The organism is Euryarchaeota archaeon (assembly GCA_016207515.1).
Lineage (GTDB): Archaea > Thermoplasmatota > SW-10-69-26 > JACQPN01 > JACQPN01 > JACQPN01.
Genome location: JACQPN010000002.1, coordinates 288,358 through 337,851 on the forward strand (window position 1 = coordinate 288,358; position 49,494 = coordinate 337,851).

Annotated in this window: 43 protein-coding genes and 3 tRNA genes (1 of these 46 only partly in view); 21 read left to right on the forward strand and 25 right to left on the reverse strand. The window is 58.6% G+C overall.

Translation table 11 applies throughout. The annotated features are described in order from the left end of the window. The 11 genes from HY556_01920 to HY556_01970 all read right to left on the reverse strand — a co-directional run. A protein-coding gene (locus HY556_01920) for a 2-dehydropantoate 2-reductase (GenBank protein ID MBI4392543.1) crosses the window boundary here: on the reverse strand, positions 1-243 show its start. The gene continues 672 nt to the left of window position 1, outside the view; the window shows 243 of its 915 coding nt (coding positions 1-243); its start codon is at positions 241-243; the stop codon falls past the left edge of the window. Continuing rightward, positions 240-1,313: a tRNA sulfurtransferase gene (locus tag HY556_01925; GenBank protein ID MBI4392544.1), complete on the reverse strand. Its 1,074-nt coding sequence runs from the start codon at positions 1,311-1,313 to the stop codon at positions 240-242. Before HY556_01925 ends, HY556_01920 begins: the two co-directional genes overlap by 4 nt. A gap of 269 nt (positions 1,314-1,582) precedes the next feature. Then, positions 1,583-1,667 (reverse strand) — tRNA-Leu (locus tag HY556_01930). Positions 1,668-1,902: 235 nt separating this feature from the next. Beyond that, the gene (locus tag HY556_01935) at positions 1,903-2,688 is read right to left on the reverse strand and encodes a DNA-directed RNA polymerase subunit D (GenBank protein MBI4392545.1); all 786 of its coding nucleotides are present in this window, start codon (positions 2,686-2,688) and stop codon (positions 1,903-1,905) included. Between the two features lie 2 nt (positions 2,689-2,690). Next, complete coding sequence (locus tag HY556_01940) at positions 2,691-3,083, reverse strand: 30S ribosomal protein S11 (protein ID MBI4392546.1); 393 nt, start codon at positions 3,081-3,083, stop codon at positions 2,691-2,693. Next, on the reverse strand, positions 3,080-3,754 hold the full coding sequence (locus HY556_01945; GenBank protein ID MBI4392547.1) for a 30S ribosomal protein S4: 675 nt from the start codon (positions 3,752-3,754) through the stop codon (positions 3,080-3,082). Before HY556_01945 ends, HY556_01940 begins: the two co-directional genes overlap by 4 nt. Positions 3,755-3,763: 9 nt before the next feature. Next, on the reverse strand, positions 3,764-4,345 hold the full coding sequence (locus HY556_01950; GenBank protein MBI4392548.1) for a 30S ribosomal protein S13: 582 nt from the start codon (positions 4,343-4,345) through the stop codon (positions 3,764-3,766). 141 nt (positions 4,346-4,486) lie between these two features. After that, the gene (locus HY556_01955; GenBank protein MBI4392549.1) at positions 4,487-5,254 is read right to left on the reverse strand and encodes an ABC transporter permease; all 768 of its coding nucleotides are present in this window, start codon (positions 5,252-5,254) and stop codon (positions 4,487-4,489) included. Then, positions 5,255-6,325, reverse strand: coding sequence for an ATP-binding cassette domain-containing protein (locus HY556_01960; GenBank protein MBI4392550.1), 1,071 nt, complete (start codon positions 6,323-6,325; stop codon positions 5,255-5,257). A gap of 209 nt (positions 6,326-6,534) precedes the next feature. Further along, a tRNA-Leu gene (locus tag HY556_01965) sits at positions 6,535-6,619 on the reverse strand. 137 nt (positions 6,620-6,756) lie between these two features. After that, positions 6,757-6,831 (reverse strand) — tRNA-Ile (locus tag HY556_01970). Between the two features lie 238 nt (positions 6,832-7,069). Here HY556_01970 and HY556_01975 point away from each other — a divergent pair. Both HY556_01975 and HY556_01980 read left to right on the forward strand, forming a co-directional pair. Then, a complete protein-coding gene (locus HY556_01975; GenBank protein MBI4392551.1) occupies positions 7,070-7,564 on the forward strand; it encodes a 3-isopropylmalate dehydratase in 495 nt (164 codons plus the stop codon). Between the two features lie 30 nt (positions 7,565-7,594). Continuing rightward, entirely contained in the window at positions 7,595-8,242 is a 648-nt protein-coding gene (locus tag HY556_01980; protein ID MBI4392552.1) for a helix-hairpin-helix domain-containing protein, read from the forward strand. Between the two features lie 21 nt (positions 8,243-8,263). Here HY556_01980 and HY556_01985 read toward each other — a convergent pair whose 3' ends face one another. From HY556_01985 to HY556_02030, 10 genes are all read right to left on the reverse strand, one after another. Next, entirely contained in the window at positions 8,264-8,926 is a 663-nt protein-coding gene (locus HY556_01985) for a translation initiation factor IF-6 (protein MBI4392553.1), read from the reverse strand. A 2-nt stretch (positions 8,927-8,928) separates the two neighbouring features. Beyond that, positions 8,929-9,354 carry a 50S ribosomal protein L31e gene (locus HY556_01990; GenBank protein MBI4392554.1) on the reverse strand — a complete coding sequence of 142 codons (426 nt, stop codon included), beginning with the start codon at positions 9,352-9,354 and terminating at the stop codon, positions 8,929-8,931. Positions 9,355-9,359: 5 nt separating this feature from the next. Continuing rightward, positions 9,360-9,512, reverse strand: coding sequence for a 50S ribosomal protein L39e (locus HY556_01995; protein ID MBI4392555.1), 153 nt, complete (start codon positions 9,510-9,512; stop codon positions 9,360-9,362). Positions 9,513-9,516: 4 nt separating this feature from the next. Next, the gene (locus tag HY556_02000) at positions 9,517-9,870 is read right to left on the reverse strand and encodes a DNA-binding protein (protein MBI4392556.1); all 354 of its coding nucleotides are present in this window, start codon (positions 9,868-9,870) and stop codon (positions 9,517-9,519) included. A 14-nt stretch (positions 9,871-9,884) separates the two neighbouring features. Then, the gene (locus HY556_02005) at positions 9,885-10,337 is read right to left on the reverse strand and encodes a 30S ribosomal protein S19e (GenBank protein MBI4392557.1); all 453 of its coding nucleotides are present in this window, start codon (positions 10,335-10,337) and stop codon (positions 9,885-9,887) included. A gap of 45 nt (positions 10,338-10,382) precedes the next feature. After that, positions 10,383-10,688, reverse strand: a complete 306-nt coding sequence (locus HY556_02010) for a YhbY family RNA-binding protein (protein MBI4392558.1) — start codon at positions 10,686-10,688, stop codon at positions 10,383-10,385. Then, the gene (locus HY556_02015) at positions 10,675-11,001 is read right to left on the reverse strand and encodes a ribonuclease P (GenBank protein ID MBI4392559.1); all 327 of its coding nucleotides are present in this window, start codon (positions 10,999-11,001) and stop codon (positions 10,675-10,677) included. The genes HY556_02010 and HY556_02015 overlap by 14 nt, the downstream gene beginning before the upstream one ends. Positions 11,002-11,042: 41 nt before the next feature. Next, positions 11,043-11,702, reverse strand: coding sequence for a hypothetical protein (locus tag HY556_02020; GenBank protein ID MBI4392560.1), 660 nt, complete (start codon positions 11,700-11,702; stop codon positions 11,043-11,045). A gap of 90 nt (positions 11,703-11,792) precedes the next feature. Beyond that, a complete protein-coding gene (locus tag HY556_02025) occupies positions 11,793-13,457 on the reverse strand; it encodes a S8 family serine peptidase (protein ID MBI4392561.1) in 1,665 nt (554 codons plus the stop codon). A 381-nt stretch (positions 13,458-13,838) separates the two neighbouring features. Then, a complete protein-coding gene (locus tag HY556_02030; GenBank protein MBI4392562.1) occupies positions 13,839-14,783 on the reverse strand; it encodes a hypothetical protein in 945 nt (314 codons plus the stop codon). A 1,182-nt stretch (positions 14,784-15,965) separates the two neighbouring features. Between HY556_02030 and HY556_02035 the strand changes: the two genes are divergently transcribed. The 11 genes from HY556_02035 to HY556_02085 all read left to right on the forward strand — a co-directional run bounded on the left by HY556_02035 (position 15,966) and on the right by HY556_02085 (position 24,867). Further along, positions 15,966-17,114 carry a hypothetical protein gene (locus HY556_02035; protein ID MBI4392563.1) on the forward strand — a complete coding sequence of 383 codons (1,149 nt, stop codon included), beginning with the start codon at positions 15,966-15,968 and terminating at the stop codon, positions 17,112-17,114. A gap of 22 nt (positions 17,115-17,136) precedes the next feature. Continuing rightward, positions 17,137-18,231, forward strand: coding sequence for an SIR2 family protein (locus tag HY556_02040; GenBank protein MBI4392564.1), 1,095 nt, complete (start codon positions 17,137-17,139; stop codon positions 18,229-18,231). A 260-nt stretch (positions 18,232-18,491) separates the two neighbouring features. Then, the gene (locus HY556_02045) at positions 18,492-18,734 is read left to right on the forward strand and encodes a hypothetical protein (protein ID MBI4392565.1); all 243 of its coding nucleotides are present in this window, start codon (positions 18,492-18,494) and stop codon (positions 18,732-18,734) included. Between the two features lie 127 nt (positions 18,735-18,861). Beyond that, a complete protein-coding gene (locus HY556_02050; GenBank protein ID MBI4392566.1) occupies positions 18,862-19,500 on the forward strand; it encodes a hypothetical protein in 639 nt (212 codons plus the stop codon). Next, positions 19,481-20,086 (forward strand): Mov34/MPN/PAD-1 family protein, encoded by a 606-nt coding sequence (locus tag HY556_02055; protein MBI4392567.1) that lies wholly within the window; start codon positions 19,481-19,483, stop codon positions 20,084-20,086. Before HY556_02050 ends, HY556_02055 begins: the two co-directional genes overlap by 20 nt. Further along, entirely contained in the window at positions 20,083-20,787 is a 705-nt protein-coding gene (locus HY556_02060) for a ThiF family adenylyltransferase (protein MBI4392568.1), read from the forward strand. The genes HY556_02055 and HY556_02060 overlap by 4 nt, the downstream gene beginning before the upstream one ends. Beyond that, positions 20,760-20,990 (forward strand): hypothetical protein, encoded by a 231-nt coding sequence (locus HY556_02065; protein ID MBI4392569.1) that lies wholly within the window; start codon positions 20,760-20,762, stop codon positions 20,988-20,990. Before HY556_02060 ends, HY556_02065 begins: the two co-directional genes overlap by 28 nt. After that, a complete protein-coding gene (locus HY556_02070; GenBank protein MBI4392570.1) occupies positions 20,987-21,178 on the forward strand; it encodes a hypothetical protein in 192 nt (63 codons plus the stop codon). The genes HY556_02065 and HY556_02070 overlap by 4 nt, the downstream gene beginning before the upstream one ends. Continuing rightward, positions 21,171-21,359, forward strand: a complete 189-nt coding sequence (locus HY556_02075) for a hypothetical protein (GenBank protein ID MBI4392571.1) — start codon at positions 21,171-21,173, stop codon at positions 21,357-21,359. Before HY556_02070 ends, HY556_02075 begins: the two co-directional genes overlap by 8 nt. Then, positions 21,343-23,706, forward strand: coding sequence for a DUF853 family protein (locus tag HY556_02080; GenBank protein MBI4392572.1), 2,364 nt, complete (start codon positions 21,343-21,345; stop codon positions 23,704-23,706). The genes HY556_02075 and HY556_02080 overlap by 17 nt, the downstream gene beginning before the upstream one ends. 411 nt (positions 23,707-24,117) lie before the next feature. Beyond that, positions 24,118-24,867: a hypothetical protein gene (locus HY556_02085; GenBank protein ID MBI4392573.1), complete on the forward strand. Its 750-nt coding sequence runs from the start codon at positions 24,118-24,120 to the stop codon at positions 24,865-24,867. A 138-nt stretch (positions 24,868-25,005) separates the two neighbouring features. Here the strand turns inward: HY556_02085 and HY556_02090 are convergent, their stop codons facing one another. Next, complete coding sequence (locus HY556_02090) at positions 25,006-26,325, reverse strand: hypothetical protein (GenBank protein ID MBI4392574.1); 1,320 nt, start codon at positions 26,323-26,325, stop codon at positions 25,006-25,008. A gap of 29 nt (positions 26,326-26,354) precedes the next feature. Continuing rightward, a complete protein-coding gene (locus HY556_02095; protein ID MBI4392575.1) occupies positions 26,355-28,793 on the reverse strand; it encodes an ATP-binding protein in 2,439 nt (812 codons plus the stop codon). Positions 28,794-29,073: 280 nt separating this feature from the next. Between HY556_02095 and HY556_02100 the strand changes: the two genes are divergently transcribed. Then, positions 29,074-30,315: a tyrosine-type recombinase/integrase gene (locus tag HY556_02100; GenBank protein ID MBI4392576.1), complete on the forward strand. Its 1,242-nt coding sequence runs from the start codon at positions 29,074-29,076 to the stop codon at positions 30,313-30,315. Here the strand turns inward: HY556_02100 and HY556_02105 are convergent. Further along, positions 30,276-30,611, reverse strand: coding sequence for a hypothetical protein (locus HY556_02105; GenBank protein ID MBI4392577.1), 336 nt, complete (start codon positions 30,609-30,611; stop codon positions 30,276-30,278). The genes HY556_02100 and HY556_02105 overlap by 40 nt on opposite strands. 631 nt (positions 30,612-31,242) lie before the next feature. Here HY556_02105 and HY556_02110 point away from each other — a divergent pair. The 5 genes from HY556_02110 to HY556_02130 all read left to right on the forward strand — a co-directional run bounded on the left by HY556_02110 (position 31,243) and on the right by HY556_02130 (position 37,793). Continuing rightward, a complete protein-coding gene (locus tag HY556_02110; GenBank protein ID MBI4392578.1) occupies positions 31,243-32,805 on the forward strand; it encodes an HD domain-containing protein in 1,563 nt (520 codons plus the stop codon). Between the two features lie 860 nt (positions 32,806-33,665). Further along, positions 33,666-34,418 (forward strand): hypothetical protein, encoded by a 753-nt coding sequence (locus HY556_02115; protein MBI4392579.1) that lies wholly within the window; start codon positions 33,666-33,668, stop codon positions 34,416-34,418. Position 34,419: 1 nt separating this feature from the next. Then, a complete protein-coding gene (locus HY556_02120) occupies positions 34,420-35,022 on the forward strand; it encodes a hypothetical protein (protein MBI4392580.1) in 603 nt (200 codons plus the stop codon). A 176-nt stretch (positions 35,023-35,198) separates the two neighbouring features. Continuing rightward, complete coding sequence (locus tag HY556_02125; protein ID MBI4392581.1) at positions 35,199-37,484, forward strand: DUF87 domain-containing protein; 2,286 nt, start codon at positions 35,199-35,201, stop codon at positions 37,482-37,484. A gap of 12 nt (positions 37,485-37,496) precedes the next feature. Then, on the forward strand, positions 37,497-37,793 hold the full coding sequence (locus HY556_02130; protein MBI4392582.1) for a hypothetical protein: 297 nt from the start codon (positions 37,497-37,499) through the stop codon (positions 37,791-37,793). A gap of 23 nt (positions 37,794-37,816) precedes the next feature. Here the strand turns inward: HY556_02130 and HY556_02135 are convergent, their stop codons facing one another. Beyond that, the gene (locus HY556_02135; protein MBI4392583.1) at positions 37,817-38,419 is read right to left on the reverse strand and encodes a plasmid pRiA4b ORF-3 family protein; all 603 of its coding nucleotides are present in this window, start codon (positions 38,417-38,419) and stop codon (positions 37,817-37,819) included. A gap of 450 nt (positions 38,420-38,869) precedes the next feature. On the opposite strand from HY556_02135, the gene HY556_02140 reads away from it, so the two are divergent. Then, positions 38,870-39,058, forward strand: coding sequence for a hypothetical protein (locus tag HY556_02140; GenBank protein MBI4392584.1), 189 nt, complete (start codon positions 38,870-38,872; stop codon positions 39,056-39,058). Positions 39,059-39,733: 675 nt separating this feature from the next. Continuing rightward, positions 39,734-49,372, forward strand: a complete 9,639-nt coding sequence (locus HY556_02145; protein ID MBI4392585.1) for a right-handed parallel beta-helix repeat-containing protein — start codon at positions 39,734-39,736, stop codon at positions 49,370-49,372. Positions 49,373-49,494: the final 122 nt, after the last annotated feature.

A 49,494-nucleotide genomic window follows, 5' to 3' on the forward strand; every position in this document is an offset into this window, starting at 1 on the left:
CGCGGCCTCGGTGTCGTACGCCTTCACCGCGATGACCAAGAGATCCGGCGTGTCCACGTCCAGTGGGTCGCTTGTGACCTCCGGGTGGGCGACGAGTTGCGTCTCCCCAGTGACCCGTAGCCCCGCGGCCTCGATGGCGGTGACCTGTTCCGACCTGCACACCAAAGCCACGTCGTGCTTTTGCGACAGTTTGGCTCCGATGAAGCTTCCGAGGGCTCCCGCACCCAGGACCACGATCCTCACCCTGAAACCTCCTTGTCCGTCGCCTGGTCCAGTGCCCTCACGGCCAACGCTGCGGCGTCGGCCATGCTGATGAGGTCCGAGGCGTCGCGCGATTGCCCGGTCGGCCATTGACCACGTTTTTCGAACCCGATCCTTTGGGCGAGCCCGTCCAAGTAGTCGTCTTCGAGGGCCAACACGGGCCTCATTATGGGGAACTCCACTTCCGGGTCGATGAGCGGGATCGTGCCGAGCTCGCCCACACGCTCGCCCGTCACCACGGCCGCCGCTTTGGTCCGCCGGCAGATGCCCATCGCGACGGCCACCTGGAACCGGTACCGCGATTCCTCCGAAAGACCTGGCAGCACCGGGACCATACGGAGTTTGAACCGCGGCGCCCAAGCGGAAAGCGTCTTGAGGATCGAGAGCTTCGCTTCCACGCCGTCCTCAAACACGACGGGAACAAGACCGGCGCCGCGCTTCATTATCATCCAACACGCGATCGCCGACTCGACGTCGTCGATGATGCCGACGACTTTCCCCTGCGACGAAAGCGGGAGGCCGCCCGGGCCGGGGAGGATGTGAGCGAACACGAACGCCCGCTTCTGGCGCACTTCCAAATGGATCTCCACATCGGGCTTCGAAAGGTCCACCTTGACGCCCTTTGCCTCATTGGCAAGGAAGATCGCGGACCCGGCTTCGCGTCCCGCATCCATTGACGTGAACTTGTGATCTCCAGTGCGACGCGCACGTACGGCAAAACGTTGGCCGGGCTTGAGAAGCGCCATCGAGTACTCGGCAATGAACGGCTTTATCTCATCCAGCGTCGACCCGCACTCCGACACCGGGCTGAAACTCACGACCCCGAACGTGCGTCGCAGGATATCGGCGCCCCGCTCCTCGTCGGGCGTGACCACGTAGACCCGCCCGTACTCGCGCTTGACGGCCACCTGCACGCCTTCGCGAAGAAACGCGTCCTCGATGTTTCTGCAAAGGATGCGTTCGAACCGGCCCCGGACCTGGTCACTCTTGATCCCCAACTCGCCGTAGCGGACGAGGAAGGTGCGCCAGGGGGTCGACAGGACGGAGACCATGTGTGGGGGAGGATTCAGGCGGAGGTATAAAAGGGGTGGGGCCCGCGCGAATGTAACCGTGGTAGTCGCTCTTCGGATGTATTCTTGCAGTGGTTCAAAGCAGACATCGCAACTGCGATGACTTCGCGCCTCCGGCGCTACGTCATCTTGCCGCATTCTTATCCATCGCCTGCGCTCGGTCAAAAGAGGTGCGGCTGCGATGACTCCGGGCCTTCGGCCCTTCGTCATCTTGCCGCATTTCTGCCGCTCGCTCACGCTCGCGTCAGAAATGCGGGGAGCAGGATTTGAACCTGCGAACTCCTGCGAGACTAGACCCTCAATCTAGCGCCTTTGACCTGGCTGGGCTATCCCCGCTGACCGCAGGCCGGTAGTCCAAGACTTTCCCGGCCGAGGACGCAGTGGACGACCGAAGGGAGTCCACGAGCGCCCGAGCCCGCCACCACGGCGGGCGAGGGAAACTTTCCCCGAAGGGAAACCAATATTCCATTCGCCTGAAGTTGACGGTCGCATATCAAGTATTCGGTGGCGCCAATCTGGAGAGGGCCGATGCGATTCGCCATAGCGAGTCGTGGAACTACGTCTCGGCCCCTTACTTCGCCACCGCGATCTCGTCCACAGCCTTGACCCGGCTCATGAGCGTCTGGATTGCGTGCTGCAAGGCTTCCTTTGCAGTGACCGAGCCGTCCGTCTCGAACCGGAAGATGAATCTCCTTGGCTCGGAGCTTATCTCCACCGCGTCGCCGGCGACGTTCACGCAGTTCATGCAGAGCGTGCACTTCTCCACGTCAACGAGCGTGATATGGCCGTCTTTCTCGGTGATGGCGTCGGTCGGGCAGATCCGGCCCTCCACGGTCTCGGAAGTGTCGCCCTTGATCTTGACGATCGGGTACTCCTTGTACCCGGCACCATGGACGGGCGACCACTTGGCGTGGCGCGTGCCCGTTGCGAGGATCGCATGCGCCTCCAGCATCACGCGCTGGTTCTCGCCGAGCTTCACGATCGGGACCCTTTCGTCCTTCACTGCGAACTTGCGGTCGGCCGGTTGGAGGTCGCTCGAATAGACCATGCCAGGGCCCTCCTTCGAAAGTGTGAAGATGACGGTGCATGTGGGACAGCCTTCCCCGTGGCAGGCGGAACAGGTCTCGCGCGGTTGGAAAAGCTTGAGGTCTGTCGGGATAGGTAGGAGCCCCAACCGGTGGGAGATCATCTCGTCGAACAACGCGGACGTGTTGTCGTAGATCACGACGTCCTCGATCGCGAGCTTCGGGACGTCCGCGACGAGCGTACGTCGAAGGGCGTTCACGAAGGCGTGGTTCACGTCGGAGATGACGAGGCTAGCCTTGGTGTCGGTGAGTTCGCGGATCTCAACTTGCATCTTTACACCCTTCGGCCGCGCCTACCGCCCTTTTTCTTCGTGCCATCGTGCGGCACGGGCGTCACGTCTTCGATGCGCCCGATCTTGACGCCGGCCCGGGCAAGCGCCCTTATCGCGGCCTGCGCGCCGGGACCCGGTGACTTCGATTTGTGACCGCCAGGGGCTCGCACCTTCACGTGCATCGCTTCGATCCCCTTCTCACGAGCGGCCTCGGCCACCCTTTCGGCGGCCTTCATCGCGGCATAGGGGCTCGATTCGTCCTTGGCGGCCTTTACGACCATGCCGCCGGTGCACTTGGTGATGGTCTCGGCGCCGGTGAGGTCGGTCACGGTGATGATGATGTTGTTGTACGAGGCGTAGATGTTCGCGATGCCCCATTTCGTGAGCGCGGTCATTCCGAGCCTGCCTCCGTCGTGGCGGCAGCGGCGGGCGCGGAGGCAACCGAAGCCGGCCGTTCTCTCGGCGGTCCTCTGCGCGGCGGGCCGCCGCGACCGAACTTGTCGCGCGGTTGGAACACCGGTGTTTCAAGGACGATGTTCGCTCGTGGCTTGGGGTGCATCGGGTGGCTGTCCATCGCGACCGCCGAGTCAGCGTGCCAGGCGATGGCGCCTTCTTCGCTGCGTTTCACCAAGTGGCCGGGGATCGTCACTACACGGCCGTTGACCGTGACGTGCCGGTGGACTATGAACTGGCGGCCCTGTTCGATGGTCCCGGCGAGGCCCTTGAGGTACGCCTGTGTCTGGAGCCTACGCGTAAGGATGGCTTCGGTGTTGAGCGCGAGCACGTCGTCAAGTGTTGCATTATCGCTCACGACCCCGAGGGTGTGGAGTCTCGCGAGGAGCTGTTTGGTCTCGCGTTCGACTTGGGCAACGCCCTGCCCTTGGCGGCCCAAAAGGTCACGCGCCTGCCCGCGGAAGTTGCGAAGGAACGTCTGGGCCTTCCAAAGCTCCGTCTTGTTCTTGAGACCGTACTTGGCCACGAGGACGTTCTCCTCCTGGATGCGGGTCCCCTGCCATGGGTGGTTCGGCGTTTCGTACTTCTTCCTCGAGAATTTTGGGTCGCCCATGGGTTCACCTTACTTCTTTGCCTCGGCCTTCTTGGCCTCTGGCTTCTTGCCATCTGGCTTCTTGGCTTCCTTCTTCGCGCCCTTGTCGTCGTCTTTCTTCCCGGCGGCGGCCTGCTGGATGGCCTTGCGCTGCACACCGACGGTGAGTCCGGTGCGACCATTGCTTTTTGAGCGTTGGCCGCGGACCTTCTGGCCGTCCTCGTGGCGGACGCCCTTGTACGACCGGATCTTCTTCATGCGGTTGATGTCGTCGCGCCTTTTTCCCTCGAGGTCCGCGCCGACGAGGTGCATGGAAGAGCCGATTTCGACGTCGAGGGCCCTGTTGAGAAGCCACCGGGGGGCCGTCTCCACGAAGCTATCGACCGCTTCTTCGAGCTTCGCGATGTCCGCGTCCTGAAGGTTACCAAGTTTTTCGAGGCGTCGCACCCCTGCGCGGTCGGCGATGACGCCGGCCGTTCGGATGCCTATGCCCTTGACGGTGGCGAGGGCGAGCTCGACGTGGTGCTTGCCGTTGAGGTCCGTGTTCGCGATCCGGACGATGTACTTGAAGTCCGGTTTCTCCGCCGCGACGGGCGCGCTCTTTTCCGCCATCGTGAATTCTCCTTGGTATTGGATGAAACTGCCATGCTCCGGCGGGTGGAATGCTTAAATATTCCACAGGGGCCACGGCCGGAAATGGTAGGGCAAGTAATACGGCTCCCCTATTTAAGCGTTAGGCGCACCGAAGAGGGCTCAAATCTTCATTCGCGAGAATGCCCACGTGCCGACCGCCATCATGACCAGGGCGAAGCCGCTGATGACCGCGAGGTCGTAGACAAGCGGGAACGCGGCGTGCCCGATCAGTACTTGGCGCAACGCATCGACGCCGTAGGTCAACGGGTTCAAGGCGACGCCAAGCGCGAGGGCGGGTGGGAGGTCGTCGACGGGGAAGAGCCCGCCCGAGAGGAAGAACATGGGGAACGCGATGAAACTCACGACCACCTGGAACCCCTCGAAGCTTTCGAAGAAGCTCCCGAGCGTGAGGCCGATCGAAACGGTCCCGATCGCTACCACGAAAACGATGAGGAGACACGCGACGAAACCGATGGGCGTCACGTCTATCCCAAGCGCGACGCGGGCGAGCACGAGTAGCACGGTCGCCTGGATGAGGACGTCCGTGCACCCGCCTAGGACCTTTCCGATGAAGATGCTCGAACGTGACACGGGCGCCACGAGGACCTCCTTCAAGAAATCGAGTTTCCTGTCCCAGACGATGTAGAGCCCGTAAAACAGGGTGGTGAAGAGGACGCTTTGAAGGACTATCCCCGGGAAGATGAACACCTGGTAGTTCGTCCCCTGTAGTTCAGCGGCCCGCAGCGAGACGGTGTTCCCAAGGCCGCCGCCGAAAACGAAGATCCAAAGAAGCGGCGTGAAAAGCGACGAGATGACCCGTGATCTCTCCCGTTGGAAGATCTTGAACTCGCGTATCCAGATGGCTTGTATCCCCGAGAATTCGCCCACCTAACGTTCCCCCTGCTGGACCGTGCGCATCGCATCGTCCATCCAACTCGATTCCTGCGCACTCTCGTCGCCGCGGATGCTACGCCCCGTGACCGAGAGGAACACGTCGTTAAGGGTGGGCTTCGATACTTCGACGCCCTCGACGTCGCGCGCGGCCGCGAAGATCGCCGCGAGGTTGCGTTCGGCGTTGTCCACCGTTAGCATGACCTCGCTTCCAACAAGCTCCGCTCTTTGCACGAATGGAAGCCTTTCGAAGGGAGCGGTGGCCGGGGCTTTGAGGCGCAGCCTCACGACGTCCCCGCCGAGGCCGGCCTTCAGTTCCTTGGGCGTTCCCAGCGCGATGATCTTCCCTTTGTCGATGATGCCGATCCGGTGGCAGAGCCGATCCGCCTCCTCCATGTAATGCGTGGTGAGGACGATCGTGGTCTCCATGGAGGTGGACATCCCCTCGATGTACTTCCAGATGTGTTCGCGCGTCTGAGGGTCAAGGCCCAAAGTCGGCTCGTCGAGGAACAATACCTTCGGCCAATGAAGGAGGCCGCGCGCGATCTCGAGACGCCGTTTCATGCCGCCCGAATAGGTCTTCACCGCGTGGTCGGCGCGCGCCTCGAGGCCGACCAACGCGAGCAGTTCTGCGATCCGAGGCTTCACCTTTATCCTTGGGACATCATAGAGGCGGGCGTGGAGGTCGAGGTTCTCCCTTCCGGTAAGGAGCGAGTCAAGACTAGGTTCTTGGAAGACTATCCCGACCGATTGCCTGACCCTGTGCGAATCGCGCACCACGTCGAACCCGTTCACCGTGGCCGAACCGCTCGTGGGCGCCTTGAGGGTCGTGAGCATTGAGATGGTCGTCGTCTTCCCCGCCCCGTTCGGCCCGAGGAGCCCGAAGATCTCCCCCTTCGGGATCGACAACGATACGCCGTCGACGGCCTTGATCTCGCCACGTTTCCCGTAGGTCTTCACGAGGTCATGCGTCTCGATGACGGGGTCGGTCAAATCGGGCACGCGGCTCGATGCAAAAGACAGTAATTGAACATTGGGTAACCTGGGCGTCGCGCTCCTCGTCCTCATATGCCGGAAGCCCAGTGGCGGATTCCGCCATGAACCGGCGAATCATTCGCGATGCCTTGCGTCCACGGTGGCCGAGGGGCGCCTAGCGCCCCGAGTGCCGCCGCCTCATCATAGAGATGATACATCTTCTGTAAAAGATGCCGCTGCGATGATTTCGCGCCTTCGGCGCTCCCTCATCTGGCGGCATGGTTCTCGCTGCGCTCGAATCATGCCGGGAGCAGGATTTGAACCTGCGTACTCCTGCGAGAAGAGATCTTGAGTCTCTCGCCTTTGACCTGGCTCGGCGATCCCGGCTTACGGTGCCGACCACCCGTCCCGCGTGGGTATGTCCGAGGCGGCGCGGCACGGAAAAGTGGGCCAAACCGGATCCGTCGTGGGCTCCGCGCTCACCCGCCTCGCCCACTTGAATCCGGTTTATCTTGGGACTTCCATGGGCCAAACCGGATTCGAACCGGTGACCTTCCGGTTATCAGCCGGATGCTCAAGCCTGGCTAAGCTATTGGCCCCGACCCTCGCGAGGGTCGATCGCGCCGAAGGGGTCACTCGCGAAGCGGGCTTCGCTCGGACCCCGACGTGGGCATCTTGCCCAAGTGAACGAACGTCGCCGCGGGGGCACGCGGAAAAAGACGTTACCCTATTTAACCGCTTGCGGGTGGCGCGGTGCCGCTACCATGGAGGTTCCCCTCACGTCTTGGACATCCGCCACGACGCAACGATTTAGTGGGCACCACCGCTTGTCCGCCCATGAAGGTACGTGGGCCAGCGTTGGTCCTAGGGGACGACGTCAACACCGACGTGATGCTTCCTGGGCGCTACTTGTTCGAGTGGGAGACCCTGGGCCAGCACGTCCTTGAAGGGCTCGGGTCAGACTACCCGGCGCGGGTGCGAGGCAAGAAAGTCATCGTAGCCGGCAAGAATTTCGGTTGCGGGTCTTCACGCGAGCAGGCCGTCATGGCGTTCAAGCAGGCGGGCGTCGAATGCATCGTGGCCAGATCGTTCGCACGCATCTTCTTTCGAAACTGCGTGAACCTGGGCCTTCCCCCGCTCACCGCCGACGTGGACGTGCCGGACGGCGCCCTGCTCGAAGTGGATCTCGGGACCGGGACGATCACCGACGACTCGACCGGACGCGTTTGGCAAGCCAGGCCTTTGCCTGCGAATGTCCTCGCCATAATCAAGGACGGCGGGCTCATCGCGCACCTCAAGGGGAAACTTTCAAAAGAGAAAAGCCAGAAGTGATTTTAACAGCCTGGCATCTAACCATGTCACATGGAACTGACTGAACTTCGAGGCCTCGGCCCGAGGCGCAAGGAGGCCTTGGAAAAGGCCGGCATCAAGACGGTCGAAGAGCTCGCCCACGCGGACGTGGACGCCCTCGCGGCACCGACCGGCATATCCGCGGACCAACTACGTGATTGGCAGGCAGAGATCAAGAAACGGGGGACGAAGGCCCCGCAAGCGGCGCCCCCGAGCGTCGAAGAGGTCGTGAAGGACGCGAAAGTGCTCGCAGAGAAGGCCACCCGCCTTGCAGAGGCGAAGGCCGAGAAGATGCGAGTCATCCTGAAGGACAAGGCCGAACGTGCGCGCGTCCGCGTGGGCGAAGCCGTCCACGATGGCGTGCCGATATTCACATTGAAGCGCGGCGAGACCGAGGACGCGGTCATCGCCAGGATAAAGGCCGATGCCGTGGTCTTGCAGGAAAAGGCCGACACGGCGCTCGTGAAGATCGGAGAGGTGTGGCACCGGGAGGTCCCGATATTCGAGGAGAAGGTCCAGAAGGCGGGAGAGGGTGCGAAGGACCTCGTCCGCGAAGTGCGGGTGACCGTCGACGAGATCCAGGAAAAGAAGGTCCCGGCGGACCAGGCGATAGGCGGCCTGTTCCAAAGGATGAGATCGAAGATAGGGTCGGCCAAGTGAGGCCGCGGCCCCAACGGCCCCCTAGATGTAGCCCAGTGCGTCCTCGATCCGATTCAGTTCGGGCCCTGTCGTAAGCCGTCCGATGGCCGCCCCTCGGCTGTTGGCGACGAGGCCCGCGCCGACGAAAGGCGCCCCCCGGTTCACCGTCCCTATCTCGGCGGGGACTTGCAGCGCTGCCTCGACCACGTCTATCTCCTCGGGCGTTATCTTCGGATGACAGAGGACCCCCTTGTTCGTCGCGATGGCCGCCGAGCCCACGGTGTTGAGGCCCGCGATGGTCCCGCGTAGGCACGGGACCTCCAAGGTGCGTGAGATCTCGGCGACGAGTTCGTCCTCCACTTCGGGGTTGACAAGGCCGCCGAGGTCGTTCACAAGGATGTTATTGCCGGCGGCGTTTCGCGTCCCTCCGAGGACCATCACCTTGAGCCCAAGGCGCGTGAGGAGCTTCGTGTCGGCCGCCGTCCCGAAGTCCGCGATGACGGCGCCGTGCGAATTCATCGCAACGGCGGCTCCGAGTATCTGGCTGCCCCCAAGCGTGAATTGCAGAACGTCGACGTCGAGCGCTTTCTTGAACTCCTTGAGCGCTTCCTCGGTAAGGTTCGGCGGGGCGACGGCCATCCGCTCGGATGCCCTGGAAAAGACGCCCAAATAGGGGCTGCCGAGTATCTCGAGTTGGACCAGCATGGTTAGGCTAGCGCCTTGGGCTGGTCGGTTTTTTCAGCCGCTGCGGCCTTCTTCCCCTTCGTGGACTTGCCCTTCGCCGCCGGTCTGGTTTTGGTCTCACCGGCCGAATCCGCCTCGGCGGCCGCGTCCTCGGGCTTTTTGCGCTTCGAGCCCGCGGTCTCCGCGCCTTCCTCGGGAAGCGACACCTCGACGACGCCGTCCTCGAACTTGATCATCTTCACGCGGATCCGCGGCGGCGGCTTTTGCATAGAGCGCGCCCAGACGACCTCGTTCACTGGGTTGTCGATCCAGATCTTGTCCGCATCCGCCTTCATGTGGCGCGAGGCGAATTTCCTGATGAACGTGACCGCCCGCTCGGCGCGTTGCGTCCTTGGCACCGTCTTCGCGGTCCGGAGCGGTATGGTGTAGATCCTCTCGTCTTCTGCCATTGTTATCACTTCTGGAGTCTTGATCGGCGCCAATGGTGCCGCTTCGGGTGCGATTGGAAGCGCCGCGACGTCCTCATCATGACCCAGGCTGGGACCCGTCGGTTCGCTTTCTGGGTCTTGGCGAGTCGCGTCTTCTTTCCTAGGGATTTCTTGCCCATCGTTTCACTTCCCGCGACGCTCGATCCGGGTCTCCCGCTTCTTGGGGAGGAGCCTCTCGATGAGGACCCGGAGCGTCTCGTCGTCTATTTTCCGTTGGATGCGCCCGCTTTGTGCGAGCGCGATGAGCTGGTTCTCGATGGCCGCACCGACATCGGGCCGGGCCATCGATATACGCGTCAGCCGTTCGCGCGCCTCTGGCTCGAGTATCTGGCGGAGGATCTGCTTCCTCTGCGCGTCCGCCTCGGCCCGCGCCGCCGCCTGTTCGGCAGCCTGCGCCTCTTGGCCCGCGGCGTTCTGTTGGAGCTGCGCGAGGCGACGCTTGCGCAATTCCTCCAGTTCCTCGTCGTTTCCGCCCACTTCCGGGCTCACCTCTAGTATTTCGCCAAGGCCGGGATCGTCGTGACCAGGGCCTCGGCGACCTCATGGGCCGCGGCGTCGCAGAGTTTCCTGCCTGCGGCACTTACCACGCGGCCGTCGCCTTTCTGGGTCATGACGAGGCCCGCCGCCTCGAGCTGTTGAAGGGATTCGCGGATGATGCTGCCCGAGCCGCTCCGTGCCCGGTTGGGTGCCGCGCCACGGTCACGCGTGCCGCCGTACTCTGCGCGGAGTTTCGAGACCCCGATGGGGCCCATCGTGTAGACTTTCCGAAGCACCGCCGCGACGCGGCCATGCCACCATTCGCGGTCGTACGGCGCCTTCTCCCGGTGAACACCGGTCTTCGCGAATGGCGCCCACGCCGGCGTCGCTATCTTGTCGTTGACGCGAAGCTTCTCAGTGACCTTCGCGATGAGCATGTCGGCGGGAACGTCGTAGACGGTAGTCATTTATACACCCCGTGGCCGCTGGGGGATTCCCCTAATATCGAACCCCTATTTATCCCTATTGGGGCCAGTGATTTGCTTCGTGCGGTGGGCCCGGAAAAAGACGGCGGTGTGGCCCCGGATCTCCACTAGTTCGCAACCGACGACCTCGGCGAGGCGTCCTGCCAGCACCGATTTTTCCTCGCTCTCGCGCGCCGTCGCAAGGAACCTGACCTTGACGAGCTTGTCCGTTTCGAGGCGTTCGTCGAGTTCCTTCACGATGCCTTCGGATATTCCTGCCTTGCCTACTTGGACCATCACGGGCAGTTCGTTGGCGCTTGCCCGCAGGCGTCTCCTCTCTTCACCGGACAGCATGTTTCGACCTCCGGCCGATGACCGTCCGACGCACGTCGCCGCAAACGAGACACGTGCGCACGAGTCGCCCCGCAAGCGTCCTTGCCCGAAGAGTGCTCCCGGCGACGAGCGGCATGTTGCACTTGCGGCAGAAGGCGAGCCTCATCGTGCGGCTGCGGGCCTTGTAGCGCATGTTGATGCGCCGCGCAAGCTCGCCGTAGCGCTTGGCCCGGTCGGCCTTTCCGTTGGACAGCGCCTTCGCGGAAAGGGCCGCGAGCTGGTCGATGCGAAGAAGCGCGATGTCGCGCTCCAAGCCCTTATCACGGCGGGACACGCCGCGCCAATCGAGGCCCCTCCTCTTAAGGGTGTCGCGCGTCAGGCGGTTGCCTCAAGGCGTATATCGTCCACACCCCACCCGCCGAACGACTGACTCTCGAAAACGGACCAGAACAGGACGTCTATGAAGTCCACGGAGGGGGCCCGGACAGTGTAGCGGAACCGAAACTCCACATCGTCCCCGACGAATCCGGAGAGGTCGACGGAGCGCTCTGTTGCGAACAGGACGCCCCCGCCCCAGACGAGATTCCCCGTGACGAAATCGACCTGGCTCCATTGGCCGCCCGGCGCGCGGGCCTCCACGATCATCGGTGCCGTCGATTGACCTTGGACCTTGTAGTACAGGGTCGCTGCCGTCTTCCCCGCAAGATCGATCGGTTCAGCCGGTCTTATGGTCGCATCTGTGCCTGGCGCGTAAGCGAACCCTGCAATGCCTGCCGTGTTCCTCACGCCACCGTACCAGAAGTGCGTGCCGCTCGTCGGACACGCGAAGAGGCAGTTTCCGAAGAGCACTTCGCGATGGTCCCAGCCGGCTGCGAGGCCGGTGGTGCCGCCGTTCTCGACGGTCCATTTCGAGGGCCCGGACTCCATGTCGTCTGAAAACATTAGCCCCGATGGCGTCACGACACTGACCGTGAACACCGCGCCATCCGAGCCGGAGCCGTCCGAGCCGATAACGAGTACTGTTTCCTCGCCCACGTTCGCATACGTCCAGGAGACGGAGGCTCCAGATGCGTCCGTGATCGAATCACCATCGAAATCCCATGCATAAGCGTAGGCCCCGTAGACTTATCCGCCCGTCGCTTCGGCCGTGTATAAGGTCGGGACGCCTGCGACGATGCTCGCGGGGATAGCCGGTTCTACGCTTATGGGCCCGGCATCTGGCTCCTCTGCGTTGAGGACCAGCGGCGAGCCCGTCGCCGTGGAGGAGAGGACCGCGTTCCTGATGCTCAAACCATCGCCATGTCGAAGAGCCGCGGCCGTCGCCCTCGACGCATCGATGAGCCCGCGGCCGAGCGCGAACCCATCGGCGGCATAGGTCTTGCCGGAAGGCATCGAGGCAGTCTCACGCAGTAACTCCTTCACTTCCGCTGGAGAGAGGTCCTGGTTCGCCTGGAGCAGCTGCGCGACCACGCCGGCCGCCAAGGGCGTCGCCATCGACGTCCCGGTGAAGGACGCATACGGGCCGACGATGATCCCCTCCTCTTCCACGGTGAATGGGGTCGGGACAGGGACCACCATCTCGCTTCCAAGGAGAAGGGCGTCCTGGGCGTTCCCGTAGTAAGTGACGGGACCGGCCAAAGCCGCCGTGCTTATCAAGTTCGTCCCCACGGCCGCAAAGTCTGGCCACGTCCTTTCCAGGTTCTTCTGTCCCCGGCTCGAACTGCCATCAACGTAGGTGAGCGCCTCGTTCCAGTTCGCCACACTGATGACCTCCGGGATGTTAGCCCACGTGCTGGTGGAAATCGTGTTGCCGTCGCCGCCGCTGTTTCCCGCCGCGAACAGGACGACAAGCCCTTCCTCGTTGACCAGTTTTTGCGCGGCCTTCGTCACCGAGAAATCGGGTTGCCAATCGCCGGCTCCCCCCCAGGAGTTGGACACGATCCGGATGCCGAGTTCCTCATGGTGCTGGTAGATGTGGTCGAAAGCAGCTAGCGCCAGCCCCACGACGAGCGCTTCGCCCGCCCCGTAGCCGACTAGGAACGATCCCGGCGCGGATCCCTTGTACTTGCCTTCGGACGCGACTGCCTTTCCTGCCGCCGCCCCGGCCACGTGCGTCCCATGCCCGCCCGTGTTATCCGTGTGCGCCATGGGGATTGCCAGCATGTTCGCCTGGACCGGGCCGTCGAGCGGCGAATTCGCCACAAGTTCGACGGAGTCGCGGCCGACCACCTTGTAGTTCGCCTTCGTGGTCCATGGCTTGCCCGTGGCCTCGCCGAGGTCTTTCAACAAGAGGTCGGGGTGGGTCGCGTCGATGCCGGAGTCGACGATGGCGATCCCGATGCCGCTCCCGTCGATGCCCATGGCGACGGGCGTCGACGAGCCGTTTGCGGCCCAGCGTGTGTGCGAGCTTGTCCACAATGGTCTTGCCCCGACGGCCTCAGTCGCCGTGTCAAGAAGATATGGAATGGTCCGGTCGGCCTCGACGAACTCCACGCCGCTTATGGACGCAAGGCTCGGGGCCAGGACGGCGGGGCCCGTGACGAGCACCGTGGGAAGGATCTTGTATGTCACAAGCGGCGTGAATCCGCGCTCGTATAGCGCCTTGAACTGCGCGGGGCCCGGAGGCGACGAAAACCGGACTAGGATCGAAACGGACTCGCCGGCACGTTCCTCGGCCCACGACGAAACGAGCGGGTCAAGACGACCTTGCGTAGGCGATCCATCGGTTGCGGTCACGATTGCTGTCGGAATCACCAGTATGAGAGTTAGGAACACTGCCCCCGGTTTCACTTTGCCAGCCTCCATGGGGAGGACCTTGGAGGGGTAATCAATGTTTCTGTGGCGCAAGGTCGGTGACACACCGCAACGGCGGCAAGAGTCCATACGAATTGCCAACATGATTTGCCGGGCGTTGGACGGAATGCTCCTGATGGCATTCGACTTCGATGACTCGCCTGCGGCTCGTGATCTTGCCGTCGGCCGCTTTGCGTCCGACGGACCCAGGGACCTGGCTTCAAATCGAAATGCTCCTGCCGGGAAGTAGCCCTATGCTATACTTGATAGGCGAAGCGACAAAACGCGGAAAAACGGCATGTCGATTCGGGCCCTGAGCCGATGGGGGCTGCAAGGCCCCCTCTTTCTCCCCTTGTGTCCGCATAGCGTCGGTCGCGTTCACGGGTTGCAGGCGGGGCACTTGCCTCCTTTGAGGCCGACCGATTCCAGCGCTTGAAGCCCTCTGACCAGTCCACCACTGGCCTCTTTCGCGGCATCGTGCGTTGCGCGCAGCCGCGCCATAGCGTCAGCGAGTCCGCGCCTTTCTACCATTTTGAGGCAGACGGCCTTGAGATCCACCAACTCGTCGCGTTGGCCCATGGCGAGAATGGCTGATGCTTTCCAACGGAGTTCGGTCTGTGGCGCGCCGCGAATCCGATTCCCCAAGATGTCGTCTATGGCTTGACCAGTCTCGCGACCCACGTCAAGGTCATGATCAAGTGCCTCCACGGCGCTGGACGCGTCTTCTCGGTATTCATCGCTGGCCACGTAGCTGAAGAGAATCGACGTCAGAAAGTCAAAGCGCGCCTGCCCACCTTGCAGTGATTCCTCGCCCGCGTCCTTCAATCCATCTTCAGCTTGAAGGAGGGCCATGGCCCGAGCGCCTTCCTCACGCCAAGCGACGACGAATCCAGTCACGGCCTGTTCCGCCCCAAGGCGAAGTTCCCGATAGGTTGCGTCATGACTTTCCAACCAAGACCAGTGGGGTTGCGGGAACCGTAATTCATTCCGGGGCGTTGGACCGGCGAATACCCCTGCCCGTGCAAGACCGCTTATCATTCTGTCAAAACCGTCCATGGACCAGTGCTCGCTGACGTACGGTAACGTAGCCGATGTCACGCGATTAGCGAGTTGATTCAAATGAGTCTTTTGTCGGTCTCTTTCCTCCGATAGACGCGCATTCACATAGGGCACAACGATCGAGCCGACGAGAAGTGACGGAAGGCCCCACAAGGCCGATGCGAGGGGCTCGATGCCGCTTTGAACAAGTAACCAAAAGGTGCCAAAATATGCCAAAAGCCCGCCAGTCAATCCGGAGGCATCCGGAACCAGCAATTTCGGCATCACGGCCATAGAAGCGAGCGGCCCTAAGACCATTGCGCCGTGGGGCCCCGTACAACTTCAAGAAGCCAGGCCCATGGCGGCGAAGGGCATGCAGGAAAAGACCGTTTCCTCACATGGGAAGATCCGGGAACGAGAGCTACAGCACTGTCCGAATTTGCCACGATTCTAAGATAGGGAATGCGACGACGAACCCCCCGAAATAGGGGGGAGCGGAACATGGACGCCGGCACGAAGCCTATTTGAAAGGGGCCAAGAAGGCCCCTTCTTCCCTCTTTTTTCCCCCAGAGCCCAGTTCTACGAGGCGTTCGATGGCGGGGGGGGGGGACGACCAAGAGCGGAAGCGTTGCATATCGACCGAGGCCCTAATCGAATTGGGGCCGGCCACGGCCCCAGCGTGTGTCGTGGAACTGTTACCGAATGTCGCCTCGTGCCAGCATGTTGCGCGAGGAACTCTCAATGGACAAGGCGGAATCCGGCTCCACAGGGAATCCAAAGGTCCGCGCGCTCGCCCAATGGGCCTCAAACGACACGCCCTGAAAATGCACATACATTCCGTTGTTCGGGCGATCAAGACTTTGCCCTTGGGGAATCGACTCACGTGAAGGGGTAGACGGAACGTTTTGGTTCTAGCAGCTCCGCCGAAAAGACCGTGGGCCGGGGGAAAAGACAATCCACGAATTCGCAAAAACAGTTGCACGTCAGAAAGCGCCAGGAACCGTCGCCAAACGCCTTGACGCGGCCGTGAAGGGCCGACTCGAAACGGACCCGGTTGCTATAAATAGCGATGTTTCTTATGAGGATTATGAAGATTAGGATGATGAGGATGAGCATGAGGGATTTAGACCTGCGTCGGGGTTCTTCTACAAAGCGGTGTACGAATTGAGAATGCGGAAAATCAAGCGGATTTATTGCTTGAGACCCTCATGCAAGAACGACTGGACGCCGCGGATAAAGAACAGGTTGCCAAAGGAATGCCCTGATTGCAAGGGCCGTCTCAGGCCCGGAAAGTATCGGGTCGTGTATGCACAAGAGGATGATGGAAAATGATTCGCCGAAATCAGCTAAGTGGGTCGATTGACCTGCGATTCTTGCGTTTCCTGGTTCCTCGATGGAGTCTAGGCCCTTCAAAAGACTTTCCGGAAAAGCGCTTATTTTTGCGCCAGATGGTAGGTGCCTGCTAACATGGATCCTGCGTTGAAGGATTTGCCAGACGTCGCGCCAAAGCTGGCCCAGTTTGTTGCGGAAACCGCAGCACGCCCACAGAGCACAGAACATCTCACCGGGCTTTTACGAGCCCTCGAACGACCAATGGAAACAGGAGGCGCCCACGGGGTCGCGGGAAAGGCCTACCTGATGGGACTTTTCGCAGACCGCGCGATTGAAGGGCTCATCGAAGAGGATTATGTGCCTCACCGCGACCTCCGAGAATTCTTCCAGGCGCTAGGCGCAAACTACAATCGTTTGATTACGAACGATTGGGAGTTGCCGTTGGAATGGACCGAGTTACTCGAATCATACCAGAACGCCCTCATGGCCGCTGACAAAATCGACAAGCGCACGCTCCAAACCTTCGATTACATGGTTCCAATTAGCCACCACGATAGCGTCGCGGTAAAGGTATATCTCGCGCCAATCACCGGGCCATTCAAGGTCTCGGGATACAGTTATCCTTATTATCTTGACCTAGACTCGGCGCTTGCCGATCCAAAGAAAATTGAGGCCGTCGTCGACGCTTATGTGTGGAAGCTTCGCCTTCTTGAGGAAAAGATGACGGCCGAAAACGGCGAAAAGATTGATAAGATTTGCATGATAGCCAAGAGGAAAGGGCCGGTCGGGGCGTTGTCACTGGCAAGCCACATTGCCGCAAAATTCGAACGCCCCGCCATGGTGTTCCGCGAGCGCGAGGTCGAAAGACCCCACAAGCTCCAAGGTGCGCCGCTCGAGCCAGGTGACCAGATTGCGATTGTTTATGACCTTAGTGTCGGCGGAGGAGGAATTGAAAGCGCTGCTGAATATCTGGTCGCAGAGGAGCCTACTTGCCGCGTCAGGGGCGCAGTCGTTCTGTGTGATTATGGACACCGCGCGAAAAGCCGACTGAAGGCCAAGAACATCGACCTAAATGCCATCGCCACACTGACACCGGACGATTACCGCGCAATCCGGGAACCTCAGTTGAAACGCGAAGCCGAAGGGCTCGATCAGGCCCTTCATGACGGCCGCTTGACAGAACAAGAATATTTTGAGCGGCGGGGAGCGCTTAAGAACGATTTCGCTGACCTCGCATGGTTGAAGTTGTGTCCCACGTATGATTCCGCCCAGTCCACCGAATGACCCAACCGACTTCCAAGCTGCCATGGCGACCGTCAAGGGCGACGTGCTTAACAAATATCAAACGGAGGCAAGCGTAGATCCGTTCTTTGAAGCGGTTGTTGACTTCTTTGTTGTTCGTACGGCCACACGGTTTTACCAGGCTCACATGGAAAACAGACCTCCAGACGATTCCGAACTTGAACCTGCGTTTGACACTTCGTTGCTCATGAATTACCTTCCAAAGTATCCCCAGCTTCCATCCGTCTTCCTTATTGATTTGCTTGTGCAACGGTACGTCACTCAAGACCGAGCGAAATTGTACAAGGTTGCGACCCAGTTAGATGGGAACGGGGGTCTCGTCATTGCCGGCGCGGGAATCTCATACGGGCCTGGCGTCGGAATCGCGTACCCGGAGATGGTGCGCTCCTGCGCGAAAGGCCTAGGGATTGACGTAGTCGAAAGTGACCCCGCCTCTCCGCATCTTCTGGAACCGTGGTGCCGTGCCCTTGAAGAGAAAGGTCTTCAACAACAATTCCAACTTGAGTTTAAGAACGCCAGCGAGGAATGCAACCCGACACGGGCACATGATTGGATAAGCGCATGGCAGTATGGAGGGGTCGTAGACCACGTAGCCACCACAAATTGGGACGACCTCTTCGAAAAGGCGTTCGAAAAAATCGCGAGCGCCGCGATCCTGAGAGGAAAATTACCGGAGGTCATTATTGGGAACCAGACGGCTACACTTACACGCGTCCTCTGGAAGTTGCACGGTTCCGTGCGCCAACCAAATCAACCTTGGATCCTTTGCCATAGGAGCACAGTTGCAGAAGCCCTGAAGGAAACCTACCGAAAAGGCCACAAGAGTCATTGTGTGCTGGTAGTCGGCTCTCGGCTCGCCGACAGTGCCCTCAACGAGTTCTTAGAGGTCGAGATGCGCCACAAGGTGAAGGGGCGAGATATGCTCCGAATTGAACCGGCCGAATCGTCAAAGGCCGACCCTTGGGTTGTGGTCCTGTCCGCTGACATCGCCTGTGAGATAATAGGTAAACACATGAAAAGCGGAAAAGCTAGCCACATTCTTGCGTGGATGGAGCACCTTCATGCCGACGCGTCCGGTATGAAGAAAGTGGCATCCTAGGCGCGGACAGCGAAGCCCGTACGTTCCCGCCTTCACCGCTTGGACATCGGTCTGGTCTTATCGCTCCCTTTGGCGGCTCGGTTCGGAATGGTTCGAAACAGCGACCCTTCTTTTCGACCCGAATTAGGGCGCTTCGGATGAGCCCGGGGCAAAGGTTCTAACCTCTGGGCGAACACGAATTGTTTTGCCCGCTAGGGGCAGATGGTGAATGCACGAAGATCGTCGTAACACCGACAATCGGAAACACGGAGCCAGTACCGTTGGACGTGAATCCTTTGGATTCCGTCCGACAAGTGCGCGACAAGGCGGCAACGACCATGCTGGTCGAGAACGACTCAATCGAACTCGTCCACAAGGGAGAGAAGCTGCCGCTTGACGCGACGTTGCAGAACGCCGGCATCACCGAGGGAACCAGCCTCAAGGCGATGCCGGTCAAGCAATATGGGTACCGTTTTCTTGGATTTTCATCCCGAAAAATTTACCCAAAATCTCGGCGATGCTGACGACGGCGACGTGCATCCTTTTTGTATCAAGAAGCCGCAAACTCCTCCTGCCCATCTCGGGCCGGAGAATTGAAAAAACGTGAAACTGCGTGTATCGTCGAGCATTGGAGTTGGGAAGGATTGTGAGGTGGATGCTGAAGCCCTGGAGACCGTTCGGCAACTGAAAGGACGCGTCGCCGAGATTCAGGCGGTGGACGCGGACTCCATCAGTCTTGCGCACAAGGACCAGACGCTTCCTGATGGTGCCACGGTGAAGAACTGTGGCCTCAAGGAAGGCGACAGCCTCAGCGTCATCCCACGCGATCCCAAAGGGGGCCTCAATGGAGTGGGCCCCTCTTCTCCTTTTTCCAATAACATCCTGAAAAACAGGCTTGTAGTCGAAGCGCAACGCATCCACGACGCCCGCATCCCGCTCCGCGCGGTCACGCCCCTCGAATGGACCGCTACGCTACCGGGCCGGGGACGGTGGAGGCACCAGACTTTCCAGATAACGATCCTTCTCCCGTACAACTACCCGGCGCGGCCGCCGATGGTCACGTTCGTGACGAAGCCTAGCCCACGGCACCCGAACGTGAGCGACGAGGGCTGGGTGTGCTTGAACTACTTGCAGGACTCGTGGACTCCCGTCCACAACCTCGTGAGCGTCTACCGTGGCCTCGAATGGCTCCTCGAGAACCCGAACTACCACCACCCCTTGAACTTCGACGCGATGCCCCCGATGGACCTGGGGTTTGGGAGGTTTTGGCGTGCCCTCACCCGCATATAACGCCATCATGGGCCTCCTCATCGGCGGCCTCGTTCTAGCCGGGTTTCAACTTCTCAAAAAGCGAAATGAACACGACAAGGTAACGGAGATCACGCTCAAGGAGCACCCGACGACGGTCGCCGAAACCGACCTCGCCAAACTCGCGAAGACGGACACCATCCTGATCGATCCGTCCGTGGTCGCGCTCATCTTCGCCTGGGCCGCCAACCATCCCAAGAACGAGGTCGGCGCCCTACTCATCGGCCAACCCGATGGAAGATTCCTCAAAATCCATGACCTGGTCCGCGCCGAGAACGTGGGAACGGCAACCGAGATTGATTTCACGCCCCGGGACTTCGAGCGCGCACGCGCGAAGACAGGGAACGGTCGCATGGTCGTGGGCTGGGCACACTCGCATCCCACGTACACCGCCTTCATGTCCGGAACCGATCAACGGTTCCAATCGCAGGGCCAGGGCCTCTACCCGGACTACGTTGGACTCGTCATCGACCCGTTCAGGCCACGGGGCGTGGAGTTCGCCTTCTACCGCGTCACGAATGACGAGGTCGTGCAACTGCCGCACCACTACTGGAGGCGCTCAGAGTGAAGCATGAACGCCAGACGCTTATCAAGGGATGGGACCAAGCGGCCATCAGCCGGGCTTCGGTGCTGGTGGCGGGGGCGGGCGCCATTGGGTCCGCCCTCGTCACCATGCTCACCCGACTAGGCGTTGGCGCGATCACCATCATCGACCCCGACAGGCTCGAAGCGCAAAATCTGGAGAATCAGGCCTACGACGAGAGCGACCTCGGGAAATCGAAGGCATTCGCGCTCGCCGAGCGGATGCACCGTATCGACCCAGCGCTCCGCGTCACGCCGGTCGCGTGCCGGATTGAGGACTATCGGGGACCCGTTGACGCGGATTACTTGTTCGGTTGCTTCGACAACGTCGCAGCGCGCCACTACATCAATTTCATGGCCGTCACCGGCGGGAAGACGCTGGTTGACGCTGGAATCGAGAACTTTTGGGGCGCGATTAAAACCATCATCCCAGGCAAGACCGCGTGCCAAGGGTGCCTTCCGACGGTCCAGTCGAGTGCAGTGAAGGCGTCTTGTTCCAGCGACCCGATTCCAAGCACGTTCGTGACGGCAAACATGGCCGCAGGCTTGCAGGCGATCCAGTTCCTAAAACTGGTACGCGGCGAACGGGTTCACTCGTACGTCTACTTCGACCTCGCCCGCAGTACCCTCTACAACTACGATTACAAGCCGAACCCCAAATGCGAGATTTGCGGGGGATCGACGTGACGGGTATCGTCGACCGAATCGCTTCGCAGTTCCTCTTCACCTTCGCACTGATGGGTGACCTCATGCTGAAGACGCGAGTTCCGTTGCTCCTTCCTTTGGCGTTGCTCGCGTTGGTCTACGTGTGGCCCTTCGCCTTGTTCCTCATCTTCTGCGCATGGGCGTCCGTGGGGAAGACGGAGTGGTTGGAGAGGTATCGACGATGAAGACCATTCCGGCCAACGTGCGACTACTTCCCTGGTGGCATGTCTTTGGCCAAGGCCTCATCGTCGGCCTCCTAGTCGGCTTCTTCGTCACGTTCAACATACTGCTACTGGTACTCGTCGGCGTCGTCACCCTGGCCTACCATGTGGAGTACGCGTGGCGAACCGAGTGGAGGAAACAGCGTGGCTGACTACTCGCCCCACGTCAAGATCCTCACGTTCTTCCTGATCCTAGTCCTCACGTACTTCATCATGGCCTTCACCTTCAACATCGAGAACCTCTGGCGAAGCCTCATCATCGTCATCGCCGTCATCGTCCTCGTAATCACGGTCCTCGCACGCTTCGGAGGCAACCTTGGCGGGACCGACTAGAATCCTAGGCTTCAACCCGAAGCAGGCCCAGCACAAGGTTCCCTGGATCCCCGCCGACTGGATTCTGACGATTGATCTGGATGGCGTGCCGCGGCTCTACTTCGACTTCTGGCGGACCGGCCTGCTCGGGCGGGAAAGGAACGGGAAAATCCAGCAACGCGCGATTGAAGCCTTGTCGAGCGACTACGTTCTTCACGCCAGGCCCGAAGCGCCACCACAAACGAACCTCCGTTACGCCTATTCGTGCACGTACTCGAACGACCGCCTCCCGGAAGCCTGCATGACCCTACTCCAACTCGGCATCAAAACGCGCCTCCACCTACTCGTTCAAGACCGTGGACATCTGGCGAGCTTCGCCGTCGCCACGGAGCGGCCCGTGCCCCACGTGCTTCGTCAATTCTTCCGCGACCTCGAAGAAATCACGTCCCAAGATTTCGAAGCCGTCGCGGCCGGCCACACGCTGCGACCCAAGCACCTAACGCGATTCACGCTACCAACTCTTCCGGGTCTTCTCTCAGCAGCGCCAACGGTTCTTCCGCTCGAGTCCTCGACGCCCCCGCATGGCGCGGCAATCCAGCTGGGCGAAATTCTGAGCCCCATCAACGGCAAACCCATCGGGCCCGCTTTCCTCACTCTTGACGCCCTGAACCATCATGTATTGGTCGCTGGAACGACTGGCGCAGGAAAGACGAACACCGTCCTCCGCATGATCCAAGAGACCCACGGTCAAGTCGAAGGGATACTCGTTTTCGACGTGAAACAAGAATACCGAACCCTGCACGCTTCTCTGAACGCCAAAGTCTATGGCTTCACCGGTCGAAACCTCCTCACCCACAACCTCCTGAAACCAAGTGGCCCGCCCGCGCAATGGGTCAAGGAATTCTCATCGATCTTCAGCGAAGTGATCAATCGCTACGTCCCGGCTGTCGGAAGCAAGGACATCGTGGCCGAAACCCTCGACAAACTCTACCGGGAACGAGGCATCTACGAAGACGGAGTCAACTACCCACACATCGGAGACCTCATAGAAGCACTTGAAAAGAGGCCCACGAGCGGCCGGGAAGCCGGATGGAGCTCGTCGGCGCTACGCGTCCTTCGCTCGCTCATGATCGGCACCACTCGACAGGCCTTCTGCGTTCGAGAAGGAATCGCCCTCGAAGCACTCCTCAACGGAGTAACGGTCGTAGAACTCGACGGCCTCGGAGATCCCGCAGGCAGCGCGCTTCTCGTCAGCGTCCTTCTCCAAAAAATACGCGACCGCCTCCAACGCGAAAAAACGGAAGGCCTACGACACCTCATCGTGTTCGAAGAAGCCCAACACTTACTCGCACTCGGGCAAGAATCCACGTCAGTCCTCACGACCACATGTCGGGAAATACGATACCTCGGCGTCGGACTAGTCTTCGTGACCCAGATGCCGAACGAGTTCAGCAAACACGCCCTCGCAAACGTCAACACCACCATCATCCACAAACTCATCCGACCACAGGACCAGCACACGGCCGCCGCTCTACTCCGACTAAACGACGACGCGGAGGACGCCCAAGCACGGCTTGGCGTGGGACAAGCCCTCGTTCGATCGGACGCGCTCAATCTCGTCCAAATCCCCGAAATCCAGCGGCCCGAAGTAAGGGACGTTGACCTGTCCCAAACAGTCCCAAACCCCGAAGAGCGGTCCCCAACACATGCGGAGCGCCACGAAGTCGAAAAACGCCTCACAAGGCTCACGCCTCGCGATTGGGCCGTCTTCAACGCCATCGCCGGGTCCCGGGCAATCAGCCCACGCGCCATCCGGGAACTCCTCAAGCGCAGCCAAAGCGCCGTCAGAGCCAGTCTGACGAGACTCATCAACCTCGGCCTCGTAGCCTACCTCGAAGCCAAAACCAACGAAGGGAGACCACCAAGCATCTACTTCCTACGCCCCTACGGCACCGACGCCTACACGATGAAAGCCGGAAGGTCGCCAGATCGAATCCACGCCGCCGCAGCGGACCACAAGGAACTCGTCGAGGAAGTAACCCGTATCCTCGGAGTCGAACGAATCCCGGACCGACACTTTGACCTCCTCTACGCCGCCGAAGGCCACGAACGAGCAATCGAGATCGAAACCGGCGCCAACAAGAACGACCAGATACTCATCAACGTCACCAAATCCATCGAACTCCAAGGAGAGGCACACTTTGTAGCCGCCGACGACACCACCCTCAACAGAATCCTCCAAATCACCGCCAAGCACAGCTTCGACACGAGGACCATGATCGCAGTCAATGTCACGACTCTGAACGAGATTCGAACGGGCCGATGGCGCGCCTACACGTTTGAGACCGAGAAACCCCAGACTACGTGAGAAGACAAAGAGGTCCCAAACGGTCGACGTCGACCTATTCCGCGGCGGCTTGGTCGCGAGCGGAATCGCGCTGCCTAGCTTTGACAGGTACCGCTATCTTGCTTCGCCTTGCACTCATTGCACAATTCTCCGGACGTTGGCTTATCGTATCGCTCATCGTAGTCGGAGATTGGGCAGCTTGAGCAGTTCCGACACCAGTGCCACGTATCACTCCCTCGTTTCTTCCTTTAAGAAATTGGTGCGCACCACCAGAGGAAGCCTTCAAAAGGAGAACGAAAGGCTGTCCACAACATTGGTCGTGTAATGAGTAGAACTGGGTGGGCCGTGCCCATGATCACCCTCCTTTTCGTAGCGAAAATCGCCTTCCTTGAAACGAATCTATTTCATGTCGCGACCTGTTCTCTCTAAGTGATGGAGTCCAATACGGACGAAGCAAAACCTCTGGCCATTGCCATGATGGACATTCTTGGCTTTGGGAACTCCTTTCGCCGGCACGGACCCACAAGAATGGCTCATCTCTACAAACGGCTTATTGCCCTGACGGATGAGCAAGCTGAAGGCGGTCTAGTCATCAAGCCCGTTCCAAATGGCAAGGGGTCATTCAACCCCGCAATCGGTTGGTTTCATCCTCAACACACGCAATTTAGTGACACCATCCTTTTTTGGGTACCTTGGAACCCTATTTCGTTATCCTGCCTTACGGAGCTTTGTGCCGAAGCAGTCTGTTCGGCCTTAGAGATTGGCCTAGCCCTACGCGGTGCGATTACGATTGGACTGGCAGAGATGGATAACGAGGAGCGCCTGTATCTCGGTGAGCCGCTCATTGAGGCGGCTGAAACCGAGAAAGCCCAGGAATGGATTGGCATTTCCTTTGGGCCATCGATCGCTAAGACACCCTATAATCGCGGCCTCTACCTTGATGGCCTTACGGCCTACAAAAGCCATGTGAAACCCGGAAAAGAAGCAGCTGTGCCCGGGCTTGTCGTTGATTGGCCTCGCCGGTGGCGAGATTCACGAAAGGAGAACGTGGGCGACCTGTTGCGAAGACTCGATGACGATCCTCTTTTCTCGACGTACTACAATCGGACTCTGGATTTTCTTACGTTTTCAGCGCAAAATGAGAATTGGTTCCATCGACGCACTAACCTACCGCCTGGGTAGGCAGCTTGACGACAAGCGCCCCGCTGCTTCACGGGCCGTCGATTCTCAGCAAAGACCGTTAACAAGGGAATCAAAGCCGGAGCCGAAGCGTGGTCCCACATTATCAGTCTTGCCTCCCACCGGATGATCGAGGCTACATCAAGACTTCTGCAAAACTATGATGGATTCCTTCTCAATCTTAGCGTTGTGCTTCGTCGGATACTGCATTACCCGGTTCTTGATGTCGTACCGGGCGGTCTTAACATGCTCGAACCCGACCTCCTCCCCCAACCAGGTCAAGGTCTTCGCGGTTGGAACGGTACGGCCTCCCGTCGTACTGTTGCCGACTATTATGACGCAATGGCCGCCGGAAGGAAGGTAGTCGAAAAAGATCTTCAGCCGCGAACTCATATCATTGAAGTATTGCCACAGAACGCGCGCTTTGTGGGAGCGCTGTTCGTCGATCAGGCCTTCGATTAGTCCGTCAAGTGGACGGAATCCGAGTGCTGGCGGAACCTGGACGGTCTCTCCGACTATGGTCCGTCCGACAAACTTCCTTTTTAGTACGACTACTTGTTCCTCGTCCAAAAAGCGGCCGACGAAGTACTCGAGACGGTGTCGCCGCCAGTACTCGATTGCATTGCAGTACGGTGGAGAGAAAAGGATGAGGTCTGCCTCCAGCTTTGCGGCTCGCTTTGACGTGCCTAGGCCGGCGGAATCTGATTGTGATATGGTAGAAGGCGTTAGGCGCGTCTTGTTCTCTTGAAGATACTGAGTGAACTCGCCCATCCTTTGGAGGCCCAACGTTGCCCGGCGCTCGAACTCGCTGAACACATCAATCTCGTATCCTTCCCGAATCTTCTCCTTCATGTGCTTCGTGATTTCGAGCCCGCTTACCGGTTGAGGGTCAGCCAGACTGATGCGGCGAATCGAGCTCAGGAGGCAGGCCCAGAAGAATCTCCTAACGTCGCTTCCTCGCTGGGGCAGGCCGCCGTTGAAGATAGAATGGTCAATCCGCGCGTAGTCGACGAGGGCGTAGCGGCGAAACCAGTAGGTCAGACGCTCTAGGTCCCGCGCCTTCACCTGGGCAAGGCTCTTTCGCATAACGTCGTGCCGAATGTCTCGGAACTTCCGGATCTCAATCTCATCCTGGTTGCGTCGGAATCTCTGGAGGGCGTCCGACAGGTCCTTCCAAGCTGCGGCCAGCGTCTCTTCAGAAATTGGAGTGGTCTTTACGCGAGCGAAGAACACGCTCACGGGATCAATGTCTATTGAGAGGGACGGGATTCCGGCGGCTTTGGCCTCGACGGCCACTGTCCCGACGCCAGCCATGGGGTCGATGACGGCCTTAGGATCTGCGGACCGAAGAACGTGCTCCACAAGGGGTGGGTGAAACTTGCCCGGGAAGCGAAAAAGGTCGTGGGTGAACCTATGTCCGTGACCTCCCTCCCATTCAAGCAAGTTTATGTCTGGTACCATGTGACTACCCATGAGTGGCGTCCTTGACGTCAACCTTTCGGTAATTTGCCCTGTATGGCGCCCTTCGGCGGAGGCGGGGCGACCGTGACGCCTTCCCCAGTCGGGTCACGTTTTAGCGCATCGAGGATTGTCTCCGGCGGGGCTTTCAGCTCGAATTCGTAAGTTTGGGGATTCTTGATGTAGATCATCCCAGTCGTGATTTGTATGGTCTCCAGGATGTGGATTAGTTCCGGCCGCCTGAGCTTCCGCTTGCGGATCCTTTCGTCGGCCAGAATCATTCCGGGCTCAGGAACATTCGTGTCGTCCTTTGTCATCTGTTCGTGCGCGACCTGAAGAACCAGTTTCATGACGCCTAGGTCCGGCATCTCGCGCCACGTTTCTTCAATGAAGGCCTCCAAATCATCCGGATAGGTCCAAGTTGTGAGGATTTTCTCAATCTTGTCATAGGTGAATGGACGCCGCTTGTGCAGCCGAAGCAACTTGGCTACGCCCGCAACCGTGATGAGCGGAACCTTTCCTTTCGTTTCGCGCAACAGCGCCGCGTCCTTTCCTCCGAGCCCATCCTTGGCGAATTCGCGGGCAATCGCAATCGCGTTCGTGCATCCGTTCTCTTCGCTGTGGCGAGTAACCTCCGCTTCCGCGAGACCCTTATGTGTGATGACGCCCTTGCTGCCTTTCGCCTCCACTGAGATTTTCAGATTTGGCGCCCCTGGCTTAGGGATCTCGATGATACCGTCCGGTTGGTCTGATTCTCCTAGGTGCTGCGCAACGAGCCGTAAGCTCTGGAAAGCGCTGATAATCGCCTTCTCGAATGGCGTATCACCCGCATACGAGGCCTCTTCGATAGCTTTGATGTGCTCTTCCACTTCGTCGATGACGAAGCCAGCGGCGCTGCGGACGGCCACGTCGATGATTTCGGCGGTGCGCTCCACGATCGGCTCGTCGACACCCTCGGAACGCAGGTAACCGGTGGCCATCTGCGTCCCCGCCAGCACTTCTCCGATTACCTGCCGAAGCTGTTTCGAATTCGGCCCCAGTTCATCCAGCGCCGTAATCAGCGGGTGGTCCTCGTTGACGAGGATTTTCGTGGCCTGCGGATCGTATCTGGCCGCCGGTCCCGACTCTCCAAGCGTCGAAAACTCGATTTCCAGCGACTCGAGCCCTTTTGCAGCAGTGTCGCCGCGCGTCAATCCGGCCAGCGCCATCTGGCCCAGAATCGGCGAAAACGTCTTCACTCTGCGGCCGAAGGCCTGCGGTTCGTACTCCTCCGCCTTCTCGATTTCTTGGGCCTTGCCTCGAGTATAGTTAAAGAGAGTCCGCATCACGGTCCTTGCTATCTGCGCCTCGTGGGTGTTCTCCGAAACGGCGTTACGCTGAACGAGGAGAACCCCGTCGAGTCCTGGTATCTCCACACGAGCCAAGAATTTGGACCAGTACGCGTGGCTGCGCTGGGTAACTCCGAACAACTCATCTTCGGGGTTGATTAGCTTCCCGTTGGCGTAAATGGCAAATCCGTTGTTGGTGTAACCCCTCTCAATCAGTTTGTCCGTGGTCAAAGAATTCTTCGTGAGCACCGCGTTTCCTATGACAGGCCCAAGTTCAGGGATCACGAGCCCCTTGACATTTTGCTGCACGTTCTGTGGGTTTGGGACGCCTTCAGTTCTTAAGTCGAAATACTTCTCAGGCACATCCTCGGGCTTTGCCTCTCCCAGAGCCTCGGCCCAGTAAGCCTGAAGGGCCTCCTTCAGCTTCTTGCGAAAGCCCAGATCGATCATGTCGACCTTGACTTCAATTTCGTCTGCCGCGATGTCTCTCCGCGGGACCTCTTGCTTCTCGAGAAGGACCTTGAATCTGGCCGAGATCGGCAAGGCGGTCGCAATCATGCGTCGGAGGATTCCGATCTTTAGCGCGCGTCCCAGATGGTCCTCGTCAATCTCCTCAACGAGCGCTAGCGTCCAGTTCGGCCAACCTTCTTCCCAGGGCTTTGGCAACTCCTTCAAGTATGGTTCAAGGAGCGGCTTCGCTTCATTGATCGTCGTCCGAAAGACTGTAAATGTCGGGGCTTTTCCGCCCTTCTTTTCTTTGATCTCGTCTTGTCCGACGGAGACGACCCGTACGTTGCCGCCGACGCACGCGACATGCGTTAACCTGGCGCCTAACGCAAAGGCGGCGAGCTTGCCGACGCCGAACTTCCCAATCTGCATACGGTTGTTGTCGATTCGTGCCTGGCCGCCCTTCTTGACCTTCGGACTATCCGCGACTCGCCAAAGATTCTTGAGGCCCTTGAGGTCCATCGATTTGCCGTCGTCGAGCACCGCAAGAGCGCCCTTGCTGTCCGCAGGAAGAGATACGTGGCACGTGGTCGCGCCCGCGTCGTAGCTGTTGCAAATCAACTCCTCGATCGCCTTGCGAGGGTTGGAGTAGAGTTGTGCAGAGACGTGGCGGATAATGTCGTAACTGATGTCCACTTCGACGACGTCCTCGGCCGTGGCTCCAGCCGCCTTGAACCTGGTTCCAATTTTTGCCATCAGCCCACCACCCGTAGTTTCAGTCGTTGTAATCCCCTAAAAACTCAATCCGTGAAACATTGATTGTAAAGATGGCTTTATATTCTTGGGCCCACCAACAAGATAGGACATCCAAATTAATGCTGACCTTGCGCCGCTCGTTGTCTTTAAATAGACAGGGGCTGGCGGGGCAAGGCTTGCGCGTTCGGGTTTAAGGGGTGTCCGGAGGAATAGGTAGTTTATGGATGCACCCTGGTTGGAAGAACAGCGACAGCGAGACCTCGAAAGAGAACTCGCGCCCCAGCACTTTTCAAAGGAGCAATACGAGACGCTCACGCGCCTGGATCGGCGGTGGGCGACAAACGGTCTCGCGCAACGAACGCGCGAACTTAAGGCGAAGATGGCGCGACAATTCGCCCGCTTCCTCAAGAAACCCTTCGAAGACGCGACCCGCGAAGACATCGAAACGTTCCTCGCCCAAGTGACGCCCACGAGCGCGGTGAACACGCAAGAGAACGTGAAACGGTTCCTGAAGAGCTTCTACAAAGACCTCCTCGCCCCCGAGGAAGACCGCCACCCGAAACTCGTCTCATGGATCAAATTGAGAAACCCATTCAAGTCTTCGAAATTGCCGAAGGATCTCTTGACGCTCGACGAGGTGAAGAGAATCGCCGCCGCAACGACACACCTACGGGACAGAGCACTCGTGCTTATCCTCTACGAGACGGCAGCGCGAGCGTCGGAACTCATCGCAGCCCGGATCGGGGACGTGACCTTCGACCAATACGGCGCACGCATCACCCTGAGCGGCAAGACCGGCGAACGCAAAGTCCGACTCATCAACTCCGTTCCAGACCTACAAGCATGGCTAGAAACACACCCCTCCAAGGAGGATCCGGAGGGCCCACTCTTCGTCTCCTGGGGCGCCCAAAACAGGTACCAAGCGCTCCTCTACACGGGCGTGTGGCGAATCGTTTATAACGCCTGCAAACTCGCCGGGATCAACAAGCATGTGCATCCGCACCTCTTCCGCCACTCACGCCTGACTGAACTCGCAAAACAATTGAGCGAAGCGGAACTGAAGGTATTCGCTGGCTGGGCCGGCGGCAGCCAGATGGCCAAGGTCTACGTCCACCTCGGCGGAGACGATGTTGACCGCAAACTACTCGAAAAAGCTGGCCTCCTCAAAGGGGAAGACCAACCAAAACCCGACCCACTGAAAACGCGAACGTGCCAACGCTGCGGAACCCCGAATAGTCCCACGAGCCGCTACTGCACCAAATGCACGCTACCACTCGACGAAGCCGAGAGGTTGCGCGAAGAGAACCTCATGGCGAGACTGCAAGCCAAGCTGCCGCTCCTGGCACGCATCCTCGAAGACCCCGGCCTGATCGACAAATTCAGTGGCCAAGAAACGGTGGAAGGCCGGGTCCCGCTATCGGCTCATCCACCGACACCATCAACGCCACCAGCGGCCGCCTGATCAAAGGGACCATCGAAATCGAGCGGCCCGTCTGGATCCACCGAGGGTTCATCATCCAGCGGCTCATCGTTTTCGTCCTCCTCTTGTAGGTCGCGTGCCGTCGCCTCGTAACTGACGCGCGGGCCGGTTTCGCCTTGGAGGTGGCCGCTCGGGATTTTCAGACCCCGACACGAGAAAACGACTCCCGGGTACGCAATGGTCAGCATTCCCAAGACTCGACGAGTATGCTCCTTATCGTAGCGCCACCACCACGAGAAATACCGCCACAAGGCCTTCTTCATGATCACGCGATCCATCAAGACCTGCGAACCAAATTTCCTCAACAACCCCGTATGGAATTGGACCAGGAAGTAGCACCGATCGTCCTCGCCTTGGCACGGACTACGAACGGTCACGGATTCTCCCCTCCCACTCGTCCAAGAGCCTCAAAACGCGATCCAACGACTCCGCACGATTCTCTGGCTGGTCCGTCATGACGCTCGCCTCGCTTTTCTGGCCTTGTTCCTTGGTTGCCGGTACGTTCGATGCCCGTCGGCACAGACATACACCTCCCGCAACCCGCTCCCGTCCCGCGTCGGCTCTACGTCGGTCAACACCGCCATCTCTGGACATTCCCCACACTGCTTCGTTATCAATGCTCCATCCCCTCCCCCTTGCAAGACTCAAAACCAAGCGCCTCAACGAAAAAATGGCGCCAAGCTCGGCCGTGAACCAACCCTTGCCCAGGGCACTATTTAAATACCAATGACCACCGCACGGAGACAACAACGAGGAGGCCCGATTGAGGCGGCCAAGAGTCATTGGAGCCCAAAACACGATGACCCTTCGACTCTGCCTGACGCCGCGTGGGCGCCCTCCAAACCCCTGGGGCTTTAACCCTTTGACAAACGTCTATATGAGAGCCACGATTTTAATCGGGCGCAGGCCATGAAAATCGAGGAGGCTACTTTTGACCGCGAAATCCGGGATCCAATCCACCGCTACGTGAAACTTACGACAATCGAAAGTCGGATCGTAGACTCGCGCTACTTTCAACGCCTTGCCCACATCTCGCAGATGCACTCGGCACACCTCGTTTACCCCGGCGCCCAGTACCCACGGAAGGTCCATTGCCTCGGCGCGATGCACCTCGCTCATCGAATCATATGCCGAATACTCCATCAACAGTACCAAAGCGTAATCGACAGGAAATCCCACGCCCTGACCTACATCGACAACCCCAAACGGCGCAATTGGAAATGCGAAACCGACCTGCCGCTCAAGGAAGGCCTCGAAAAACTCGGTATCAAGCCAGCCGCCGACGACGACATCCCGGCATATATCGTCCAATACGTAAGACTCGCGGGCCTGCTACACGACATCGGCCACGGTCCCTTCTCTCACCTATTCGAATACGCGTCCAAGGAAAAGGTGTCCGACGAAGAACTAGCGAAACAAGGACGAAAGGCGAAAAGGTTCGACCACGAAGAGAAAGGCCTTCAAATCATTACGAAGCGCCTCACGACAGCAGACCCAAACACCGGGAAGCCATTACTTGACCAAAAAGATGCTGAAGTCGTGGCCGCGATCATCGAAGGCGGCGAACACGGAAAGTACCCTCTTCCGACCGAACTCCAGTTTCTATCCCAAATCATCAGCGGGCCTCTCGATGCCGACAAAATGGATTACCTTTTGCGCGACGCGTACTATGCCGGGACCCCAGAGTACGGTACCATCGACGTCGACCGAATTTTGGACTCACTTGTCGTGAACGACGGTCGTCTCTGTTACGTATCTGAATCTCTTGATGCCGTGGTAAATGCATTGAATGCGATGTTCTTCATGTACAACAACGTTTATCTTCATAAGACCGTCCGAGCGTTCGACATAACGGCGGGTAAAGGACTTGGAAAAGTAAACGACGTACTAAGAGACTTCATCAAGGACGACGATCAATTTTTCGAGATTGACGAAACAAATTTCGCAGAATTCCTGAAGGAAAAGGCAAAAGGTCACGCGGGCCTGGACGAAGCGCTTGAAGCGTTGGAAACGCTCCGATGGCGACGAAAATCACTCAAGACCGTTGCAGACCATCGCGTAGGCATTCCGTTCCGAATTGTGAAAGAAGCGAAGAGCTTCGAAAGCGAAATCAAAGACATAACCCGCCTTCTCGAACCCCTTATGCGAAAATTTAGGGAGGAGACCGGCATCACTGTCGAGCTCGACCTGGAAAAGAATATTCGCCCGATCGGCCTCAAGGTCCCTGAGCTTGGCACGTTTTTGAATTCCGACGTCATCTACGACGTAAACTCGAAAGACACGCGGCGCTTCAGGGACTATGCGCCTCAATACAAGACACTGACGAGAATAGTTGTTCCAATCCGAATGTACGGACCCCACAAGGAGGCAAGCGCGAAGGAAATTGAGGGCAACATCGAAGCGCTTCACCTGGCCGTGGGGGAAGCCCTGAAGGATTACCAAGACGAAATCTTGACGTCGCTGACGCTCTAGGCGGCTAGCGAGCGCCGTATATCTTCTAACGCACTCCTGGCGCGACCACGGTCCGCCTCATGAACGGACGTTTCACTGAGCAAATAGCGCCCAAGAAGGTCCAAGTCCGCAGCCGAGTATCTCCTCAGCGCGACGCCAAGGCGAACGAATGCGTCGTACTGCGGATCAGGGCTCAGAGCGCGGGAGCGCCTTGCGTACGGCTTGCTTCCCGCTTGCAACCAAATCCGTTCAGAGACCACTTTCGTCTTGTACGCAACCACAAAATCGGAAAGAGGGGGAGCAATTCCGGCGCTCTGACCAACCAGCCATGCACTGGAAAGCGAGTCAACGCCGTCCCGTCCTAGTCCGAAGGCAAGTGCATCGATAGCCCCACGAAATTCCGGATCCTTTCCATTCGCAACGTAATGGAAGTCCTCTAGCTTTGTTTCCTTGGAAATGGCACTCACCGACGGCGTGAAAATTCCTCCATGTGCCCCGGGCCCGGGGCGGTAGGCCGCGTTAAACCGCCAACGCTTATGAAACCTCCAAATCGAGTTCCCGTGCATCCCTTGGTGCGCGTGGAGATTGCCTCAGGTTGGAAGCATAACAATAAATAGTCCAATGCGCCCCCGGCGACCCGCGATACCCGTGAAAACATTGCGCGCAGCGTCCGGCCTCGATGCCATGCGATGTTCGTCCACGACCGGCAAAAAGCTTTTCCCCGGAAGGATGAAACTTGTCCATAATGCATGAAGAACTTCCCCCGCAAACGGCAATCGCCCCGAATCTTGGATTTGAGAACCTTAAGAACGCCAATGTAGCCACCGTCCATCGTCCATGTTCGTTCGATTTCAAGAGGTGGCTTCGAAAAGAAGTCCAATATGGCAATCACCGACGGCACCCAATACGAGGGACTCAGGGACCGCTACATCGGCAGCCCTGAGGGATTCCACAACCCCCACGAGCGGGGCGAATGGACCCTCTACGAGGATTTCGGCGACAAGAATGACTACAACAAGAGCCTCGCACAACTCCTTGCGCGTAAGCTGCGTACGACCGTCATAGGACGCGAATACTGGCGACTTGGAACCGAATGCCGAGCCTACGGCAGCGAAGTACGAGTTTACCGAACCAAACACCAACTCCTTCACGATGACGTCCAGCACGGTCGCATCCCCAGGCCGCAAGGCCTCATCTACAGCGCGAACGAATTCTACGGCAAGCCGCCCAAATTCACAGGCCAATACACGATCTGGCGCGACAAACGCGAGATTCCGGTCACGAAATACTATCCCGGACTCGTCGTCGCGCTCGCCGGAGAGTATCAGGCCAAGCTACGACCCCACGACGGCCAACTCGCGACCATCACGAAGATCGTTGACCCGTACCACTTCAAAGCCGACCTCGACGGAACCAAGAACCTCTCAATCCGCGACACGGACGTCACCTACTGGCACAGCGACCCCAACAACCGATACCAACTCTTGCCGAAACGCGCGACGGAGAAGAGCCTAAAAAGACTCGACGAAGAGTGGACTAGGAAGAGGCCTCCGCTGCGCGTCGCGCGCCAGGTCGATCAAGTGCTCGAACGAGAAGTACCCTCGCTCGCAGAATTCGAAATCGAAACTCTCTAAGGTGATCAGAATCTCCCACAAGAAACCAAACTACCTCCGCTCACGCGGGCAAAAAACCATCGAACTACCATACCTCATGAGCTGCGCATCCTACCTACTCGACAGACGCTACTGGATCCTTGGAATCCGCTACCCATGGCACGGAACCAGATTCGACCTCGTGATACGAGACCCAAGCCTCAACGCACAAGTCGTCCTCGTAGAGGCAAAATACCGGGCAGACGGAAGACCAGTACGACCATACGAAATAGAACGCTTCCACCAGGAACTCGCCAAGGCAACCGCAGACAACAACTTCTACCTCGGACGAGCCTTCTTCATGACGAACACGAACTACTCACCACAAGCATTGGAGACAGCGCGAAAATACGGAATCAGAACCTTCAGCAACGTACCACTGATCTACAGACTTGCGAAGAACGGACAGAGCGGGAAAAACGGGGAGACGGCGAAGACAACCGACACGAAACCAGAACACCAGAGAGGAAACAACGAAGCGAACAACCCAAACAGCGCCAGGAGAACGAAGGAAAAGAAAACAACAAACGAAGGGAATGGATCGAGGGAAGGGAACGAAGAAAGGAGCAGGAAGAGAGAAGAGTGAGAAGAGAAAGACAGAAAGAAACCAAGAGAACAAAGAAAAAAAGGAAAACAATTAGACGAACGGACGGGACGGAAAAGAAGGACCGGTCATCCAAAATCCTGGATAAGGTCCAATTGTAGTATTCGTGCGTCCCCATGCGCTCGCATGCGGGGGGCAAACCATGAAGGTGAACTCTTTTGCGAATCACGTATCTCGGCAACTACGGACGAGACCCCGTCAAGGTCAGCCTCTTCCTTGAAACCGAACACGATGTCGTCATATCCGCCCTGAGTGCAAACGGACCTTCGGTCATCCAGGCATTCAAGAAATTCGTCCTCAAGCCCTCGAATCCCAAAAACGGCATCGACTACGCGCAACTCTCAACGCTCTTACAGGGCCACAACACTAACCTTGAGATACACACGACCAAGGCCACCATACCGATGGTCGAACGGGTTGCGCCGCCCCGGACTCAGGACTTCGACTGGCTCGCGAACGCGCTCAAGAAGCTAGACCGGGACTTGGCCAAGGAGAAACGGGAATACGATGAATGGAAGGGCGTCAGGGACCTAGACGAAGCGAAGGACCATTTTCACCGCCGCCGCGAAGAGATCTTCGACCTGAATCAAAAGATCGTCTCGAACCTCCAAGAACCCCACTTCGCCGTCGCCAGCCACTACGTTCCGAGCCACGCCCAAACCGTCAACAGGTTCCGCCTCGACGAACTACGAGACCGGGCGAAAGAGCGGCACAGTACCCTCAAGCAACGAATAGACTTCACGCGACGAAACCGCATCCAAGAACTAGAGAAGAAACGCGCCGGCCTGGTGAAAGACATTGAGGCGGAGCGAAAGACCGCCCGCGCTAGAGACGATGACGCGGCAACGGCATTGGATGAAGGAATCGGGGTCGCCGCCATCCTGACTATCCGAAGTGGCCCAATCCTTGCACGAGGAAAGAAGAATCAGGCAATCGGTCGCGCCTTTGACCAAGTGCTGTCCGAGACGGAGAGCCTTCGAGCAAAACTGGACGCGTCAGGCGTGACAATGGGCGACGCTGATCCTCGTCTTGCCCTTTCGTCCATCTTCGCAGCAAGTCTTCCTGGATCCGACGCCAATGAAAACCACGTAGCCCAAGAGTTAAACCGCGCCATCGAAACAGCCTTCCATCTCCAACCCCGCGACGTCACGAACGCATCATTGTCAAAGATGGTATCAGGACTTCTGGGTCAAGCACCGCCCCCGATGCAGATCCCCACGCTCGACAGATTTCCGTCGCCCGCGCACACGAAGGGTCCGCGGTTGACGTACCTGGGCCTCGCCTTGTCAAATGGCTTGCGACCAACGACGCATCCAATGTTCTACAACTTGGATGAGCAGGGCCCTCGTCACACGGCCGTCATAGGCGGCTCCGGATCGGGCAAGAGCGTGACCGCTTCCCTGATCGTCGAGGGCGCGCTTCTCAACAAGATTCCCGTCCTCGTCATGGACCCGACTCGCTCGTGGACGGGTTTTCTCGTGCCCGCGTCCACGTTCGCATTGAAAAAGTACGAACGCTTCTCGATGAAGCCCGAGATGGCGCGGCCGTTCGAGCTTGAAGTGCGGGACTCGTGGGACACGACAATCGAGAAAGTCATGGAACGGCGAAGCCTCACGATACTCTCCTCGCCGAACCTGACCGACGAGCAAGAGGCCGGCCTGGTCGACCAGATTCTCGGCGAACTCTTGGAGAAAATGAAGACTTGGCCGGACTCGAAGGAGCTGCGCCTGCTCCTCGTTCTCGAAGAAGCGCACCGCTATCTTCGGGACAAGAAACTTCAACCAACACTCGAACTCTTCGCGCGAACTGCGCGGGCGAAAGGCGTCGGACTAATGGCCGTCTCCCAGAACGCCATAGACCTACCGCCGGCCATCAGGAACAACTGCGCCACAGTCATCCAGATGAACACGCACTACGGGGAAGACCTGAAACGCGCCGCCCAGACCTTCGGCTCCGACTTCCAGAAAACGATCCCGAAGCTCCAGCAGGGCCAAGGCGCATTCCATTATCCCGAATACGGCTCGACGTTCGTCGCATTTCGTCCGCCCCTGCATAACCACCACGCCGCGTCTGAAGCGGTCGTTCAGTTCTTTTCGGTGACGAAGGAATTGAAACGCACCGTGGACGACCTTTTCGCGCTCCAAGCGGTGCCGGACGAACACGTGACGCGCATGCCAAGTGCCAGTGCCAATGGCACAAGTGGCACAGAATCAACGCCAAGCGTTCCTGAGGCCGTAAACGAGTCTTTGGGGCGTGCAAGTGCCAAAGTGGCACGCGATTGGCACGACGTGGTGGCACAGTTGGCACAGGGTGGCACTCGCCCGCGTCTCATGGAAGTTCGCAACGCAATCACGGCGGCCGATCTCAAATGTCCGAGCCGACGTTCCATCTATCGTCATTTGCGTCAACTAGCGCGCCAGTCCAATGGATTGGCGCAAGAATAGGGAGGTGTTTTCATGGCAAAGTTCGAGGGGCGCAACGATGCGCTCTACATAGACGGCAAGCCCGTCCTGAAAGGATGGGAATCATTCTCGGGATGGTATTGGTTCGCAACCGAAGACCACGGCGAAGACGTATACGTTATCGACGGCCGCGACGTCCCAGGCCGCGAGTATTTTGGCCTGGTCCAAGGCCACGAGGAAGAATGGGGCTACTGGACGACGGCCGAGATGGATCCGCTAGTCGAGAAGGGCAAGGTTTGGGAAATCAAAAAACACGATTTGCCATACGCTGGACGACCCGGCCCCGAGTGAGACAACGGCGCACTCGATGGTGTTCAAGGGGCGCGCCTTACCGCGCGAACGCTCATGCCAAGGCGCGCAAGACTCGTGTTGATGACCTTCAGATCGAAGCGGTCAGCATCCCACGCGCCCCCGACCCAATCGAGCATCTCCTTGTGCTCTTCGTGTTTTGGGTTCGCGAGGATTTTCACGAGGTTCTCGTAGCCCCCGATCCCACCACAATCCTCGGGCGGAGCGGCCCTCCCGCCGCCGATACACACAGGGTAGATCTGCTCCGGATCCACTGGCAGAATCTTCTCCAAGACAACATCGTGGACCCACATGTCCCCATAATCGTACACGTAGGTGAACCGCGTCCCAGCCCGCTTCACCATGTCCCGAATCGCGAACATGCTGGAATCCTCCGCATTGGAATCCGTCAAATCCTCCGCGATCGTCTCCGGGTGCGCTAGATGGGTCTTGCCCACCACGAACTCGTGCAAGTGCGAATCAGTCCAATCCATGAGAATCTGCATTACCACATGAAGGTCCGCGAACGTGAACGAACTATCTACTAGGACTTTCCTCCAAATCACGGGCTCGGAATCAGTCAAACTGACCCACAACTGGTAGATGCTCTCCCGCTCGACCTTCCTCACCCACCGCATTCGTCGCGCCAACCCATCAACCCCGTAGAGCCGCTATGCGACTGCAAGCGTAATGCGGGATAAAGGACTTTCCACGCTTCGCGCCGCATGGACCAAGGGGATCTCGTCGAGTCGTGGACGAGTGAAGTTGAAATATGCCTCCCGCTGCGCCTCGCTCGGTGGGTCTAAAGACCGCCCGCTCGCTCGTCCGTGACACCCGCGGGTGTCAGCGCTCGCGCCGGACGTAGCAGAAGAGCCGCGAGGCCCAATCGTTCCCGACCGACTCCACAGGGTCGTTATCTTTCTAAACCATATTCGCGACGTTGACAACGCGTGCGAGGTTTTGCGCCCAGACGCTGATTCTTGACTTTTTGCCGTCGTAAGCGTCAACGGCCCGACAATGATCCGCTCCTATCGGGGAAAGCCTTTTCATCCGACCTGTTGCTTTCCCGCCGGTGATACATGGTCGACAACGATGGCGAATATTGGGAGTCGGCAAACCGGGACATCCGCGGAAGGCGTGGCGTGCAGACGGACATTTTTTCAAAGAACCCATTCGACGCCACGGGCTCGACGCACGTGCACGAAGGCATTGAGCACCTGCCCGACGGCACCAAGAAGCCGTTTTCAGTTGTACGTGACAACAAGTAGACAACGCCTGGGGGCGCTGGCCGCAAGCCCAGCGCTCCATTCCCATTTTTATCCCTAGACCGATTGTGAGAGAAAGACATTCTCTTCCAGCCAATCGTCCAGGCACTTCTCCGAACAGAAATGGTTGCGCGCGTGCATGCACAAGCCGGTTTCAAACCGTTGGCCGCACTGATCACAGATCGTCGCTGCGGCACATACGCTGCATTTTTTTGTAGGCAGCATCCCTTACCCGTGTCGGCGTACAAATAAATACGGACCATTGGGTCCCAAGGAAGTGCACCGCGTGAAGAGGGAGGCCCTCTGCGGCCGCGCGCCGCTTCGGTTGCCGCCTTGCCGCTCATCAAGCTTCGCCCCCTGGCGGGGGACGCTTCGGCTCGAAGCATGATGGCGGCAGCGGCTCAACGCCCTTCGCGGGCGCGCGGCGGGCCCAGGCCTCGGTTCACGAGCAATGTGCGGGCGCAACCCTGGGTTGCGGAGTGCGACTTCACCAGCTATTTCACTTCTTTCCGGCAATCATCTGCGCATTACATAGATTGAAGCCATGCCCTTGACGAAATCAACGCTCCTTGTACCGGTCGACGTCTGCGGCCATGCAAGGGTGTGGTTGCTGGAATAGACTCTCCTGAACAACCGTTATCTTGCGCCAAAGGCTTGCCGAAGGAAGGGAGCGGGCGTTTGGTACAAAGAGGGAGGCTCATCGCGAGAGTAAACGCAACCCTAGTTCTCCTGCTGCTCCTCGCTTCCAGTCTGCCCACTGAATTCGTCCAAGCGCATCTTCCTGGCGACGATTGCGATATCCACCCAGGAATGAGCATCCAAGCCAAACTTGACGCCTCGGCCGCGAATACGCACCTCAAGATTTGTGCCGGCGTCTACGCAGAATCCACCCTCATCAACAAGAATGGAATCACGCTCCACGCCTACCCCGGCGCAATCCTCGACGGATCGCTTCTGACCGGGACAAGGCACGGCATCCGCATCGCAGACGGCGTCACCGGCCTAACCGTGACCGGCCTCGAAATCCGAAACTACAACGACCTCCTCTGGACCACGGACCCTTCGAGCGGCATCGTCGCCCTCGGGGCGAGCTCGGGTGTTCGTATCTCGAACGTGAACATCCACGATACGGCTTGGACCGGCGTCCTTTTCGCGAACGGGACCGGCACGAATTGGATAATCGAGAACAGCACGTTCTCGAATAATGGGCTCGCGAACATCTTTTCGCAAGACGCGAAAAACCCGACGATCCAGAACAACACCTTCACAGGCGCCCAACACGCGATCATCATGTTGAAACCCAAGAAAGGCACCCTTGCGCACAACACCATCACCGGCAGCGGCTCGACGGGGCTCCTTATCGGTCCGGGATTCAATCAAGCAGTCTGGCCCAAGAACCTCACCATCCACAACAACACCATCACGGGAAACCGCACTCACGGTATCTGGAGCCTCGGCCTCCAAAACGGGACCATCCGCGACAACATGATCAACATGACGAACGGGGCCGCCATGACGCTCGGCGGAAACCCCCAAGACCTCACGTTGATTAGGAACGCGGCAGCGCCCGTGCTTGAAACTAAGGACGTGAAGGCGGCGCGCGACACTTTCAAGAAGGGGACGCCGCCCGGTTATGCGCTTCAAAGCCTCGACGTGACGGTATTGAATTGTGAGTGGTTCGCGTGCGCCATCGCCCCCGTCCGCGCCTTCTTCGACTTTTTCACTTCGTCGGCTCGGGCTCAAGGCCCGAGCCCTCCCCCACCACCGCCGCCGGTGGAGTGCGTCCTTGACACGGGCGCCACGTGCCAGGCGCAGTACATCGACACCCTACTCGATTATGCGGTACTCGCCGCACTCAACCCACTACCCGGGAGCGATTACGCCGCCTACATCACGCGCCTCGACACTTGCCAAGGCCAACCAGATTCGTGTCTCCGCTCCGAATTCTTCGACCCGGGCGACACGGCGCCCGCCAATACGTGGACCGTCCCCGTCGAAAATGATGTGCTCCTCGGCACCGTTCAACTTCGCTTCATCGACACAGGCATCAAGAAAACCTGGCAATCCAAAGGAAACCACTCGACCCGAGACGAACTCAACCAAACGTGGACCACGTTCGTGCTCTGCCGACTCTACATCACGGGAACACCGACTCCCTGCACGGCCATCCCCCGCGTCTTCGACTTTGGGCTCGACATCACGTGGGCCGACAGTGAATATGCGCAACACGCGAGCAAATGGCGCATGAAGCTTCCAACCGATTTGACCCACGCGTCCTTCGATCGCATCCACGGACTCGATGCAACCATCTTCAAATTCGAATCAAGACCCCATGACGCCGAAAGCCTTGCCCCCATCGATGCACTTTCAGAAATCCTGCCACCCACGACCGATGCGCTCCGCACACACTACGCGGGAAGCGCCACCCTTCGTTGCATACTCGTGCCATCAAGCGACCCATTGGCACAACCCGACCTCGAAGCAAACGATTGTCAAGACCCAACCCTGCTCAAGGAACCAAACGCCGTAGGTTACTATTGGTGCACAAGCGAATCCACCTACCCTCTAACCAGCCACGCGAACGAACCTCTGCACATCGCGCAGACCGTGGAAGTCCTCAGCGGCGGTTGGGATTGGAGCAAGTCCTGCACCTCTTTGTCCGACCCACAGCCCACCAACTGGACAAGCCTGTACCACCAAGGAGAATTGGACGCTCTCGCCACGGGAATAGGCCACTATTATTCTGCAACGAGCGACGAGGCTCGGCAAGCTGCCATCGGCGAGAGCAGCAACGCGACCCTGCAAGCCATAGGCCGACACCTTGCGATCCGCCTCAACGATTCCGGCATGCCGCTCCAACCCAATTTCACAATCCTCAATTCGAGTCAGCTCCATAGCGCGACCAATCTGGAATGGTACGGCCCGAAGGCAAACCTAAGACTCGACAGCATGGAAGTTTACGATAAGACGGCCGGTTGGACACGAGTGGCCGTAGCCGAACTGTTGTCCTTCATACCGGTCCGCATCAACGTAACGTCCGAATACCGGGAGCTCAACGGCGATCTGAAGAACGACACACTCAGCTTCATCGTAAGCGACGAAAAACCATTCTTCACGACAGACCCAGTGACCGTCGCCTACGCCGGCGACCGCTACGGGAACATAGTCGCATGGGACAACGACAATCGCAACTTCACGACAAACTTTAATGGCAACGCGACGCGCGTCCACTCGCTCACGCTAGTGAATACGTCGACCGCGCCCGCAAGGACCAGCCTGTTCGACGTTGGCTTCCCCATCCAAGCGGAGGCCCTCAACATCAACGCGTGCGCGCGAGAATTCTGGACTGGCGAAAGCAACGGAACAGGTCAAAACTTTGGCAACTTGTCCCGACTCACAATCGCCGACGACAACAACGCTACCTGCCAATTACTGCCGTTGAACGACATCAATCTCACGTTCCTGACAAATCTTCTAACGACCGTCGAAATCCGGGAAGGCCCAGAACTCAAGGCGAGTTACGTCATCGTTGGTGATCCGCTCCAGGCAAGCGCGAACAGCACGAACCACGACACCACCCGGACCCTCAATGAGACGCTTGAAAGGTACAGTCCCACCGCCTACGACCAAGCGGTCCGGACCGGTTACATACGACTGATTCTCGAAATCCCCGACCACGATTCCCTCAGCCGCCCTATCGACAAGGCCGGCCAAGCCTCCGTAATCGCATCAATCATCACGGCATTCCAATCACAATTGGGCGTCATCAGCGTGGAAATCGAGGACGTTCCACTTACGCCGCGTCTCGCGGATGCCGTAAGTCAGGCGGCTGACGAGTACGGCGTCATCATCCTCACAACGGCGGGAACACTCCCGAGTGCGACACACGCTTGGAAACCCCAAGACAAATTAATGACTATCCGTGGCCTCGCTGGAAGCCCCCGCGTGATTACCATCGGCGTCGGAGACGCGTCCAACGGCGTAGCCCCATGGTCGCGGCTTGGGCCGACCCCGGGGATGACTCCTAAGCCCGACTTCATTGCACCCTCCCCAACGTCCTCTGGCCTTGGCGGCTTGTTGAATGCCCTCCCTTACGTGGAAGCGGTTGCGCTTCGCGGAGTCCATCATGTGGACCTTGCTCGCGTTGTCCTTGCCGGTTTCGCAGTTCCAGTCCAGGGCGAATCGGGGGCGGCGGCAACGTTTTGGGAGCAAGGCTTTGGCGCTCTCGACCCCAGCGTGTTTCTCACCGTCCCCTCATCCACAGCGGACCTCGTCAACTACACTGCCGCGCATACGAATCAGACGGACCTCCAAGTGATTGAGGCCGCGGGTCGCGCTTTGAACCTTTCCATGGGTCAAGTGAATGCCAGCACGCCCCGCCAAATACTTGGGGCGGTCCTTCCGCCCTCGGCCATGATCCGTGCGGGGGTCGGGGCGACCCTGCTCAACGTGGCGGTCGACACGCCCGCGCTTCCCGCAAGCCTCCAAGTAGATTTTGGTGTGGTGAACAGGGAAATCCAGGGCGTCGCGCGGTTTGAACCAATCGATCTCGACGCTTTGCTGAACGCGACTATGGATAGTTACAGGGTGCTGCTTCAGGAAGCCGGTTACACTGGGACGCCGTTGGATGAGCGCGTGTCAAGTCTTTGGGCTCTGGCGAATGTTTCCGCTGAGAACGGGCAGAATGTGACGTTGAACGCGACGCACTATTACTTCATGGATCTGTTGAACGATGACTTCCTCTACGGTGCCTACGATAGGCTGTTGAACGTAAGTCTCGTCGATGCGCCGTCAAGTCTCCAAAATGTCTCTGCTGACAACGTCTCCACGGTTCGCGATGTTCTTGAACCATGGCTTCCTCAAGAGTACTATTTGGCGCCCGAGCGAAGCGGGCCCGCATACTTGGAAATCGTGTCCGGTTCGCTCAATTGTACAAAATTCGTCCCGGTCTACGGCGTGTTCACTGCGATGGACGCGGTCTTAGGCGTGTTGAATGGGGAAGCGTCGACTTTGCTCGGGACGTCCAAAGCGCCCGCGGCCAACGTCTACATCGCGGCCCTCCCGTCGAATTCCAAGGCGATTATTTCGAACGGTAACCAGGAGTTCTTGAAGAGCCAAGGCGGCCAATTGGGATGCCTGTACGATGTTCGAGACTCGCTTAGCTACCTGCGGAATCGGACGTCCGAACTGCGAGACCTAAAGGCGCTTCCATGGGGTGCCCTGAACGCGACTGAACAGTGGACGGGAAGTTGGAACCAAACGGCTCTGGGGGGCGCTGTGAACGCGAGCCTCACGGCGATGGGCCTTGTTCCCCAAGAAGCAGCACTGCAAAACTCCACGATCGTGCTCGACAAGACCATTGAGCTTTTGGATCGGGCAAAACAACTCGTCGACGACAAGGTCACGCGGCTTGCGATTCCAATAACGAGGACCGATGGGACCAGCGGCGTCACGAGCCTCCTTACCGAACCGAGTCGCACGAGTGCAAGCCCCGCAGGCCTGTACGTTGGCATAGCGACGATGACGAGCCACGACGTGAAACTACGGAACCCATTCACGGGTCAGGAAGTCCTGCGGCGAAACGTCACCATCCCCCTGCCCTCCTTCCTTTGGAACAATCCGACGCTCGTGGTGGACGCGGCGTACCGGGACACGAGTCCTCTCGCATTCAACGAAGTCCTTCTAAGGAACCAAGACCCGAGCATCTTCAACAACATCGTGCTCAACGCGAACGTCACGGTAAACCAAAGCAAGATTCCATTGATCGTGAATCAATCCGACCTCGCCCAACAAGAGTTGGACGCGATCACTGGCCGCATCGAGCTCATTGGAAATGTGTCCGCCGCCGTTAATGAATCCACGAGCACGTTATTCTCAAACTTCGCTCAAACATTCCGCAACCAACTTGAATTATTCCAACGAGGGCTCGAGGCACGCGCCTACGACGTTTCGCTTCAAGCAAACTCGTCCAATGTCCAAGCCACGGGCAATCTCACGAACGTCACGAACCCGCTTCTGACCACGCTGCTTGCCAGCATGGTGTCGCGCCTCAATTATCAAGGCGGGCTCACGGACGAAAACGGATTGGCCACGATGCCAAACCTCTTCCCGGGGAATTACGTCCTGTACATGCCGTACGGTTACGCGATTGCAAACGAGTTGAACACGACGTACCCCGTCGTGGGTCCAGGAGGAGGCGCATTGGAGGCCCCAATGGGGGACTTGGATTGGGACGTGAACAGGCTCGTCCGGGATTTCCAGGCGGGGCTAATCCCGCATCCAACGGCCCTTGACCCACGTGAAACGGCTTCTGTGCCTGTTGATGATGATCCTGGCGCCATTCGGGAGTACGATTCGGAGAGCATGCGCGGGATCTTCCCCATGCCGCGCCAGTGGTATCTATTAAATGACGGGTACGTGCAAGCGATCCGGTCGCGAGAATTAGCCGCGAACACGACGTACGCGGCCGAAAACGGCAACTACTCTGTCCACGTGAACACTTCAACGCCCGGCGCCATCATCGCGGCTCACGTCAATGGATCAATCCACAGTGAACTCAGGTTTATCGGTTCCCCGGTAGTCAATGGAACGCTTCAATTCAAGACTAACATTACTCGCGATTACAATGCGTCGACGAACGATCGTCTTCCCTTGAAATTCCGGGCGTTTTGGTGGCTAGACCGCGAGATTCCCGTGAACCGCAGCGGAATCGAACAGTATTGGACGTATTGGGTCGATCCGGCGGACCTCACGTTGGTCAGCCGGCCGGATGGCGTCGAATTGCCTCCTGCGCCCGCCCAAGTGCCCCCGTGGGTTCCCGATTACATCGATTGGACCTTGGACAATGGCTTCAACCAAGATGCCGGAAACCTTGGATTGCCCGTCACGCTCGGGTTCCCGCGGCAGTCGCTTGAGAATGCGACGATGGTGGATTATTGGTCGCAATTCGTGATTACCGATACCCCGGGACCGTGGGTAAATGACACTTTGACCAACGGCGCGATCATCAACATTACGCCTCCAAATGGGACTATCAACTATACGCTCGAGAATGGGTCGCTCGCAAACGTCTCCTATTACACGGTGCGCCTCATAGGATTGGAATTGATCACGGGCAATGCCTCCGGGTTTTACATCGATGACTTGAGTCTTATTGATTACAATGACGCCTTGCCGCCCGTACCCTTCACGGGTGAGATACTGTGGGATCGGAGTTTCGAGGACCCTTGGCAATGTTTCGGTCTGTATTCGCGCTGCGACTACTTCCCCGCGTTCGAAGTCTATGGGGACTGGTTCGGGCCGTTCCACCAATTCGGTCTCGTCATCGACGCCCCAGATCTCATAGGCGTCGCATGCAAACTCGTACAAAAGTTCGGCTCCGACACGGGCACCAGCCTGCGATACCCCGGTTGCGGGTCGCCCCTCCTACCAGAAGACGCTTCGGAGGAAGCAGGCGCTCTGAGGAGCCTCGCCGCTTGCGTCATCGGTGAGCCACACACTGGTCTTGATGAGGACACGGAAATGGCTTGCAACCAATTCCGAAATGCCGCCGGAAACGCGTCCGCCCATTGCAGCACGGGGAATGCGAGTGCTTGCATCGAAAACGAATCGTACAGGCGATTCACAAGTGCCGCGCGCAATCTCAGCAACGCCCTCGCCCTGACCCTCGTCGGACAGGAACTCGTCGTGCCATGGATCCACAGCGCCAACCGGACGCTGCGAGAGAAACCCGAATCGGTCGGTTTCACTGTGGGCGGACTCTTGGATGGGGCGAAGCGACAGAATCCGGGAGCGAACGAAACACAACTCGAGGACAACATCAGAACCGCGCTCCGGGACCTGAATTCCACATTGCTGACGTCCGTCCTGACCCTCGCAAAACCAGCGAATTCCACCAGGCAAGACGTGACGGAACCGCAAGCCATCTTACACAGATTCACCGACCGAGTGAGCGGACTCGACTGGTTCCATTTCGATACGAGCGCGCAAGAGCTACAGAGCACACCCGATAACGCCATCGACCGAGTGACGGACGCCGTCAAGGATATCAAGAATGGGGCGGACAACGACACGATTGCCGATTACTTGTTTCACTTGGACTTGCTAACGACTGATCAGATTACGGCAGCGTTCAACGCGGGCCTGAATCTTTCTTTGCAGCAACGGGCAGCATCAATCTTGACGGGAAAGCGGTTCAACGGAAGTGTGACTCCTGATGGCATAATGGTTCCTGGGCAAGACATGTCTGCCGTGCTCTCCGCGCCCCAGGTGTGCACCGGGCTCAACGCCGCCACCATGCTACCGACAACGTTTTTTTCTTGCCAAGAAATTCGCCGCACGATTGACGACACCTCATTGGTCATGCCTGGGGGCGTTGAGCGAGTACAATTCGACAATGCCCTTCTCGAGGCCGTCAAGAAGCATCCGAACTTCACAAACAACGCCACCATCATCCAAAAGATACTCACGGAAGCCGTGGCTTCATCCCGGGTCGCGTCGGACCAAGATTGGAAACGAACCACAGACGCCATACTGGTCAGCGCCAAAGACCAAGCCCCAGTCCTCGGACTCATGGCTTACAGCGTGCCGCTGCCCGCGAACGAATACGTCCAGTACCGCCTCGACGCTGAAATCCTCGCACAAAACACCGGCGCCCTCATCGTGAGCACGGCAAACCCGCTGATCACCGAAGCGCTCATGCTCGGCCTCCAAAATCTGTCCGTCGCAAACATCAGCGGCCCACTAGCCATCACCCAAGTAGACCCCCACAATGCCACGGTCCTCAACAACACGGGCGCCAACGATTACCCACGGATTTACCAAATTGCGCCCGACACGACGGCACCCGGCACCAGTTACAATTACACCATCCGAATCGAACCCGGACCCAACAACCTCACGAATGTCACCCTCTTCGAAAAACTGCCCAATTCTCTGGCGCTCCTGTCCGCATCCGAACAACCCGCCGCCAACACCAGCAACGGCCCCTCATGGACACTCGACACCCTCCAAGCCAACACGAACAAAACCATCGAAATTCAAGTCAGACTCAACTCCACCGCCCAAAACAACTCCAACGTCACGACCAACGCCACGCTCAACGCAACCCTCCCAGACAACAGCAATATCAGTCACTCCGACAAACACACGGTCGTGGCCATCACCGACGCCCCGGGAACCGAAAAACCGACCTACACGGTGACAAAAAACGCACCCGACAACGTCTACCCCGGAATGCGCTACAACCAAACCATCACCATCCAAACCACCGACGAACCACTAATCGACCTAACAATTCTAGAACCACCGAACACTTGGCTCCAAATCATGGGCGCGAATCCGATGCCGGATCAGCAAGACCAGAACGGAACCCTATGGAAAGTCGCCTTCCAAGCACCCAACACCACACTCACGATTCAAATCGACACGGCAACCAACGACACCGTCGCAAACGAAACACTCATCACCACGACAACGAAGGCAACCGCAAACGTCTCTCGCGGCAAGCTCCGAGTCGACCCCCGTTACTCCTACAACTACGCCGCGTCGGTCCTCAACATCTTCCAAACGGCTGCGGAATCAGGCGGAGTCGGCAAAGAAACCCTCCTACGCGTGGACGCCATAGGCCTGCCACTCGGCCTTGAACAAATCGCCGCAGTCCAGACGGAAAACCTCGTCGAAAACGAGTGCGTCGTGTGCGAATTCGGCCTCGCCACCCTCAAACCAGACGGCTTCTACAACTACACCAAAACCCACGAACTCAAGACCCGAAACGCAACCATGAATCCACTCGGACCAGACACACTCTTCATCATCATCATCTACTTCCCAAGCGTCGCAGGAGTCGAAGCAGACTCCCTACAACAGAAGCTCCTCATTCGAAATTTCAGCATCCAAGCCACCACCTTCATCGGACTCGACGCCCGCGACTCCCGAACCACCAACGAGTTCAACACCACGATCCCAATCCGATACCGGTCCAACATAGAGGACTGGAAAATGTACTACTCCGTCCCAGACCAAGAACCCGTCTGGAGCCCCACAAATCCCACCGCAAGCACGAACGCGAGCCTCTACGCAAACTTCACCATGACCCAGGACGGCGTGACACGCTACTACAACGCCACCAACAAACAAATGAGTCGCGGCCTCTGGGAACCAACCTACACCAGTTGGTGCGCGGACACCGTCGCCCCAGGTTATCCCACCAGATCATTCTACACCCAAAGTCGACTCGTGCCCGGACCAAGCGACCGAACCAATGACAAAACCAACGGCCTATACTGGGCAAGCGTAAACTGTGCTGTAACTTCCTAAACCGGCCCCTTTTGTAACTCCAAAAACGACCCGGGCAAACGGGCTAAAACCCGTCGACCCTGACCCCCGACCGGTGGTCCTGGTGAAGCCCGTGTTCGATGATCCCAACGTGTTGGCGCGAC

Excerpts from the sequence above, each read along its gene's own strand:
- HY556_01925 (MBI4392544.1), bottom strand. The coding sequence starts at position 1,313 with ATGGTCTCCGTCCTGTCGACCCCCTGGCGCACCTTCCTCGTCCGCTAC.
- HY556_01935 (MBI4392545.1), bottom strand. The coding sequence starts at position 2,688 with ATGCAAGTTGAGATCCGCGAACTCACCGACACCAAGGCTAGCCTCGTC.
- HY556_01940 (MBI4392546.1), bottom strand. The coding sequence starts at position 3,083 with ATGACCGCGCTCACGAAATGGGGCATCGCGAACATCTACGCCTCGTAC.
- HY556_01945 (MBI4392547.1), bottom strand. The coding sequence starts at position 3,754 with ATGGGCGACCCAAAATTCTCGAGGAAGAAGTACGAAACGCCGAACCAC.
- HY556_01950 (MBI4392548.1), bottom strand. The coding sequence starts at position 4,345 with ATGGCGGAAAAGAGCGCGCCCGTCGCGGCGGAGAAACCGGACTTCAAG.
- HY556_01960 (MBI4392550.1), bottom strand. The coding sequence starts at position 6,325 with ATGAGGACGAGGAGCGCGACGCCCAGGTTACCCAATGTTCAATTACTG.
- HY556_01975 (MBI4392551.1), top strand. The coding sequence starts at position 7,070 with ATGAAGGTACGTGGGCCAGCGTTGGTCCTAGGGGACGACGTCAACACC.
- HY556_01980 (MBI4392552.1), top strand. The coding sequence starts at position 7,595 with ATGGAACTGACTGAACTTCGAGGCCTCGGCCCGAGGCGCAAGGAGGCC.
- HY556_01985 (MBI4392553.1), bottom strand. The coding sequence starts at position 8,926 with ATGCTGGTCCAACTCGAGATACTCGGCAGCCCCTATTTGGGCGTCTTT.
- HY556_01990 (MBI4392554.1), bottom strand. The coding sequence starts at position 9,354 with ATGGCAGAAGACGAGAGGATCTACACCATACCGCTCCGGACCGCGAAG.
- HY556_01995 (MBI4392555.1), bottom strand. The coding sequence starts at position 9,512 with ATGGGCAAGAAATCCCTAGGAAAGAAGACGCGACTCGCCAAGACCCAG.
- HY556_02005 (MBI4392557.1), bottom strand. The coding sequence starts at position 10,337 with ATGACTACCGTCTACGACGTTCCCGCCGACATGCTCATCGCGAAGGTC.
- HY556_02010 (MBI4392558.1), bottom strand. The coding sequence starts at position 10,688 with ATGCTGTCCGGTGAAGAGAGGAGACGCCTGCGGGCAAGCGCCAACGAA.
- HY556_02030 (MBI4392562.1), bottom strand. The coding sequence starts at position 14,783 with ATGCCGAAATTGCTGGTTCCGGATGCCTCCGGATTGACTGGCGGGCTT.
- HY556_02035 (MBI4392563.1), top strand. The coding sequence starts at position 15,966 with ATGGATCCTGCGTTGAAGGATTTGCCAGACGTCGCGCCAAAGCTGGCC.
- HY556_02040 (MBI4392564.1), top strand. The coding sequence starts at position 17,137 with ATGGCGACCGTCAAGGGCGACGTGCTTAACAAATATCAAACGGAGGCA.
- HY556_02065 (MBI4392569.1), top strand. The coding sequence starts at position 20,760 with ATGCGAGATTTGCGGGGGATCGACGTGACGGGTATCGTCGACCGAATC.
- HY556_02070 (MBI4392570.1), top strand. The coding sequence starts at position 20,987 with ATGAAGACCATTCCGGCCAACGTGCGACTACTTCCCTGGTGGCATGTC.
- HY556_02085 (MBI4392573.1), top strand. The coding sequence starts at position 24,118 with ATGGAGTCCAATACGGACGAAGCAAAACCTCTGGCCATTGCCATGATG.
- HY556_02090 (MBI4392574.1), bottom strand. The coding sequence starts at position 26,325 with ATGGTACCAGACATAAACTTGCTTGAATGGGAGGGAGGTCACGGACAT.
- HY556_02100 (MBI4392576.1), top strand. The coding sequence starts at position 29,074 with ATGGATGCACCCTGGTTGGAAGAACAGCGACAGCGAGACCTCGAAAGA.
- HY556_02105 (MBI4392577.1), bottom strand. The coding sequence starts at position 30,611 with ATGGATCGCGTGATCATGAAGAAGGCCTTGTGGCGGTATTTCTCGTGG.
- HY556_02110 (MBI4392578.1), top strand. The coding sequence starts at position 31,243 with ATGAAAATCGAGGAGGCTACTTTTGACCGCGAAATCCGGGATCCAATC.
- HY556_02115 (MBI4392579.1), top strand. The coding sequence starts at position 33,666 with ATGGCAATCACCGACGGCACCCAATACGAGGGACTCAGGGACCGCTAC.
- HY556_02130 (MBI4392582.1), top strand. The coding sequence starts at position 37,497 with ATGGCAAAGTTCGAGGGGCGCAACGATGCGCTCTACATAGACGGCAAG.
- HY556_02140 (MBI4392584.1), top strand. The coding sequence starts at position 38,870 with ATGGTCGACAACGATGGCGAATATTGGGAGTCGGCAAACCGGGACATC.